Raw genomic sequence first — 55,733 nt, 5'->3', positions numbered from 1 at the left:
GTCTCGCCCTCTTCCACGTTCTTCGACACCACGCCCAGACACTCGGCGCCCTTGTAGATTTCGGCGCATTCGTCGGGACGCTGGCGCAGCTGGACGCGCAGCTCCGGGTTCAGCTTGCCCTGAAGGAAGGTTTCGACCTTGGCGGCTTCGTCGCGATTGAAAACGGGAGCGTTCACGGGGCTATTTCGCCTCTCTTGGCTGGATCGGGTTGGGGAAGAATAAGGCGCGCACACTAGCGCGCAAGCACATCCGATCAACCGGGCAAAACGGTAGAGGACATCGCAAGGGGCGCAGGCCGATCACCAAGGCCCAGACGTTCATCGCCGAAGAGCAGACGCTGGTGTGCTCCCCTGCTTGCGGGGAGCTGTCGCGGCCGCAGGCCGTGACTGAGGCGGCATGCGCCCGTCGATCCCGCCCCCTCCGTCCCTCGGGGACACCTCCCCCGCAAACGGGGGAGGACATCGCAGAGGTCAGCCGATGATCACCAAACCAGGACGCCGGTGTGCTCCCCTGCTTGCGGGGGAGCTGTCGCGGCCGCAGGCCGTGACTGAGGGGGCATGGCCCGACGATCCCGCCCCCTCCGTCCCTCCGGGACACCTCCCCCGTAAACGGGGGAGGACATCGCAGAGAACGCAGAATAATCGCCAAAGCACAGACGTTCATCGCCAAAGCGCAGACGCCGGTTTGCTCCCCTGCTTGCGGGGGAGCTGTCGGTGAAGCCGACTGAGGGGGCACGCGCCCTACCGGCCTTATGTAGCAAGCAAACCAAGCATGCTACGGGCCTTCGGGAAGCGGAATGATAATTAAGCTGCTCGTAGCCCTAGCTGGCTCGATTGTGCTTTTTGTAGGGGCCGAAATTTACAGACATTCCGTCTGGCCCAATAGCATCACACATGTTGTGAAAGATCGTGCGACGGGTGATGCCAAAAATGTCGTGATAGATGAGAATGCCAGCTACGTGCGCCGAACCGCCGTTCTGCACAATGGAGGCAGATTTTCTGCCAAACGTCGCGGCCATATTTATTCGCTCGACTTGGCCGGGGAAGACAACGCCTTGCTTGGTAGCGGGGCTGCTCTCTTCGGTGAGGGTAATTTTGACGGCTTCCCCAGCCTCAAAAACACGGTAGCGGCAAATAACTCTCTTAACGAAGCATGGGGTTTGGCCGTGGTTCTCAATAAGAATAACAAATTGCCCTGGCTTATCCGTGGTTGGGTGGACGATGTCGGAAAAGCGAAGGGATATGTAAGCGCGGAGCGTTTGTCGGTTGGCGAGCCGCGTTTCGTCGAGCGTTTCGCTGGTGACGCGCGACATAGCGCGCGTTTCCCGCAGCGTTTCAAAGATCAGAGCAACGCCGCCAACGCTGACGATGATCCCAATCACGCCGACCCACAAAATCGCATAAGTCCAACTCGACATATCGAGCTGGGCCTGAAGATCGCTTTCGGCGTGCTCTCGATTGTGACGGGCTTCTATCTGCTCAGCAATGCAGGACAAGCGCGCGCTATCGGCTTCGATTGCGCTGCATATGTCATTGGCGTCGGCGTAATATGCATATTGGTTGGCTGCGCCTTCCTGGGCGGCGCGATTTTCATGGTAATATCGCCATGAACTTGTGAAAGCCCAAATTGCGATGGCGCCCATAAAAACTACAAACGCAACTCCTGCGATCCAATAGCTTCGAGACATGCCAACACTAACGCCGCTGTGAACTTACCGCATGAGAGCCTATTGCGGATATTCGGCTCTGTCTCGCTTAGACCACCCCAAGTCCTACTTCCCCTCGTCCAGGGTCTGGTCCATGCGCTTGGCGGGCTCGACACAGGGGCCGCCGACCGGGCGGGCCGGAACACCGGCGACCGTGCAGCGCGCCTGGACAGGCTTCAGCACCACAGACCCGGCAGCAATACGCGCCTCGTCGCCCACGGTGATATTGCCGAGGATTTTCGCGCCCGCGCCGATCAGGACGCCATTGCCGATCTTGGGGTGACGCTCGATGCCCGCCGCGCCGGTCCCGCCCAGCGTGACCTCGTGCAGGATGGAGACATCGTCGCCGATCACGGCGGTTTCACCGATCACGACGCCGGTCGCATGGTCGATCATCAGGCCCTGGCCGATGCGGGCGGCGGGGTGGATGTCCAGCCCGAACCGCTCCGAGATCCGGCTTTGCAGATGGAAGGCGAGCGTCTCGCGTCCCTGCCCCCACAGCCAGTGGGCGATGCGGTGGCTCTGCGTGGCGTGAAAGCCCTTGAAATACAGGAAAGGCTGCAGCAGCGACCGGCAGGCCGGGTCGCGCTCGGCAATGGCCAGCATGTCGGCGGCGGCGAATTCGGCGATGGTCGGGTCCGAGCGCAGGCTTTCATGCACGACATCGTTGATGACGAGGGAGTCCAGCTGGGCATCTTCCAGCTTCGCGGCGATGCGGTGCGCCAGCGCGTCCTTGAAGCCGTCATGGCGCAGGATGGCGGCGTTGACGAAGCTCGCCAGCATCGGCTCTTCGGCTGCGGCACTGGCCGCTTCGACGCGAAGCCGCGACCAGGCGAGCCTGACCGCTTCCTTGCCGCGCGGCGCGGGCGTGCGAATTCCGTGATCCTCTGCGAGGTTGTCGACCCTGTCGTCCGCGCTCATCACCCAGTCTCCTGCTCTTTTCACGCCGGGGCGGTCATGTGAGTGCCCGCAAAACAGGTGCGGGTAAACTCTCTCTTCGGCGCATGTAGTCAGCCTTGGCCAGCATTGCGACCGTAAAGGCATCACGAATCTCGCCGGTCATCGCAAGATGCAGCGCTTCATCAAAGCTAACACGCCGGCTCTTGAGATCGGCCTCGCTGGCCTCCAGCGCCGTCTCGCCCGCGCTCAGCCCCCAGGCCAGAAAGGCGAAGGCCTGCTCGTCAGTGACCGAATTGGACAGGTCCATCTCCAGAAACAGCGACCAATGCTCAGCGCGGTATCCGGTTTCCTCGGCGAGCTCGCGCTGTGCGCTGACCAGCGGATCGTCAGTCTTCGGTCCGCCGCCCTCGGGCAATTCCCATGAATGGCTGTCCAGGGTGAACCGGTGCTGGCCGACCAGCAGCGTGGTGCCGTCCTCGAAGATCGGCAGGACGCCGATCGCGAAGTTGCGCGGGCTCATCACGCCATAGACGCCCGGCGTGCCGTCTGGCTGGATCACGTCGTATTCGGTCACCGAGATCCACGGATTCTCGTAGGCCGTCCGTTCGGAGAGGATGCCCCAGGGTCCGCGCCGTTGCCTGATCATTGCCGGTTGTCCTTTCGCCTGCCGCGCCGTTCCGGCGCAGTTAGGCCGGTGCCGGTTCGCGATGCAACCGGGCCTCCCCGGACAATCGCACCAGCAGCACAAAGGCGGACGGTGCAAAGATCAGCGCCAGTATGGCCGATCCGCCCACCCCGCCGGCCACCGCGGCTGCGAAGGGCAGCCAGAAGGCATCGCCCTCGATCAGCAGTGGCGCGAACCCGCCAATGGTGGTCAGCGTCGTGGCCAGGATATGACGGGTGGCATCCATCACGGTCTCGCGAATCGCGTCCCGGTCCCCGGCACGGGCTGCCTCGTTGGCCTTCAGCGCGGACAGGACGACGATCGTGCCGTTGATCGACAACCCGACCAGGCCCATCGACCCGACAATGGCGTTGAAGCCGAGCGGCGTGCCGAACAGCCAGACGCCGAACATGGCGAGGCCCACCGACAAGGCGCCGGTCGCAAAGACGATTCCCGCGTAGCGGAAGGAATTGAAGGCGAGCACCACCGCGCCGACCATCAGGATCAGGAGCGGAATGGCGGTCGACATCAGATTCGCCATCGCCTCGCCCTGGCTTTCCGCCTCGCCGCCGACGATCAGCCGGTAGCCCGGCGGCAGGTCTATCTCTGCGGCGTCCAGCCGCTCCATGAACTCAGCCAGAACCGGCGCGGGCAAAGTGAAGGGCAGCAGGAATCCGCGCACCGAGTTGGCGCGCTCGCCATCGACCCGGTAGATCGCGGAAATCTGGGGTTCCAGCGTGACCGGGCCCAGGCTGCCGACCGGCGTCGAGCCGAGGCCACTGCCCGGTGTCAGGCTCAGCGGTGCAGGCGCGATCCGGCCCACCGAATTTCGCCGGTCCTCCGGTGCGATCACCCGAACGGGTAATTCCTGCACGCCTTCCAGGACGCTGCCGCCGAGCGCCCCGCTGAACTCGGCACTGAGCCGGGCCGACAGATCGGACAGGCGCAGGCCGGCCAGGCTCGCCGAAGCCTCGTCGGCGTCCAGGCGCACCACCGGTTCGCCGGGCAGAAGCTGAGCCTCTGTGTAGGTCACGTCCGGCACGCTGGAGAGCACGCCGCGGATCTCGTCGGCCAGGCGGTTCAGGGTTTCCAGTTCCGGTCCCACCAGTTCCAGCTCTATCGGCGCCGGGGTGGGCGGACCCTGCTCGAACGGCAAAGCCAGGAATTGCGTATCGGGAAACGCTTCGCGTGCCTCGCTCTGAAAAGCGCTGACCACGCGGCGCGTGGTCTCCGCATCGCGCGTGCGTACGAAACCGGCCGCATAGTTCGGCCGTCCCGATTGCCCGCCCACCATGTTGTAATAGACCCGCGGCGCGCTCTCTCCCAGAACCCAGCCGACCTGCTCGACGCCGTCCTCGGCCATCAGCATGGCGGTCGCCTCGGCGGTGCGGTTCCGGGTCGCTTCCAGAGAGCTGGCCGGCGGCAGGGTCATGCGCAGCTGGAACATGTCGCGCTCGGTCTGCGGGAAGAACTGGCTCGGAAGCGTGGTGGCGGCCGCGATCCCGGCAATGGGCAGCAGGATGCCGAGCGCCAGGCCCAGCATCGGCTGGGCGGTCACCGCATCGAGCACCTTGCGGTAGCCGCGGGCCAGGATCGGCGTACGAAGACCATCGCGCCAGAAGGGCGCGCCCGCCTCCCCGGCCCGCCCGTCGTCGAACCAGGCGGCCAGCGCGAGAATGACGGTGAATGCCAGGATGAAGGAGCTCGCGACCGCGAAGATCACCGAGATGCCGATCATCGAGATGAACTCGCCGGCCACGCCCGGCATGAGCGCGATCGGGGCGAATGCAAAGATCGTCGTGAGCGTCGAAGCGAGCAGCGGGCCGAACAGACTCTTGGCCGCTTTATCCACGGCAGGCAGTCGCTCATAACCTCGGGCCCGTAACAGCCGATAGTCGTCAACGACCACAATGGCGTTGTCGATTAGCAACCCAAGTGCAACAACTAGCCCTGTCACGGACATTTGGTGTAGCGGTTCTCCGTACGTATTAATCAGGAAAAGGCAGAGCAGAACCGTCAGCGGAAGCGCCGATCCCACGATCAGCGCCGAGCGCCAGCCCATCATCAGAAACAGCACCGCGAACACGATCAGGGCCGAGAAAAACAGGTTTTGTGCCAGTCCGAACAAGCGCTTGGTGACATAGTCGGACTGGGCGAAGACGATCTCGACCTCGGCGCCCGGCGTCGCGTCGGCAAAGGCCTGCACCGCCGCCTGCGCCCGCACGTCCCAGCTGTCGACCTGAAGCTCGGGTTCCAGGTAGGCCGCCACGAGAATCGAGCGGCTCCCATCGATCCAGGCCTCTGTTTCTAAAGGGTCTTGAAGCCCGCGCTCCACCCGCGCAATGTCGCCGATACGCACCAGCCCGTCGCCCGACACCCCGCGCAACGGCACGGCCCGCACCCGGTCCAGCGTGTCGAAGCTGCCGCGGACTTCGACCGTCAGATCAAGGCCTTGGCCTTCAATTCGGCCCGCCGGCGCCTTGGCATCGGACGCGGCCAGCACGGCGGCGACATCGCGCGCGCTGACGCCCAGCGCCGCTGCGGCATCGGTATCGAGGATGACCCGGACCTCTTCCTGCGGCGCGCCAAAAATCTCTACTTCTTCAGTGCCTTGGACATTTCGGAGCCGGTCGGAAAGGTCGCGGGCCAACCGGGACAGAGCGCCATATCCGGCGCCAGCCTCCTCCGGCCAGCTCAAAGCGACGATCAGCGTGGCCGCGCCCATATACTGGCGCACGACCTCGCTCGCCTGCACGGTCTCGGGCAGGCCCGGCTCCGCCGAGGCGACCTGGTCGCGCACTTTCGTCCAGGCCTGCTCGACCCGGTCCTCGCTCAGATCCTCGCGCAAGGCGACTGAAATTATTGAGATATTTGCGCGTGAAATGGAGTCGATCTCATCGATCTCCTCCAGCTGCAGCAAGGCTTCCTCGATCGGTTCGGTGACCAGCGCCTCGACCCGGCGGGCATCGGCACCCGGGTAGACCGTCACGACCCGTCCGAAGCGCTCGACCAGCGTGGGGTCTTCCTGGCGGCCCATGGTCGCCAGCGATGCCATGCCTGCCGCCACGATCAGGAAGAGCATCAGGCCGGTCAGGCGCGGGAAGCGGTAGAAGAGCGTCGCCATCTCTAGGTGCCCTGCCCGGCAGGCACCACGCCCTGACCCGGTGTCACGCGCTGCAGGCCGGCGGACAGCACAAGCGCGCCCTCCTCCACCGCACCGCGAAGATAGACCCGATCCTCCTCTGTATGCAGGATCTCAACCGGCCGCGGTTCCAGCGTGTAAGGCCCGTCACCGCTCAGAACATAAACCGACCAGAGGCCCCGGCGCCCCTCTGCGAGCGCCGTCACGGGCGCCCAGAAGCCGCGCTCATCCAGCCCGGTTTCGAGCACCAGACGCGCCACGGCGCCGGAGGCCGGTGCGCCTTCTTCAAAGCGCAACACCGCCGTGACCGACCGGCTTTGCCGGTCAATAATGCCCGTCACGGCAATCACGCGCGCCTGATATTGCGTGCCGTCTGCCAGCACCGGATACAGCGTCCCGGTCTCAAGCCTCGCCGCTTCACCGGCCGGCAGGCCGATACGCAGCTCCCGTCCCTCTTCTTCCACCAGAGTCAGCACAGGCTGTCCGGCCGGCGCGACCGCGCCCTCGTCGAAGGCACGCGAAGTGATGACGCCGGCATAGGGCGCGTCAAGCCGGGCCAGATCGATCTGGACTTCCAGTACCTCGGCCGCCGCGTCCGCCGCATCTGCCTGCGCGCGCGCCGCCTGCGCGCTCGACTGGGCTTCATCGAGCCGCTGCCGGGAGACATGGCCCTGGTCCACGAGAGTCTGCTGGCGTTGATAGGTGGTCTGGGCCAGATCGGCGCTGGCCCGCGCGGCCCGTGCATCGGCGCGTGCCGCGGCCAGGTTCGCCTCGAGCGCACGCGTGTCGAGCCGCGCCAGGATGTCGCCGGGCGCAACCCGGTCGCCCACATCGACGCCGATTTCGGCGATCCTGCCCGGCATATCGAAACCGAGCGCGCTTTCGCGCCGCGCGGTGACCAAGCCGGAAAAGCGTGTCTGGATTGCCGTTTCGGTGGTATAAGACACCGTCAGGGTGGGAACGGGAAGCGGCGGGTTGTCCCCCCCCTCCGCCGTCCGCGTCGGCGCCGAAGCTGCGCAATGACGTCACGGCCACGACCAGCGCGACGAGGAAAAGCGCTGCAGCGAGAACGCTTAAGGCGAAATTGGACAGGCCGAACCGTCTACCGCGCATGGGGCAACCCTTCTTCCATCACGAAAGGGTTGTATCTCGCTATACGACGTTTGAAAAGTGAACAGCGTTTACTTTTCTTGTTTTTCTGCGAGACGCTGGCGCAGCTTTTCGGTGGCCAGGCCCTTCAGCAATATCTTTGCTTCGAAAGCGATCACATCGTCGAGTGTCAAATGCCCCGAACCGGGCTTGGACTGGGGGTATTCGGGAATGGTGACCGCCAGCATCGTGATGCCGTGGGACAAGGCCCAGACGGACGATGCCGCAAGCGCGCTGTCGCCGGACTCGAACCAGCCGGCATCCATGCTCTCGCGAATGCGGTCCTCGAGATGGGTGGCAGCAGCAAACGCGAAACTGTCCGCGCGCAGCTGTTCGTGCCGAATGATGCCGGAAAAGGCGAGCCGGTAGTGACTGGGCTGTTCGAGACCGGTCTGGACGTAGGCCCGAAGGCAGTCTTCAGACAGTCTGGGCCCTTCCGAGATCGTCTCGGTCACGGCGCGCAGACGTCCCAGCAGCCGCTCGAAGAATTGCTCGCGAATCTCGTCGCACAACGCGTCCTTGGACTCGAAATACTTGTAGAGCGCTGCCGGAGAGTAATCGATGCGCTCGGCGATCCGGCGCATGGAAAGGCCGGCCTCGCCTTCTTCGGCAAAGATTTCCTCTGCGGCGGCGATGATGGAATCGCGCACCTTCAGGCGGCGCCGAGCCGCCGGGCTGAGGTCGGAATCAAGATCGGTCGTATCTGCGCTCATGAAGCTCTCGATCGCGGGTAACCTGGACAGGACGAGACGCGCGGGTGCTTTGCACTTGTCCCTCGCAGGCGGTCTTCTGATATAGCGGGGCAAAGCCCAGACCGTCAAAATTGAACGGCATTCCATAAATGGAGTCGGCTATGTCCGAGACCTATACGCCCGATTTTCCCGAGGCCCCGCAAACCGTCGCGCCGGCCCATCCCAATCGCCAGACGCTCGACCTGCTCGCGCGGCGCCGCTCGACGGTTGCCAAGCTGATGGGCGGTCCCGGACCGGATCCGCAGCAGCTGAACACCCTGCTGCGGCTCGCGGCTCGCACACCCGATCACGGCAAGCTTTTTCCCTGGCGTTTCATGGTCTTCGAAGGCGATGCGCGCGAGCGTTTCGGCGAAATCCTGGAAGCGCGCCTGCGAGAGATCGAGCCGGGCGGGCCCGAGGATCGCTATACGTTCGAGCGGCAGCGATTTCTGAGGGCTCCGCTGGTCGTCGCGGTCATCTCCTCGGTAACGCCCGATCACAAGATACCCGAATGGGAGCAGATTCTCTCCGCGGGCGCCGTCTGTTTCAACATCCTCGTCAGCGCCAGCGCGATGGGGTTTGCCGCTCAATGGCTGTCGGAATGGTATGCCTATGACGAGACGGTGGCCAAGGCCATGAAGCTCGGCCCGCATGAGCGCGTGGCCGGCTTCATGTATATTGGTACGGCCACCGAAGATCCGGCCGAGCGTCCGCGCCAGCCGCCCCGGATCGAACGCTGGTCATCCTAGTGACTGGTCCGGACCCAGACGCGCGACGTCCGGCACAGCAGCCGTCCTGACGCGTCGCGCAGCTCGAGATCGGCATCGACGGGCAGTGCGCGTCCGCCTGTCTCGACGAATCCCGACGAGACCGCGATGGCGCCCGAAGGCTCGAAGCCGATACGCGCGGAGTGGTCTCGTGCCGGCAGACGGGCCGGTCCGCGGGACCATTGTACGCGGGAGAGCTGACGCGCCCGCACGCCAGAACCGTCGACATAGCCTGACTGTTCGGCGGAGAGGCTTTCTCCGTCGCGGTGCTCGACTGCGAGCGTCCAGTAACCGGCGACGCCCGGCGCGGTGTGCGCGCTCAGCGACATCATCTGTCCGGTCGTTTCCGCCTGCAGCCAGCAGGGCGACCCGGCGCCGGGGCTGTCTGGCGCCTGAAGCCGGGGCGTGCTGGCCTGCGCTGAAGCGGTGGTCAGCACCAACGCAGCAAGGGATGCGAGCTTGATCGGGTTCATGGGAATCTCCTTGAATTGATGGCAGGGCGGGCAGGCTGCCCCGGCCGGACCGGGACAGCCTCTCAGGATCAGTGACCGCCCTGGAGGACCAGGGTCACATTCCCGCTGCCGCTCTGGCGCACGTCGGAATACTGGCCTTCGCCAACCTGGATGACGCCGAGCGCGTTGTTCGATCCGCTCTGCGTGGTACGGGCCGTGTGATCGTCGCCGATCTGGGCGACACCAACGATATTGTTGGTTCCGCGCTGGGCGCTGTCGGCCCAGTTATTCCGCCCTTCCTGACCGATCACCACTTCATTGCGACGTCCGTTCTGATCGGCGAAGGCGGTGTTCGCCCGGCCGGATTGAGCGACGCCAACCGCATTGCGTGAACCGTCCTGATAGGTCCGCACATAGTGGGATCCGCCGCGCTGGGAGATCGACAGGCGCTGACGGTGCCCGTCCATGCGCGCAGCGATTTCATTGGAATAGCCCGATTGATCGATCCGCACTTGATTGCGGGCCTGCGCCTCGGCGGCGCTGGACGCACCGGCGAGCCCGACAGCAACCAGGCCGGTGGTGAGAAGAAGTTTCAGCATGTTAGATCGTGCCTCCGTTTGAAACCTGTCCCGCGCCTGTGCGCCGGAACATCTCCAAACTGACTCACCGATCATGAATGCGGTCAGAGTGACGCGTTCACGCCTGCGACAACGAGGTGAACGCGTCGTTCACCCGCGGCCCCGATAGGGCGCAACCCCCTGATCGGGCACCCAGAGTCCCTGCGGGGCCTCGCCCCACTGAGCAAAGACGTCGATGGGGATTCCGCCGCGCGGGTACCAGTATCCTCCGATGCGCAGCCATTTGGGCGCACACTCGTCCACGATGCGCTGGCCGATCATCAGCGTGCACGCCTCGTGGAAGGCACCGTGATTGCGGAAACTCTGGAGGAAAAGCTTCAGCGACTTGGATTCGACGATCCATTGGTCCGGAGCGTAGTCGATCACAAGGTGGGCAAAGTCGGGCTGGCCAGTCACCGGGCAGAGCGAGGTAAATTCAGGGGCCGCGAAGCGGACAAGGTAGTCGGTTTCCGACGCCGGGTTCTCCACGCGCTCCAGCCTCGCATCTTCGGGCCGCGTCGGGGCGTCGGTCTTCGATCCGAGCTGATCCAGCCCGGCATAGCGGTCATCGGTCATGGCGGTAGGCGCCCTGTCTAGCTGGAATAGGGAAAGCGGAGCTTGATCACCGTGCCCCAGTCGCCGCTGTCTATCGTCATTTCGCCATCAAGGCGAGCGACCAGGTCTTTCACGATATGGCCGCCCAGGCCGCTTCCGTTCGGCCACTCGGCCTCGCCAAGCCCCTTGCCATTGTCGCTGACGACGAGTTCAAGCTGATCCTTCGACGTAACGAGTTCAACCGAAACCTTCTTGTCCCTGCCATCGATGCCGGCAAAGGCGTGCTGCAGGGCATTGGTCAGCACCTCGGAGACGACCTGGCCCAGCCGCGCGGCATCCTCAACCGGATAGACGACATCGGTGCCGGTGACATCGAGTTCGACATCGACCTCGTTGGACAGCCCGCTGAGCGCTTTGCAGACCTGCTCGAGATAGACTTGCAGATCGATGGTCTGGGCCTCGGACTTGCGCGCCGCGTCGACCTGCTCATAGAGCAGCCCGATCGTCTCGACCCGCTGGGCGAGCATCGCTGCGGCGGCCTGCGGTTCAAGACGGCTTGCCTGAATGCGGATCAACGAGACGATCATCGACAAATGGTTCTTCACCCGGTGCTGGATTTCGCGCAGCCGCGAATCCAGTTCGCGCGCGCGATCCATGTAGGTTTTCTGATCGCGGTGTTCGTACTGGAAGCCGATGAAATAGATCAGCTCACCGTCCCGGTCGAAGACCGGCGTGATGATCAGCCGGTTCAGAAAGGCCTCGCCATTCTTGCGGTAGTTGACGATATCGACCGCGGCTTCCTGTTTGCGTACGATCGCGTCGCGCAGGCAATGCACGTCGTCAGGGTCGGTGTTTTCGCCCTGCAGAAAGCGGCAATTCTCACCGATCACATCTTCGGGTGCATAGCCGGTGGTCCGCTCGAAGGCGCCATTGACGTAAATGATCGGGTTGTCATCTTGTCGTGGGTCTGTCACCACGAGAGAGACAGGGAGCTGGCCGAGCACCGACTGGGAAATCCCGTCGGGCAGCTCCGATAGCGAAGGCTCAGGCGTCATGCGTTCGGCGTCCTCGTATCCCTGTCTGAAAAAGCCGACGGTATTTTTACCTGTTAACCGGACCAAACCAACCCGTGTTGGCAGCGTGCGGCGCTGTGCCTTTATCCCAGTGGCAACGCCGTCCGCGCGAACACCCGGCGCAACACCATGTTGGACACCAGGCGTGCGACACCGGGCAAGCCGGACAGGCGTTCGCGATGCACGCGCTCATAGTCTCGCGCGTCCCGCACCATGATGCGCAGGATATAATCCTCCGCCCCGGCCATCAGCGAACACTCCATCACCTCTTTTATGTCGGCCACTGCAGCCTCGAACGACTCCATGGTCTCGCGCCTCTGGTTCTCCAGGGTCACGAAGGCCACGACCATCAGCCGCCGGCCGACCGCTTCCGGCTCGAGCAAAGCGACGTAGTTCGAAATCACGCCGCTGGATTCCAGCATACGTACCCGGCGGTGGCAGGCTGACGCCGACAGCCCGACACGCTCGGCCAGGTCCGCATTCGACAAGCGGCCTTCCTCCTGGAGAACGCCAAGAATGGCGTGATCGACAGTATCAAGGCGCATGGCACGACCTCCCGGCAAGCCCGTTTTCGAAGACTGCGCCAACATGGATCAAAAAGCCGGACGTAAACAGAATTTTCTTCGATTATTTAGCACTAAATCGTGCAATTTTGCGTATTTTTGAAGCCTCTTGCGAAGTTTCTTTGTCCGAAATACGGTCTCGCCGATTTTTCAGACGGTGCCCGAGATGGCCCGTTACAGCCACAGGAGCGTGCCATGCGCATCGGGGTCCCCAAGGAAATCAAGGTTCACGAATACCGTGTCGGCCTGACGCCGAACGGCGCTGCAGAGCTCATCTCGGCAGGCCATGAGGTCTTCGTCCAGTCCACCGCAGGCGACGGTGTCGGCTTCTACGACGCCGATTACGAGCGGGTCGGCGCGACCATTCTCCCTGACGCCGATGAGGTGTTTGAAAAGGGAGAACTCATCGTCAAGGTGAAGGAGCCTCAGCCCGTCGAGTATCCGCGGCTGAAAGAGCACCACACCTTGTTCACCTATCTGCACCTGGCCCCAGACCCCCGCCAGACACAGGGTCTGATGGAGTCCGGCTGCACGGCGATCGCCTACGAGACGGTCGAAGATCGTGAAGGCCGCCTGCCGCTTCTGCGTCCGATGTCGGAAGTCGCGGGCCGGATGTCGGTCCAGGTGGCGGCCGCTGCGTTGCAGAAGTCCAATGGCGGACGCGGCATGCTGCTGGGCGGCGTGCCGGGTGTGGGCCCGGCGAAGGTCATGATCCTCGGCGGCGGCGTTTCCGGCAGCCACGCGGCGGAGATGGCCGTCGGCATGCGCGCGGATGTGACGGTATTCGATCGCTCCATCTCGAAGATGGCCGAACTCGATTCCCTCTTCCGTGGTACCATCAGCACGCGTTTCTCGACAAAAGCGGCTCTGGACGACGCTGTGAAGGAAGCCGATGTCGTGATCGGCGCGGTGCTGGTGCCCGGCGCCGCCGCACCCAAGCTGGTGACGCACGACATGGTCAAGACCATGAAAGAGGGCTCGGTGCTGGTTGATATCGCGATCGACCAGGGCGGCTGTTTCGAGACCTCCAGGGCCACCACTCACGACGACCCGACCTATATCGTGGACGGCGTGGTTCACTACTGCGTGGCGAACATGCCCGGTGCCGTGGCGCGCACCTCGACCCTGGCCCTGACCAACGCGACGCTGCCCTTCATGCGCGCGCTGGCCGACAAGGGCACCCGCAAGGCGCTCAACGATGATCCGCTGCTCGCCCACGGTCTGAACGTCGATGCCGGCAAGGTCGCCTACAAGCCGGTCGCCGACGATCTCGGGCTCGATTATGTCAAGCCGTCCTGGCTGACCAGCATCTAGACAGATTTCCTGCGTCTTCAGACAAAAAGCCCGGCACGCGCGTGCCGGGCTTTTTTAATGACAGATGGCTGGGCCGAGTCTTCAATCTTTCGAATTGTGCTCGTCCTTGCCCTTGCGGGACGCGTCGGCCATGTCCTCAAGCTCGTCTTCCGACATGCTGTCATACATCGATTTTGCGGCGCCCTTGAGCTCGTCGGGCTCCGTCTCGCCGCGCTTGGCCGAGAGTGCGGCACCGGCAGCTTTCTGTTGGGCAGCAGATTTTGCGGGCATGGGTATCTCCTTCTCATCGCGCGACACGGAAACGCCCCGCACTGGCGGGGCGTTCCGGTTCGAGATTGAAGGCGAGCCTCGAGGCTACATGCCCTGTGGCAGCTCGTAGGCGACGCTGGCCCCGGGGCCGAGCGGCAGGCCCAGATACACCCAGATAATCGTCATCAGGATGCCCGAGATCAGCAGCCACATCGAATAGGGCACCATGGATGCCGTCAGCGAGCCCAGGCCGAACGATGGCACCCAGCGGCGCGCAAACACGAGGACCAGCGGGAAGTAGACCATCAGCGGCGTGATGATGTTGGTGGCCCCGTCGCCGACGCGATAGGCGGCCGTCGCCATTTCCGGGCTGACGCTCAGCAGCATCAGCATCGGCACCAGCACCGGCGCGAGCAGCGCCCACTTGGCGCTGGCTGACCCCACGAACAGGTTCAGCACCCCGGTAAACAGCACGAGCAGGCCCAGCACGAGCGGCAGCGGCAGGCCGGAGTCGCGAATGGCATCCGCGCCGTTCACCGCCGATATCAGGCCGAGCTGGGACAGGTTGAACATCTCGACGAAATACGCTGCGAAGAACGCCAGCACGAGATAATAGCCCATGTCCTTCATGGCGCCGGCCATCATTTCCACGACATCGCGGTGGTTCTTGATCGTCCCGGCTGTCGCGCCGTAGGCCCAGCCCGCCAGGATGAACAGGATCATGAATCCGGCCACCAGCGAAGAGAAGAAGGGCACGAGCTGCTGGGTCAGGGAGAGCGTGGGGTCTTCGTTGAGCAGAGGCACATCCCCGCCATACATCGACGCGGCTCCGCCCGTGACCAGCGCCACGAAGTCGATGGTCAGCACCAGCCACAGCGCCACGACCGCGATGATCGCCACCAGCGCGTTGCGCAGTCCGGCCTTCTGTCGATCGGTCAGCGGCGCGCTGGGATCGTCATCGGCGTCGTCAACGTCGCCAGGGGTCGCCCCGCCCGTCCACCGGCCCAGACGCGGCTCGATGATGCGGTCGGTGACGAACCAGATGACGGGCAGGAAGACGAACGTCATCGCCATGATGAAATACCAGTTCCCGGCGATATTCATCGTCCAGTCGGGAGCGAGCTGGATCACGGCCTCTTCCGTAATCCCGAAGAGCAATGCGTCGAGCTGGCCCGGGAAGAGGTTGGCGGAAAAGCCGCCCGACACCCCGGCGAACGCCGCGGTAATGCCGGCAATCGGGTGACGGCCCGCAGCCGCGAAGATCACCCCGGCCAGCGGGATCAGCACCACATAGGCCGCGTCGGCGGCCAGGTTGCCGATCATCGCGATCAAGGCCACGGCGGGTGTCAGCAAGAGAGCCGGCGCATTGCGCACGCTCGCGCGCATCGCGGTCCCGAACAGTCCGGCGCGTTCGGCCACGCCTGCGCCCAGCATCACCACCAGCACATAGCCGAGCGGGTGGAAGCCGGTGAAGATTTCAGGCATCTCGACCAGCAGGTGCTGCAGCGCCGCGGCGCTGAACACGCTGATCGCCTCGACTTGCGCGGGTCCGCCATCCGGCGCCACACGCGTGGGATGGTCAACCGCAAGGCCGAGCCAGGCCGTAACCTGGGAGACCACGGCCATGACGATGATGAGGTAGAGAAAGATGAAGACCGGGTCCGGAAGCCGGTTCCCCGCCCGTTCGATGAGTCCCAGAATGCCCTTCTGGTGCTCGACGGTCTCAGCCGTGTTCTCGTTGGCCATGGTTCCCCTCCCGTGGCGAATGATTATCACTCACCCACGATTAAACCGGGTGGCGCGAAACCAAAAGCCTTATCGCCAATGCCTTTCAGGCAGAGCGGTGCGGGAAACCGGCGCGAACACTCCCTATATCGCAAGGAATGCAACGCTTTGCCCGACTTCTTGACCGGCTGTCTTTAAGCCCCGCGCGAAACGCCAAGATTCGTCTTCTGACGGAGTATTTCTCTGTAACCCCCGATCCGGACAGGGGTTTTGCCCTTGCGGCGATCACGCGCGATCTGGAATTCAAGAGAGCCAAGCCCGCCATGATCCGCGAACTGGTGTCCCGGCGCTGCGATCCGGTCCTGTTCGAGCTGTCCTACGATTATGTCGGCGATCTCGCTGAAACCACGGCCCTGTTGTGGCCTGCCCGCCACGGAGCGAACCGGACACCGGAGCTGACGGAGGTCGTCGAGGCGCTGACGGCCGCGAGCCGGGCCGAGGCCCCCGAGCTGGTTCAGGACTGGCTCGACGCGCTGGACGCCACCGGGCGCTGGGCACTGCTCAAGCTGGTGACCGGCGGCCTGCGCATCGGTGTTTCGGCCCGGCTGGCCAAGGCTGCGCTGGCCCAGTATGGCGGCAGGGACATTACCGAGATCGAGGAACTCTGGCACGGGCTCGAGCCGCCTTACGAGACCCTCTTCGCATGGCTTGACGGTCGGGCAGACAAGCCGGTCAGCGCGGCGAAGGCTCCCTTCCGCCCGGTCATGCTGGCCACGGCGGCGACTCTCGATGTCCTCGACAGCTACGACCCGGAAGACTACGCCGCGGAATGGAAATGGGACGGCATCCGCATTCAGGCGGTCGCCGAAGAGGGCGTGCGCCGGCTCTACACAAGGACCGGCGACGACATCTCGCACGCCTTTCCCGATATCCTGGCCGCCCTCGAATTTGACGGCGCTATCGACGGGGAGCTCCTCGTCCGGGACGGTTCGGGCGGGGTCGCGCCCTTTTCCGACCTTCAGCAGCGCCTCAACCGCAAGACCGTCTCGGCCAGGATGATGGAGCGCTACCCCGCTTTCATCCGGGCCTATGATTTGCTGATCGACGGGACGGAAGATCTTCGCCGCCTTCCGCTCCGCGAGCGCCGCGCCCGTCTGGAACGCTTCGTCCAGACCATCCCCTCTGATCGCTTCGACATTTCCGAACTTGTTCCGGTCTCCAGCTGGGACGCACTCGACGCGCTGCGCTCCGATCCCCCCGACGCAGTCGCGGAAGGTGTGATGCTCAAGCGGCTGGACAGCGAGTACGTGCCGGGCCGTCCCAAGGGGCCGTGGTTCAAGTGGAAACGGGACCCGTTCCTGGTCGATGCTGTGATGATGTATGCCCAGCGCGGTCACGGAAAGCGCTCCAGCTTCTACTCCGACTACACGTTCGGCGTCTGGCGCGAGGGTGAGGACGGCCCCGGCCTTGTCCCGGTCGGCAAGGCGTATTTCGGCTTTACCGATGCGGAGCTGAAGCAGCTCGACAAGTTCGTGCGCGACAACACGATCGAGCGGTTTGGACCGGTGCGGTCGGTCGAGGCCGGCCCGGAGACAGGCCTGGTTCTCGAGATCGCGTTCGAAGGCCTGCAGAAATCGGCGCGTCACAAATCCGGCATCGCCATGCGCTTTCCGCGCATCCACCGCATCCGGTGGGACAAGCCGGCCGGAGAGGCCGATCGTCTCGAAACGCTTGAGGAGCTTCTGGCCGCCCGGTTCGCCCCGGCGCACTCATGATGCTATCTCCCGACCGAGCCATTGATCGAGCAGGAGATAGAACGACTATGTCACCTACGAATATGGAAGGCTTCCAGCCTGGCCAGATCCTCGAATACGTCGTCCGGGTCGGCGCAACGGCGGCCCTCAACGTGCTTCTGGCCGCACTCATTCTGGTTGTCGGCTTCGTGATAGCCGGGCTGGTGAAGCGCAAGATTCGCAACGCCTCACTTCGAAGCGAGCGCATCGATGCGACGCTCGCTGGCTTCTTCTCGTCCACCGCCTATTACGCCATCCTGGCGATCGTATTGATCGCCGTGCTCAACCGGTTCGGCGTTGAGACAACGTCGATCGTTGCCGCACTCGGTGCGCTGGCCCTGGCGATCGGTCTCGCCCTTCAAGGCACGCTGTCCAATTTCGCGGCTGGGGTGATGGTGATCCTGTTTCGTCCCTACCGCATCGGCGACTTCGTCGAGATCGCGGACGCCACCGGCAGCGTGAAGGACATCACCCTGTTCTTCACCGAGCTGAACACGGTCGACAACAAGCAGATCATCGTGCCCAACGGTCAGGCTTGGGGCGATGTCATCACCAATTATTCCGCCTACCCCACCCGCCGGGCCGATTTTGTCTTCTCCGTCTCCTACGACGACGATATCGACAAGGCGCAGCGCGTGATCCGGGAGGTCTTCGAGGCCGATGACCGGGTTCTCCAGGATCCCCCGCTCTTCTGCGAGGTCAGCGCCCACGCTGGCTCCTCGATGGACATTACGGTGCGCGCCTGGGTCAATTCCGGCGATCTGTGGCCGGTGCATTTCCACATGCTCAAGGCGATCAAGATCGCATTTGATGAAAACGGGATCGAAATCCCCTATCCTCACCAGGTGGAAATTCAGAAGAAGGCCGAATAGCCGGCCTGTCACGCGAACGCGGCGGGGCGCCATCACCCCGCCGCATTTGCCGGAGACAAGACGCCCATGAGTAACGATAGCCCCACACGCTCCGAAGACGCGGCCCCGCGCAAGACCTTCCTGAGCCGCCTGCTCTCGATCCGGCCATCCGACCTGATCGCGATCTTTTTCCTGTGCGTGCTGGCCGGCCTTGTCCTCGCGGTTTTCAATGTCGACCCGGCCACGCTCTGGGTCGATTTCTTCGGCGCGGTCGGTGAGGCCTGGCGCAGCTTCTTCGTGATCATCGCCGATTCACTGGGGTGGGCCGTCCAGTATTTCTTCCTCGGCGCGGTCCTGGTCATCCCGATCTGGATTGTCTGGCGTGTTATCCGGGCCGTTTCGAACCGATAGGTCGCGTCCAACCTTGTAAACACAGGGTTTACCACACCACCAGAAAGCGCGCGCATTCCCAGCCGCTTCGAGTTATCCACACCGCCTTGCAAGAGTGCCGGGGGCGGTAATGGATAATTTCGAAATCGTTGATGACAGCGTCAAGCCCAAACCGAGTTGGGACAAGCGCACGCTGGTCGTTTATGAGCCGACAGGTTTCCTGCGGCGCCTGACGGTGGAAATCCTGCGCTTCATCGGTGCCGAGACGATCACTCCAACCGCCTGCCCAGTCGACGCGCACCAGATCGTTGCCGATACACCCGACTCCATCCTCATCGTCGGCTGGTCGCCGGATTCCGAAACCGACGCGTTGCGCGTCGTTCGCCGTATGCGGGCGATCGAAAGCCCGGCCCGGCGTGCCGAAGCGGTGCTGCTGACCGAACGCCGGCCCGTCATCGACATTGAGGACGCCCGCAATGCCGGCGCCGATGGCCTGCTGCTTCGCCCCTTCTCGGCCGGCACGATCCGCACGCGTCTCGATCAGATCACGACGCACCGCCCCCGCTTCATCGCCACGTCGCGCTTTACTGGCCCCGACCGTCGCCGCCGCTGCCCCCCGCAGCCCGACGAGTCCATCGGTTTCAAGCGCGGGCTTGATGTGGGCGCCGGTCTGGTGGACAGCGTCCAGGCCGCTCTCAACCAGGCCGACGACATGGCGTTCCAGTCCATGCGCCGCGGCGACCCGATCGGTGCGCGCGTGGGCCGCTCTCTGCGCCAGTTTCTGGAATCGGTGAGCACGCTGACCCCGCAAGCCCGCGAGATCGTGGCTTTGCACCGGTCCACGCTGGCACGCCTGGACGATTTGCGCGGCGCTGACGCCCAGATCCGGGCCGAGCTCGTCAACGGCCTGGAAGCCATCGTGTACCGCCGTCACGCGGCCTAGCTCTGTTTCGCCTTCCGCGTTACACCACCGGACATGAGCGACGATATTCAGGCCCATCTCGATTCTCTGCGCCCGTTTCTGGTCGACGGCAGTCCGCATGCCGCAGCGCTGGGCTTCCAGCTTGAAACCATTACGCCGAATGGCGCGTCGATCCGCGCACCCTATCGCGAAGATCTGATCGGCGATCCGGAAACCCGCGTGCTCCATGGCGGCGTTGTGACGGCCCTGCTCGATCATGCGTGCGGCATGGCGGCCTTTGCCGCGATGGGCGGCAAGAAGGCGAATGCGACACTGGATCTGCGCCTGGACTACATGCGTCCGGCCCGCCCGGGCGAAGATGTTCTGGCCGAAGCCGAGTGCGTGAAGGTGTCGGGCCTCTTCGCCTTCGTCTCCGCCATCGCGCATGACGGAGACCGGGACGATCCGGTCGCACGGGCCACCGCCGCCTTCATGGTCACCAAGGCGGGCGAGGCTGCGGCCAAGCGCGCCCGCGCCGAAATGAAGGCCGGTGCATCTCCGATCTCGCAGGTGAAGACATGATCGAGCGTCTCGAGCTTCTCCTGTCCGCGCCCTATGTGCAGAAGCTTGGCGTGCGCTTCGACAATCACGGCGACGAGCTCACTGCCACCCTGCCCTACGCGGAGGCGCTGATCGGCAACCCGCTCATTCCCGCCCTGCATGGCGGGGCGATCGGGGCTTTCATGGAAATCACCGCCTCGGCGGCCCTCCTGGCGGCAACTCCGTTGCTGGCGCTACCCAAGCCGATCGATGTGTCTGTGGATTATCTGCGTCCAGGCAAGCCGGCCGACGTGTACGCCAGGGCCTCGATCACCCGCCAGGGCTCACGCGTGGCCAATGTCAGCGTGGAAGCCTGGCAGGAGCGCCGCGGCGCTCATGTGGCCGGGCTTCGCGGCCATTTCCTGATCAAGCCGGCGCCGCAAGAAGCCTAGAGTTTGCCTGCGAGCCTTTGTGCGAGCGCCTCGCCGCTCGTCCAGGCAAATTCCGCCCGCGGCCCGAGCCGCCAGTCTCCCCCACAGCCCACCGTTCCGGTCTCGTCGATCGCCGCCGGGGTCCCGGGCGCTTCTTCGCTCAGCGCATAGAGCCAGCGATGGGCGCTGGCCCAGTCTGGTCTGGGCAGGCCGAACCGCACGAACATCTCCTCGCACAGCGTGCGGATGACATCTTCAGGCTCCGCATCCAGATGAACGCGCGACCAGTCCGGCGAGGCATGCAGCACATAGGCCTCCGGCCCGCTATAGCCGGGGCGCGAATTCATCCGCGCGATCCAGCGCACACCCCCGCCCAGCAACTTTGCGCCGGCAAAGCCCGGATCGAATGGCGCATCGAAAGCCGCCATCACCGCCTGGCAGGGCGCGATTCTGGCGTCGCGCGCTTCCAGGATCATCTCCGGAAAATCGCCATCGCTGCGCGCCAGCAGGTCGATCAGCTGTTCGGGCGGAATGGTGATGGCGATCCGGTCGAACGGTCCGGCTTTCGATCCGTCCTCGAAACGCAGCGTCCAGGCGCCCGGCTTGCCGGACAGGCGTGTCACGCGGTGCGCGAACCGCGCATCCAGCTCATGAAGCGCAGCCTTCACGATGGCATTCATCCCCGGCGTGCCGACATAGCGGGTATCAGCCTTGAGCGGCACGCTGTTGCCGCCGCGGTCGATCGACACGACCCGGCCGGCCCACTCGGCAGCAAATCCGTCTTTGCAGGCTTGAGCGAGAAAGGCGCGGAAACTGTCCGACCGCGCGGTGAGGAATTGCGCGCCATGGTCGAACGCGATCTCTCCAAGCGGGGTGTCGGCCCGGCGCGTTGACAGGCGCCCACCCGGACCGCGCCCCTTGTCGAACAGGACGACCTCGTACCCGGCGGCCTTCAGCTGGCGCGCGCAGGCCGCTCCGGCCAGACCGGCACCGATAATCGCGGCATTCGGACGCGTCACTCGTACAGACCTCTTTTTCGCTTTTCCCGGCACCGGAACAGACTAGTTTTCACCATATGGCACCGGAAAACGAAAAAACGACTAAGCCGAACCCCGCTGATGACAGCCCCGCTCCGCAAGGGCCGCAGTCCACGGTCTTCTACGATGGCAGCTGTCCGCTCTGCCGCGCCGAAATCGGGCTCTACAAGCGCCAGGGCGCATCTTCTCAGTTTTGCGACATTTCCCGGCGCGTTCCCGAAGACATGGCGCTATCTCGCGACACCTTGATGAAGCGGTTTCATGTGCGCCGGGGCGATGGCCGTCTGGTCTCGGGCGCTGCCGCGTTCGCGGAACTCTGGAAGGACACTCCCGGCTGGCGCTGGCTTGGCCATGTCGCAGCCGTGCCGCCCTTCGTCTGGATCGGAGAAGGTCTCTACCGTGTCTTCCTCCTGGTCCGTCCGGCGCTGCAATCGCTGACCCGGCGGTTGGTCGACGGCAGATGAGCCGTAAACACGTCAATGACGCCGGCACCGCCAGGCAGGACCTACCTCAGAAAACCTGCCCGACCTGCCAGCGTCCATTCAGCTGGCGCAGGAAATGGGCGCGCGACTGGGACGCCGTGAAATATTGCTCCAGGCGGTGTGCGGGTTGAGCCAAACACCAGCGCCTACCTTACCAACAAGACATCCCTCCGCCACGCTGGCGTAATCCGTCCCGGCATAGCGTCTGGTCTCTGGTTCGGCTCCCTAACCCCCTCGCGCGCCGAATTTGAACCCCTGCCCCGCGGCCGGTGAAAACCGGTCGCGGTTTTTTTCATGCGAACCGGCGCAGCCCGTCTGCGAGCGCGGCGTGCATCATCGTATGACGGCGCGCCAGCGCGTCGAGATCGTGCGTATATCCCCCGCCCAGCACGCCGACGATGGGCAGACCCCGGCGCATCACCGCGTCGCAGACCATGCGTTCGCGGCGGGCCAGCCCCTCATCGGTGATATCGAGCAGACCGAGACGATCCTCGCGGTGCACGTCGACCCCGGCATTGTAGAAGACGATATCGGGGCGGCTGGCTTCCAGGGCGTCTTCAATCGCGGCGCGCGCGGCTGCCAGATAGGCGTCGTCGTCCACCCCGGCATCCAGTCCCAGGTCCAGGTCCGAGATCGCCTTGCGGCGCGGCCAGTTGGTTTCGCAATGGACGGAAAGCGTGAAGACACGCCGGTCGGTCTCGAATATCCGGGCCGTCCCGTCACCTTGATGAACATCGAGATCGATGACCAGTGCGCGTGAGATCAATCCCTCGGTGAGCATCAGCTTGGCCGCGACGCCGACATCGTTGAACACACAGAAACCCGCCCCGCCGTCCGGCATGGCGTGATGACTGCCCCCGGCGGTATTGGCCGCCGCGCCGGTCTCGAGGGCGAGGCGCGCGGCGAGCAGGGTTCCCGCCACGGCGCAACGCGAGCGCCGGGCCACCGGCTCGGTCATCTTGAAGCCGATGCGCCTTTCCAGCGCAGGCCCGACCCGGCATCCCAGCACCTGCTCGACATAGCCGGGCGTATGCGCGAGCTCCAGCCAGCGCGCCGGGGCCGGTTCGGGGCGGTGGAAGCCGCTCATCTCGTCCACCAGCCCCTGCGCCACCAGCGCTTCGGCCACGGCCCTGAACTTGCCCATGGGAAAGCGGTGACGTGCCAGCACGTCACGCGCCACATAGGCCTCGTGGAAGACGATGGGCAGGGCCATTACGGGGAGCCCTAAAAATCGTTCTCCAGCACGATGCGGTAGCGCGGCTTCCCGTCGCGCAGGCGCTGGAAGGCCTCATCGATCCGGCTCATGGGCATCGTCTCGATCTGGGGTGCGATGTCATGGCGCTCGCAGAAATCGAGCATCTGCCGGATCGTTGCCGGACTGCCCAGCGGGGAGCCGGACAGCGATTTCTGCCCGCCGATCAGGGAGAAGGCCTGAACCTCGATGGGTTCGGAGACTGCGCCCACCGTATGCAGACGCCCGCGCGGAGCGAGCGCCGCGAAATAGCGCCCCCATTCCAGCGGCACGGCCACGGTGGAAAGAATGAAGTCATAGCGGCCCGCTTCGGCCTTGAGGGCGTCCTTGTCGCGGCTGTCGACCACGCGATGGGCGCCGAAGCGGCGGGCCTCGTCGGCCTTCGCGCCGGTGGAGGTAAAGGCGGTCACCTCGCAGCCCCAGGCCCGCAGGAATTGCAGGGCCAGATGGCCCAGGCCGCCAATACCGATGACGCCCACCTTGTCGGTCGGGCGCACACCGAACTGCACCAGCGGATTGAACACGGTAATGCCGCCACAGAAAAGCGGCCCGGCCTTTTTCGGGTCCAGCGAGTCCGGCAGCCGGTTCGCCCAGCTCGCCTGCACGCGCACCCGCTCGCCAAAGCCGCCCGGCCGTCCGACCGCGATCTGTTCGACCGAGGGGCACATATTGTGATCGCCGCTCATACATGGCGTGCAGGTCAGACAGGACCGCGAGAACCAGCCGACACCGACCCGGTCGCCGGTCTTGAGATGCGTCACGGCCGGCCCCGTCTCGACGATCCGCCCGATCACCTCGTGGCCCGGGACAATCGGGAACTGGGTGACGCCCCATTCATCATCGACCAGAGACAGGTCGGAATGGCAAAGCCCGCAGCTCTCCACCTCGATCTCGACATCGTCGGCCTTGAGCGCGCCGGGATCGTACTCGATCACCTCGAACTTGCCGTTGGCTTCTTTGGTGGCATACGCCCGGATCATCGGCTGTTTCCTTCTTGCTGTTCGTGTCCACTGGGGGAGACTAGGGCGAAATCACGCTCTTGCGACCCTTGAATGAAGCGCTTAATCGCGTGCGGATGAGCGCAGCCCCCCTCACCCGCCAATCGGTCCTCGCCCAGGCCGTGCCGATCATGGCCGCCAATATCGCGACGCCGCTGGTCGGTCTGGTAGACGTAGTAGTAGTAGGCCGCACCGGCGACACCAGCGATATCGCCGCCATCGCGCTGGGCACGCTGATCTTCAACGCGCTCTTCTGGTCGCTCGGCTTCCTGCGCATGGGCTCCACGGCGCTGACCGCCCAGGCCGAAGGGGCAGGCGACGAAAGCGAGCTGCGCGCGACCCTCGTGCGCGCTGGGGGGCTGGGCCTCGCCTTCGGCCTGGCCTTCATCGTGTTCCAGCTGCCCCTGCGCGAGCTTGGCCTGTGGGTGTTCTCCGGCGGGGAGGCCGTGGAAGGCGGCGCAGGCCGCTATTTCTCCGCGCGCATCTGGGGCGCGCCAGCAGCATTGGCGGGCTATGCAGTCTATGGCTGGCTTATCGGGCTGTCGCGTACCGGACTGGCTCTGACGCTTCAGATCGTGCTGAACCTTACCAATGCCGGCCTCTCGGTGCTGTTCGTCTTCGGGTTCGACTGGGGGCTCGCCGGGGTCGGCGCCGCCAGCGCCCTTGCCCAGTGGGTCCACCTGGCCGCAGCCGGCGCGATCGTGATGGTCGTGCTGAAGCCCCGGCCCGCCGCGCGCCTGACCCATCTCTTCGCGGCCGCTCCGCTCAGACGTCTCTTGTCCGTCAACCGCGACATCTTCCTGCGCACCGTCGCCCTCATCGCCGGCTTCTACTGGTTCAACGAAGCCAGCCTTCGCGAAGGCGAAGCGGTGCTGGCCGGCAACGCCATCCTGCTTCAGTTCATCTCGCTGAGCGCCTTCTTCCTCGATGCTTTCGCCCACGTGACCGAAGCGGTTGTCGGCAAGGCCGCCGGACGCAAGGACTGGACCGGGCTGATGCATGCCCTTCGTCTGACCAGCGAACAGGCTCTGGCCTTCGCCATCGCGCTTTCGCTCATCTTGTGGGTATTCGGCGGCACCTTCGTCGACCTGCTGACCACCGACCCGCAAGCACGGGAAATGGCGCGTCGCTTCCTGCCCTTCTGCGCCCTGGTTCCGGTGGCAGGTGTCGCAAGCTGGCAGCTGGACGGCCTGATGATCGGCACGACGCAAGGCCCGCTCATGCGCAATGCGATGATTGCCTCGCTTCTCATTTACGTGGCGCTCGACTTTGCCCTGCGCCCGGCCCTTGGCGGAACCGGGCTGTGGCTGGCCTTTCTGGCCTACTACGTCGCGCGCGCCGTCACCCTGCTCGCAGGCTGGCCGGGATTGCGCCGTCAGTTCGCGACTTAGGCGTCCACGCCGACCGCATCGGACAGGCTCGAGAACCCGTCCCGCTTCAGACAGGTGGCCAGCTCGTCGCGGATGCGCACCACCGCCCCCGGTCCCTGATAGACCAGCGCGCTGTAGAGCTGCAGCGCGTTGGCCCCGGCGCGGATCTTGGCGTAGGCGGTCTCGCCTGACGAAATTCCGCCCACGCCGATGATCGCCAGATCGCGGCCGGCCGCCCGCCGGAACGCGCGCAGCACCTCTGTCGACGGCACATAGAGCGGTTGGCCGGACAGGCCGCCGGTTTCCTGTGCATGGGGCGATTTGAGGGTGTCCGGCCGGGCGACCGTCGTGTTGGAGACGATCAGACCGGACAGGGTGTAGCGCGACACCGCCTCCAGGATCGTCTCCACCGCGCCCTCTTGGAGATCGGGTGCGACCTTCAGGAAGACCGGTTCGGCCCAGCGCGTGTCTGTGACGCGCTGGAGCAACGCATCGAGCGCGCCGCCCGACTGAAGCCCGCGCAGGCCCGGCGTGTTGGGCGAGGAAATATTGACCGTGAAGAAATCTGCCAGCCCGGAGAGCGCACCCAGAAGATGGGCATAATCGGCCGCCCGGTCATCGGAGTCCTTGTTGGCCCCGAGATTGACGCCCACGACACCCCCGCGGCCCTTTCGCGCCTCCAGCCGCGCCTTGAGCGCGTCCAGCCCCTCATTGTTGAAGCCCATGCGGTTGATCACCGCCTTGTCTTCTTTCAACCGGAAAACGCGCGGCTTGGGGTTGCCTGCCTGCGGGCGCGGCGTCACGGCGCCCACTTCGACGAAGCCGAATCCGGCGCGCAGGAGGGCGTCGGGCGCCTCGGCATTCTTGTCGAATCCGGCCGCCAGCCCCAGCGGATGGGCCAGCTCGATGCCGGCAATGGAGGTCTGCAGGATCGGATCCGGCGTCGACCGGTCCACCGGTCCCAGCCCGAGGCCGAGCGCCTTGACCGTCACCCGATGGGCGGTTTCAGCCGGAAGCAGGTGCAAGGCGCGTGTCGCCAGGTCGTAAACGCTCATCACAGCGCCTCCGGCCATTGCCAGGCGCCGTCCTCGCCGCGCCGGAGCAGATATACCGTTTCGATGGCCGAGAACGGGATCGCGCCGTAGGCATGGGGAAAGCGCTCTCCCCCGCGGGATACCTCCCACTTCACGATGTCGGCGATATGCGCGCCGTCAATCTCGGCCAGGGCGATTCGATCCACTCCGGCAAAGTGGGCGTCCAGCGTATCGGCAAGCTGGGTGCGCGTGGACAAGTGGATGAATCCGTCTTGTTCGTCGAGCGCCTCGCCCCGGAACTCTCCGGAAGCAGAAGCGGCGGCCAGGCTTGCCGGATCGGCGAAGCGGTAGAGCACGGTGTCGGTCATGAGCGCGCGCATAGCCTCGCCGCGCCGGAGGCGCAAGCAGTTAGACTTGACGTCGCGCAGGATTAGAGGAAAAAATTCCTTCCGCGCGACTTAATTCAGATCGATGAGGAAAAGCCGCCATGCTCACACACGCTCAGATCTGGCGGGGAATCGACCGTTTGGCCGAACGCGCCGGTCTGTCGCCGTCCGGCTTGGCGCGCGAAGCCGGTCTCGACGCGACGACCTTCAACCCGTCCAAGCGCTTTGCCTCGGACGGCACCAAGCCGCGCTGGCCGTCCACCGAGAGCCTGTCGAAGGCGCTCTTCGCCGCACGTGTCAGTTTTGACGAGTTCGCCGGTCTGGCCACCGGGCGCGAGGCGGGCCGCGCCGTCCCCCTCATCGGGCTGGCCCAGGCCGGAAATGCCGGCTTCTTCGACGATGCAGGATTTCCCGCCGGCAGCGGGTGGGAGCAGATCTATTTTCCTGGCGTCGAGGACGATCAGGCCTATGCGCTGGAGATCAGCGGGGATTCGATGCGGCCGGTCTACCGGCCCGGCGACCGCATCGTGGTCGCGCCCCATTCCCAGCCGCGGCGCGGCGACCGTGTCGTGGTCAAGACCCGCGACGGGGAAGTGATGGCCAAGGAGCTCGGCCGCGTCACCGCCGAGACCGCCGAACTCATTTCGCTCAACGACGCCTATGAAAACCGGATCCTCGCAATCCGGGACATGGTCTGGATGGCGCGTATCGTCTGGGCCAGCCAGTAGCCGCACGGCCCGCACGTCTCTTCGCGAACCTCGCGCGGTCAGGCCTGGCGCGAATCGTCCGGCGCGTATTCGAACACGTCTGTCAGCGGGGTTTCGAACACGGCCGCGATCTGGAATGCCACTTCGAGCGATGGCGAGTATTTGCCCTGTTCGATGGCGAGCACGGTCTGGCGTGTGACCCCGATCCGCCTGGCGAGTTCGGCCTGGGTCATTTCGCCGGCGTGAAAGCGCAGCTCGCGGATACGGTTCTTGATGCGGGTCGATTTCGCCATTCAGCCCCCCAAGCGGTAATCGATGGCGCGCAGCACGCCCTTGACCAGCTCCGCCGCCACCAGCCCGCCCAGGATCATGTGCACGATCCAGAACAGGTGCTGGCCCATCAGCGCCAGGCCGAGCGAGAGCACCGCCGCTGCGCTCATCACGTAACCGGAGCGTGCATCTGCGCGCATCTCGATCAGCGTATCGCGCTCGTCGGACATGTCGGGCTCGTTCGGCGCCGCCATCGCTACCAGGATGTGCGCGACGACCCCGCCGACAACGAGGAAAACGACCGCCGCGAACAGGTAAGGCATGACCAGATCCATGGACGGCCCTTCGCTCAGGGCTGGAGGCATCACCTTGGCAAAATATACTCCGTAGACCAGGGCGGTGATGACCGTCATGACCAGATTGCTTTTTTCTTGAAACGACATGTCAAACTCCTTTGATCTCATGTCGACTTTTTTTGACATGCCGGGATGTAAAAAATTGCTGCCATCGCGTCAACAAAAATCGACTTATCGGGAAAGGAGCGTTAGTTCTCGAGCCGGTAGATCGCAGCGTCGCGCGCGGCCTCGATATCGCGGTCCATCAACGCCAGCAGCTCGATCGCCATGGGCTGGAGTGCGCGTGCCCGCACATCGTCAGCTGCGGCATCGATCGCGCGGCCCAGCGCGTCTCGCGCGAGGCTCAGGGAGTCCTCCCCGCCGCGTGCGAGCATGGCCAGTGCGAAATGATAGGCGATACCCACATCGTCCGGCGCCTCGTCGAGCGCTTTGGCGAAATGCTCCAGCCCGGCCTCTTGGCTGGCACCCAGGCGTCCCTCCCCGGCCCGCCGCACGACTTCGAGATTCCACGCGCCATAGACGGCATTGAGGTGCGGGTCGTCGTCATTCAGCTCCAGACCCGCGCGCAAATGGTCTCGCGAGGCCTGGGGCAACCCGCTGAGAAAGGCGCGCCAGGCCGGCTGGAAGCGCGCGCGGTAGCCCAGCGCCGTAGCCTTGCGCAGATGGGCCTGCGCCGGGTTGGCATCGACCTGCAGGACCAGGTCGGCATAGTGATCGGCGCGCTCGGCCGCATCTTCGCGGTCGAGCTCGGGCTCCCAGATCATCAGTCGGGTCAGTGCGGCCTCAGCGGCCAGCAGATTGCCCGCCTTCGTGCCGGCCTCGGCGGCAAGGCGCTCGGCCTGGCCCAGCGCGCCGGCCTCGAACGCGGCGCGCGCCTCCTCAAGGGCCAGCGCGGTGACCAGGCTTTCTGCCGGTTCGACCGCGGCCGGTCCCTCGCCTTGCAGCTCGGGGGGCTGAGTCTGGGCGTGCGCCACTCCGATGGCGGAGGCGGCAAGACAGGACGCGAAAAGGCTGACGAATATCTTCATGACGCCAAGGCTAGCCCGGACGGGCGAGTAATCCAGACCGGAACACAGATTGGCGCTTGGCCCGCTGGCAGCCGAACTCCGGCCTAGCGGTTTTCACCCGCCAGCGCGCCCTCGATCAGTTCGATCGTCTTGGGCAGGCCGTAAATCGCCGCAAAGCTACCGAAGCGCGGCCCCTGGCTCTGACCCAGAAGCACTTCGTAGAGCGCCTTGAACCAGTCTCTCAGCGGCTCGAAATCGTGCGCCTTGCCGGCCGCGAAAACCTCGGTCTGGATGACTTCGCCATCGGTCTCGGCCGGGTCCAGCGCCTTCAGCCGTGCGGCCAGGTCTTCCATCGCTGCGCGTTCCTGATCGGTCGGCGCGCGATAGACCTTGGCCGGCTTTACGAAGTCCTCGTAATAGGCAATCGCATAACTCGTCAGGCGGTCCAGGAACGGCTCGCTCTGCGGCGTCGCCTCCGGGGCGTAGCGGCTGATGAAGCCCCACAGCGTATCCTTGTCGGACGCATTGGCCGCCGAGACCAGGTTGAGCAGGAGCGAGAACGAGATATTGGCACCCGGCACCGGGGGCTGGCCGTTATGGATGTGCCAGACCGGGTTCTCGATCTGCTTGTCCGGCTCCTGCTTCGGATAGGCCTCAAGGTGCTGGCGATACTCGTCCACGGCCTTGGGGATCACGTCGAAAAACAGCCGCTTGGCCGTTTTCGGCTTCGTGAACATGTACATGGACAGGCTTTCCCAGGGCGCATAACGCAGCCAGTCTTCCACCGCCAGGCCGTTGCCCTTGGACTTGGAGATTTTCTCGCCCTTGTCGTCGAGGAAGAGCTCGTAGACGAACTGGACCGGCGGGTTCCCGCCCAGAATCCGGCAGATTTTCGAGTAGACCGGGGCGTTGGCCTGGTGGTCCTTGCCGAACATCTCGAAATCGACGCCCAGCGCGGCCCAGCGCATCCCGAAATCGGGTTTCCACTGCAGCTTGGCACCGCCGCCAGTGACCTTGACCGTCTGCTCCTCGCCGTCCTCGTCGTCGAAGGTGACGGTTCCAGCCGCCGCGTCGACCGCCTTCATCGGCACGTAGAGGACCTTGCCGCTCTTGGGAGAAATCGGCAGCACAGGCGAATAGGTCTTGCGCCGCTCCTCACCCAGCGTGGGCAGCATGACCGCCATGATCTTGTCGAAACTTTCCAGCGTGGCGCGAAGGGCGTCGTCATACCGCCCGGTCCGGTACAGCTCGGTCGCGGAGGCAAAGCTGTAGTCGAACTGGAAATGGTCGAGAAAGGCGCGCAGGCGCGCATTCATGTGCGCGCCATAGCTGTCATGGGTCCCGAACGGATCGGGTACCGCGGTCAGCGGCATGTCGAGATAGCCGGCCAACTCCTCGCGATTGGGCACGTTGTCGGGCACCTTGCGCATGCCGTCCATATCGTCGGAGACGCACAGAAGCTGCACCTTGTAGCGATCACCGGTCAGCACCCGGAAGGCGTTGATGACCATCGTCGTGCGCGCCACCTCGCCGAACGTGCCGATATGCGGCAGTCCGGAGGGCCCGTAACCGGTCTCGAAGATGACCGTATCGCCGGGCGCCTTGGTCTTCGCCACGCGTTTCTCCACCTCGCGCGCCAGTTCGAACGGCCAGGCTTTGGCATTCGCGGCGAGTTGGGAGAAATCGGTCATGAAAGGCGTCCTGTGTTCACGGCATCAGAGTGCAGCGCCACCTAGGCCCGGGCGGAGTGACAGTCAATCCTCCCGCGCTCCGGGCGCGCTAATCCGGCCGTGAATCGCGCATGATGCCGGCAGGGCGCACACCCCGGCGTAGCAGGACCGATTTCGCCCGAACCTGCACGCAGGAGGGATCGCAGCGCCCGACTCGCGCGTTACCTCGTCAACACCTGAACCCATGGGAGGTTTCACGATGGCTGACCGTAACAGCAGACCGACACCGGCAAACCCCGGCCCCGAAGGCGAGAACGCATCCATGGACAATCCGGCTGACGACCAGGTCGAAGCCGAAGTCTTTGACGAAGAAAAGCACCTCGACCGGACCAACCAGCGCCGCCCGTTCGACAGCGATCCGGGCGCAGCGAAGGTTCCCGTGGACCAGGCCATCGATGGCGGCCGCGGTGAACGCTTTGGCGAGCAATTACCTCAAACCGAAGAAACGACTGACCCGCTAGAGGAGGCTGAAATGACCGAGAAACGCTTGAGTGAAGAAAACCAGAGCGGCAAGCGCGAGGACGAGAAGAAGAAAAAGTCCCAGTCCGACAAGGATGAGAACAAGGTCGACGAGGCGATGAAGGAGAGTTTCCCGGCCTCGGACAGCCCGAGCTTCACGCCCGGCGGCGGAGGCTAGAGATCAGGACTCTGCCCAGGAGTCCGCGTCGGCCCGGCGGTAGATGCCGTCCAGCCGGACGTCTCCGTCCAGTTCGCGCAGATAGAGCCGCATGACGTCCTCAAGTTGGGACAGCGAGTCGATGCGGCAATATCCCTCCGGGCCGAGAACGACCCCGGCCTCGGCCCGCACCGTTTCGCGCAGGGCCGAGCAGTCGGGCATGTGATAGGTCAGCATGCCGGGATAATCGAACGCGATCGCGTAGCCGACCCCGTCCTGGCGTTCCCACTGCACGATATAGATATCCCCGTCCAGGCGGTGCAGCCTTGCGCCGGGATGGGGGAAATTTGCGACCTGCGAGGAATAGCGCCGGTTCTCGTAGGCAATTTCTCCCGCCCAGGTCGGCCTGCCCCATTCCCCGCCTTCAGGATGGAAGGGGGTATGGGTGTAGAAGCCGGGCTCCAGGGCGCGATCCGCACCCCAGAACCCGATCAATTCCTCTTCCGAATAGAAGCAGGCCGCCGCCAGGAAGGCGAACGCCGCGGCGAGCGCGTATCGCGGACCCGTCATCGTGCCACGCCGGGCGCCGGCGCGGCATTGCGATGTCGGCTCAAGGCGTTGCCCCGGTCAACGGACGGCAGGCCTCTTCCAGCCACGCGGCCACCTCACCGTCGACCAGCGGCGCAATGCGCTGGCGCACGGTGGCGTGATAGGCATCCAGCCACGCCATCTCGGTCGGCGACAGCAAGGTCGTATCGATCAGGCCCTTGTGGATCGGCGCCATGGTCAGGGTTTCAAAACCCAGCATCTTGCGGTCCCCGCCGGGAATTTCTTCCGGCTCGGTGACCACTTGCAGATTCTCGATCCGGATGCCGTACGATCCGAGCAGGTAGAAGCCCGGCTCGTTGGACAGGATCATGCCCGGCTTCAGCGCGATCGCGTTCAGCGCCTTGGAAATGCGCTGGGGACCTTCGTGCACACCCAGATAGCTGCCCACGCCATGTCCGGTACCGTGGTCATAGTCCAGTCCGGCCGCCCACAGCGGCTCGCGCGCCAGCGCGTCGAGCTGGCTGCCGGTAATGCCTTGCGGGAAGCGCACGCGCGACAGCGCGATATGGCCTTTGAGCACGAGCGTGAAGTGCCGGCGCATTTCCGCCGTCGGCTGACCGATGGGGACGGTACGCGTGATGTCCGTTGTGCCGTCGCGATACTGCCCGCCGGAATCGACCAGGTAGAGGGAGTCTTTTTCCAGCTTCAGATTCGTATCGGTATTCACCCGGTAGTGGGGGTGAGCGCCGTTCGGTCCGGCCCCGGAAATCGTCTCGAAGGACAGATCCTTCAGCTCCGGGTTCGCCTTGCGGATCTCTTCCAGCTTCTGGGCGGCCGTGATCTCGTCCACGTCGCCGGACTGGGCTTCGGTATCCAGCCAGTGCAGGAATCTCACGATGGCGGCGCCATCGCGCACATGCGCCTGGCGCGAGCCTTCGACTTCCGCGGCGTTCTTGCAGGCCTTGGGCAGGGCGACCGGGTCGGCCTTGCGCTGCACCTTGGCGCCTGCGGCGTTCAGCGTGTCGAAGACCCACACCGAGGAGGAACCGGGATCGACGCGGACGGTCTTGGACGCCAATTCTGCAAGACCGTCGGCAAACTCGCTCTCATCGCGAATGCTCACCGCATTGCCGAGATGGCTGCGCACCTCGTCGTCCAGCTTGGACGGTTCGATGAACAGGCTGACGCGGCCATCGGCTTCCAGGATCACCGATGCCAGCGGAAGCGGCGACCGCTCCACGTCATTGCCGCGCACGTTCAGAAGCCAGGCGATCGATGTGGGATCGGTCAGGACCGCGGCATCTGCGCCGTCATCCTTGATCGAGTCGCCGATGCGCGTGCGCTTGGACTCGTGGTCCTCGCCGGCAAATTCGACCGGATGCACACTTACGGGGGTCCGCGGCGGTTCGGGCTGATCGTCCCAGGCCCGGTCAATCAGATTGGTGTCGAGCGAGACCAGTTCCGCGCCGGCGCGATCGGCCGCGTCCTGGATGCGCGCCATCGCATCGGGCGAGTGAAGGCGCGGGTCGTAGCCGATACGCTCGCCCTTGCGCGCATGTTCGCGGATCCAGCCGGCGACGCCGGGGTCCAGATCGGCGTAGTCAAACAGCTTGCCATCGACCTGGACCTTCACCTGCGCCGTATAACGTCCGTCGACGAAGACCGCGGCGCGGTCCTTCATTACGATTGCCGCGCCGGCCGAGCCGGTAAAGCCGGTCGCCCAGGACAGCCTTTCCGCATAATCGGGCAAGTACTCGTTATTGTACTCGTCCTCATGGGGAATGATGAAGCCGTCCAGGCCCGCAGCGTCGAGCGCCTCGCGGATTTTGGGCAGGTTCTGGCGTCCGTATTGCGGGCCGCCCTTGACGTCGAAATTCTGAATCTGGTGTGTCATGCGGGCAAGGTAAGCGGAGCCGATGACGCTTTCAATCTCATGTCGCCCATAGTCGGCAGGAACTAGGCGGTAGCGCGGCCCTCTGCCCTGACGGTCAGGATCGCCCAGCCATCGATCAGCTCCTGGCCGGCCGGGGTCAGACCCGCGCCGCGATAGGCGGCCTCCACCGCGTCGATCTGGTGTTCGAGCAGGCCGGACAGGACCGCCACACCGCCCGGTGTCAGACGCTGCGCGAGTTCCGCGGCAAGCTGCTGCAATGGGCCCGCCAGGATATTGGCGAAGATCAGATCGTACGGATCGCTCAGCCGCTCGTCGTCGAACCCGTCCGCGACAAAGCTCTCAATGCGTGCCTCAACCTTGTTCTTCTTCACGTTGACCACGGTCTCCTCGATGGCTTCCGGGTCGATGTCGGTGGCCACGATTTCCGCCTGCGGCCAGACCAGCGCGGCGGCGATCGCCAGCACACCGGTGCCGCATCCAAGATCGAGAACCCGTTTCGGCGACTGGCTATCAGCCAGGCGGTCGCAGGCGATCAGGCAGCCTTTCGTCGTCCCGTGATGGCCGGTGCCGAACGCCGGTCCGGCTTCGATCTCGATACCGGTCTTGCCCGGCGGGACGCTCTCGCGGTCATGCGCCCCGTAAACGACGAAGCGGCCCGCCTCGACGGGCTTCAACCCTTCCAGCGACAGGCGGACCCAGTCTTCTTCCGGCAACGGCCCGAACGCGATCTCGCACTGCGCCTCATCGATACCCAGGGCCTCCAGGAACTCGTCTAGCCGCGGCTGCTCGGCGAACAGCACATCGAAGCGCACCGTTTCCGGCCCGTCTTCCTCAAACAGGGAGCAGCCCAGCACCGGGCTCGGGTCCTGGTTCTCCAGGCGCTCCAGCGCCGGGCGCAGATGGTCTGCCGGGCCAATGGCGACCATGCGCCAGATCATGTCCATTGCCATTCGATGCGTGCTCCAATCTTCAAAACCGGCCCGGCTTAGGCCGCCGGGCTCGGCTTGGAAAGCCCGGGCCATCAGCGCTCCGGCGCCAGCAGGCGGTCGATTTCGGCCCGGATCGCCGGCCAGGCCGGCGCGGTCGGATCGATCAGCTCGAAATGTCCGGCTGCCTCCAGCGCGACGGCCCGGGCAGACTCCCCGGCCGCGCGGGCCAGCAAGACATAGCGATCGCCCAGCACGGGCGGCACGATCGGGTCCACTTCGCCGGAGATGATGATCTGCTCCACGCCGAAGGGCAGCAGCTGTGCGGGCGAGATCTGCGCATAGACCTCGTCGTCCATCGCCGCCTCGGCCCCGCCCAGCGCGTCGACCGTTCCCGGCTCCCCGCACCGGCCCAGACCGTGCGCGCGGTAGTCTTCAAGGTCGTTGATACCTGCCAGCGTGATCACACCGTCCGGCAGGAGCGGGTCCTCGCGATAAAGCGCGCTGCCGGGCTCCAGCGCTCCGCGCGCTGCCGCCCAGAGGGCAAGATGACCGCCGGCCGAGTGGCCGGTGAACACCAGCCGGTCGAGGTCGAGGCCGTAGGGGCCTGCCAGAACCCGCAAGTGATCTATGCCGGCGGCAATGTCCTCGAATGTGCCGGGATAGGCCCCGTCCTCATGACCGATGCGCGCATACTCGATATTCCACACCGCCACGCCGTGCGCGCGCAAATCCTCGGCCAGATAGTCCTGCAGGATCGTTCCCGGCAGCGAGGCCTGCCAGCACCCGCCGTGGATCATCGCAACGACCGGATGCGGCCCCGGCCCGTCCGGTAGCCAAAGTTCGCCATATTCCAGATCGCCCTCGCCATACGCGATGCGCACGTCTGCGCTGGCCCTCGCCCGCTCCAGCAGCTCGGAAAAGGAAATCGGGCGCTCGATCGTGCCGCCCGAGACCGGCGCGGTTTCAGGCGCCGTTGTGGCGCAAGCCCCCGCCAGGGCCCAACCCGTCAGCAATGTAAGAACCGGCCTCATCGCCCCGCTCCCCCTTTTGATTTGTCGCGGCCAAGTTGGTACGCGATGCCTTTATGTCTTGTCATCGGCTGGTGACCGCCCCACCTGAGGCCGCGAACCTGTTTAACATTGGAAGCTGATTCATGCCCGGACCCTCTGCCCTTTTCCGCCCGTTTTCCCTCGGCTCCCTCGAGCTGGCCAACCGGATCGTCATGGCACCCATGACCCGGTCCAAGAGCCCGGGCGGCGTTCCGGGAGAGGATGTCGCGGCCTACTACAAGCGGCGCGCCGAAAACGATGTCGGCCTCATCCTGACCGAAGGCACCACGATCGACCGCGAGGGTGCGAGCTTCGATCCCGCCATTCCCAATTTCCACACCGAAGAAGCGCTGCACGGCTGGGCGCGCGTCGTCGAAGCCGTCCACGCCGTTGGCGGCAAGATCGCGCCCCAGCTCTGGCATGTCGGCCTGGCGCGCAAGCCGGGCACCGGCCCCCATCCCGACGCGCCGTCCGACAGCCCGTCCGGTGTCCTGCCGGACGGCAAGGTCATCGGGGAACCGATGACCGCGGAAGACATTGCCGACACGATTGCCGGATTTGCCAAAGCCGCCAAGGCGGCGGTGGATATCGGCTTCGACGCGATCGAGCTGCACGGCGCACACGGCTATCTGCTCGACCAGTTCTTCTGGGACGGCACCAACAAGCGCGATGACCGCTATGGCGGCGGACTGGTCGAGCGCACGACGCTGGTCCAGGAAATCGTGCGCGCGGTGCGTGCGGAAATCCCGGCCGACCTGCCTGTGATCCTGCGTTACTCGCAATGGAAGCAGCAGGATTTCGAGGCGAAGCTCGCCCACACCCCGCAGGAGCTGGAAGCGTTCCTCGGCCCGCTCTCCGATGCCGGCGTCGACATGTTCCACGCCTCGACGCGGCGCTTCTGGCTGCCCGAGTTCGAAGGCTCCGATCTCAACCTGGCCGGCTGGAGCAGGAAGCTCACCGACAAGCCGGCGATCACGGTCGGCTCGGTCGGTCTGAACTCCGACTTCATGGGCGCCTTCATGGGCGAGAGCTCGCAGAAGAGCGACATCAACGCCCTGGTCGAGCGGATGGAGAATAACGAGTTCGATCTCGTCGCCATCGGCCGCGCTTTGCTCTCCGATCCGGCCTGGGCGCGAAAGGTCAGGCTGGGCCAGTTCGATGCGCTCGAAGACTTCAACGCCGAGGCATTGAAGGAGCTCGCCTAGGCACCTCCTGCCTAAACCTTGCCGCTTGGCCGGGCCTTGATGGCTTCGTGCCAGGCGGCGAGGTTTTCGGCGTCGCCGGGCGCTTCCATCTTCACCCAGGCGGCAAATTCCACGAAGACGTAGGCGCCGATATCGGCGACGGAGAAACTGTCTCCGCCCAGCCACGCCGTCTCGCCCAGCCGGGCATCGAGCGCCTTGAAGAAGCGCATGCCCCGCGCCCGGCCTCGCTCGGCCAGCTCGGGGATTTGCGGCGTCGGGTCCGGCCCCGGCAAGGCCCGGTCCTTCATGGATTTGGAGGTATTGCGCAACACTTCCATGATTGCGCTCAGCCCCTCGAAATCGACGCGCCAGCTCCATTCGGCGACCATGGCCTTCTCCAGAGGGGTCGTGCCCATCAGCGGCGGATCGGGATAGACCTCCTCCAGCCAGCGCGCGATCGAGGCATTGTCGGACAGCACACTTCCGTCCTCCAGCTGCAGCGCCGGCACGGTGCAGCGCGGATTGATGGCGCGGAAGGTGTCGGAGAATTGCGCACCGTTTCGAAGATCGACTTCGATCACCTCGTGCGGCACGCGCTTTTCGGCCAGGACCATCCGGGCGCGTCGCGGGCTCGGTGCAGTCGGGCAGTCGTAGAATGTCAGGCCCACGGCGGGTCCTCCCTTGATGTTCAGAACCCGTCCGGGCGCCGCTGCGCCACGCCGAGTTCGTTTTCTATGGCCTGGGCCAGAGTGACGAGCCGGCCTTCCTCGAACAAGGGGCCCCACACGCTCGTCGTCATCGGGACCTCGACGGCAGGGGAGCTCTCGTCGGCGATCTCGCCGAACAGGGTGCGTGTCTGGCGTTGGACGAAGCCGGACCGGAACGTCATCTGGGGGTGGCCGGTAAAGTTCGTGATCAGCAGCATGTCCCCGGCGAAGTTGGGACCGATGATCGCGTCCAGCTCCGCGAAGCGCAGGTGCATCTCCTCCATGAGCTGACGGCGGAACCGGTCGGCATTGACCAGGTCGACCGCACTGGCAAAGCGCGCGCGCCGCCAGGTGTTCGGCCAGGCGGCCGGCTCCTGCCAGCGCAGCGCATCGTCGACATTGTCGAGCGTAAGCTGTTCGAAGGCCGCCGCCGCCTCGCTTTCCAGCGTGATCAGCAGGCCGTCATGAGGCGCTTGCGGGATCGAGATTTCCACCAGCTCCACCCCGACGGCCCGGGCGGCTTCCAGCGCGTCGCGGTCGGGCTGAGGCGCGTCCTCGAACCAGGCCGGATCGTATCCGACACGCAGCCCGGCCGGCGAGGCGTCGAAATCCATCTCGAAGCCGTGAGCCAGGCTGGCCGGGTCGTCCGCGCTGTCCCCATTCATCACCGCGAGGACCAGGGCGGCATCGTTCGCGCTGCGCACCAGCGGACCGATCTTGTCGAGACTCCAGCACAAAGCCATCGCCCCGTCGCGTGCCACCCGGCCGAATGTCGGTCGCAGGCCCGTCGCGCCGCACCGGTGGGCGGGCGAGACGATGGAGCCCATCGTCTCGGTGCCGATCGCGAAGCTGGCAAGGCCGGCCGCGACCGCCGCGGCCGACCCGGCCGAGGAGCCCGAGCTGCCTTCCTCGGTGTTGAACGGATTTCGTGTCTGTCCGCCGAACCAGACATCGCCATAGGCCAGCGCACCCAGCGTCGTCTTGCCCAACAGCACCGCCCCCGCGGCGTCCAGCCGGGTGGCGACGCTCGCCGTCGTCTCCGCCACCCGGTCGCGATAGGGCGTTGCGCCCCAGGTCGCGGGCAGGCCGGCCACGTCGATGATATCCTTCAGCGCATAGGGAATGCCGTGCAGCGCGCCGCGCACATGGCCGCGCGCGCGTTCCCGGTCCATCGCCTCGGCGCAGTCCAGCGCCCGCTCGCGTGTCACGGTGACGAAGCACTCCAGAAGCGGCGCGTGGCGCTCGATCCGCGACAGGTATATCTCGGTCAGCTCCACGCTCGTCAATGCACCGCTCGACAGCCAGGCCTGCTGAGCCCAGACCGGCGCGAAGGCAATATCCTCGCGCGACGCCGGTCTCGGCCCGGCCTCTCCCGGCACGCCCCGGACCAGATCGGACTGCGCCCGATAGCCGCCCGTCTTCAGGCGCGGATCGAAGGTCAGGGCCGGTGCAAGTGCGTTGGGATGCTCCAGTGCGCGCAGACGCTCGGCGCGTGAGATCCAGGCGTCGATGCCCTGCACCATCATCTCGCGCTCTGCTGGCGTGTAGTCGACGCCCATCAGCGGCTCGGCGCACTCCAGCATGGCCGCGTCGATCGAATCGCCAGGCCCGGTCTGCGCATGTGCCCGTGAGGCCACACCGGCCACGGCCCCGCCAGCGGCCAGCGCCAGCATGTCCCGGCGCGTGGCGCCATGACCGCGAGCTTGCGTCTTCGCTTTGTTGCCCATGCCGCACCTCACCCGCGCTTTATTCTCAAGACGATAGCCAGCCTAGCGGCACACCGGACAGGAGCAAGGCAGCGCCAGGAAAACACAAAAACTCTTCGAATGGCCACATTGCTGCCCTGTTGAGGACGCCGACTGGCCTCAGGGTTAACGCTGAGTTAATGTAAACAAAACCCGGAGGGGGGCCTCCTCAAGATGCCTGACGATACGATCGAGACCTCGAGCCGGGCGGATTCGAACCTTCTGTTCGAGAATCTGCGCGGTGAGGGCAAGGTGAACGACAAAACGGAACGAAAAGCGCACTCGCTTTCCGACCGGCTGACGCAGGCGTATTACCGTGCGGCGGCCGATTTCGACACATATCTGGAATTCCGGCGCGCGAAGAAAATTCGCCGCGCCGCGCAGTATCCAGACAGCCACATCATGCACTTCTCCATCCTTGCGGCACTCGTGCTGTTCGAGGGGCTGGCCAATGCCTACTTCTTTTCCAAGGGGTCCGATCTCGGTCTTCTGGGCGGCTGGATCCAGGCGATCACCGTGGCCTTTACCAATGTCATCGCGGCCTTCTTCCTGATCGGCTTCCTGTCCATACGCGGCCTGTCCAATCCCAAGCGGCCGGTTACTTTCGGCGCCGCGCTGGTCAGCCTGCCGCTGGCCATTGTCGCCATCGGCTTTCTGAACTTCTCCGCCGCCCATTACCGCGACCTGCTGGAGCTGAATGCCGCAACGCTGGCGCTCGGCGATGCGGATGTCACCGGGGAGATTCTCGCCCCCGTCAGCCGCGCGCTGACATTTGCGCCGTTTGAAACGCTCGAAGCGCTCCTGCTCTTCGTGCTCGGCGTCACGTTTGCCGCCATTGCAGCATTCAAGGGTGCGACATTCGACGACCCGGTGATCGGTTACGGCTCGGTCCAGCGCCGTCTCGAACGCTCGGCGGCCGAGCTTGCTGCCGTGCTCAAGCAGATGCCGTGGGATAGCGGCGGCACGCCCTCGGGCGGGGTCCGCACGCTCGGTCATGCGCGCGAGACCAAGATCGCCATCGACGAATTCTTCGCCAGCCTGGTCGGTCAGAACGAGGTCGACGACGATGTGGACCGTGCCCAGGGCCGCGACCGGCGTGACGACGACAGTGCGCCCCCGCCTCCGCCGCGTCCGCGCTAGGCGGGGACCCACACGATGCGCAGTAAGGACCTCCTCGGCGTTTTCAATCTGATCGTTGTCGTCAGCGTGCTCGGCGCGATCAGCTATGCGGCTCTGGTGCTGCAGCCGGCCGAATACGATCCTGAAACCCTGTGCCTGGCCGGGGAGCAACCCGCGCATACGGTCGTCGTGATCGACAAGACCGATCTCTATAGTCCGCGCCAGGCCGATCTGATCCTGGCCAGGATTCTCGAAGCGCGCGACCGGCTCGCCATCGGCGAACGCCTCTCCCTGTTCGAACTCGACGAGCGCGGAGAGCTCGAAGACAGCAATTTCTCGCTCTGCAATCCGGGACGCGGCGCGCAGATCAATCCGCTCTACCGCAATCCGACCCGGGTCGAGGCGCGCTACCAGGCCCTCTTCGAGCGTCCGCTGCAGAGCGTGCTGACCGATCTGGTCGAACCGAAGAACGCCCCGCGCAGCCCGATCATCGAGGCGCTGGCGCGCCTGGCCCAGAATCCCGATTTCGACCGCACCACACCGGGGCGCGACATCGTTCTGGTGTCCGACATGCTGCAGAATTCAGAGCTGTTTTCGGTGTACGGCAATGCGCGTCTGCCCGACCCGCGTCTCGTCGCGGCAGAGATCGAACGCGAATACGGCGATGTGCTCGCCGGCGTGCGCGTGCACATTCACCTGATCCCGCGCGACGGGTGGGAAAGCCAGCAGGCCGGGGGAATCCAGACCTACTGGCAGGAAATCTTCCGCTCTCTGGGCATGCGCGACAGCTGGAGCGGCCTCTAAAGGCCGTCCCGCCCTCGCCGCTAGGCTGCCCGGGCGACCTCTTGCGGTCGTTCGGCCAGCGCGCGGACCGCATCGCGCTCCGCCTCGCTGAGGAAGGGCCAGCGGCCCGCATCGACGATGCGCACATCGTCAATCCCCATGAAACCCAGCACGTGGCGCAGATAGGGCGTGGCGAAATCGACATCGCTGCCCACCGGCACACCGCCCGAGGCAACGACCAGCCAAGCCGTGCGTCCGCCGAGCAGGCCCTCGGGGCCGGCCTCGCTGTAGCGGAAGGTCAGGCGCGCGCGGGCGACCTTGTCCACCCAGGCCTTGAGGGCGGCCGGGATCGCGAAATTATAGATCGGCACACCGATGACGATGTCGCTGGCCGCCTTCAATTCTTCCACCAGCGCATCGGACTGCGCCAGCACCGCCTTCTGGGCCTCGCTGCGCTCTTCGGCCGGGGTGAAATTGGCCCCGACCCAGTCGTGATCGACGGCCTCGATCGGGTCCGTGGCCAGGTTCCGCACCGTTACGCGGCCGCTCTCGCCGGCCAGCGCAGACGCGAGGATATCGGACAACTCCCGGCTCACAGAACCGTCAATCTGGGCGCTCGTATCGATGCGAAGGATTTGGGGGGCACTCATCGCGATTCTCCGTTCGTTGACGGTCACAGACCGTGTTCGACCGGAAGATGGTTTGGCGCCCCGTCTGACATAAGAGACGCGGCCGGAAGTATATTGTTTCCAGTTTGGAAAACCGCTTCCGGCCGCGCTTTGCCGACCTAGTTGGCCTCGTCTTCGCTCGTGCCTTCATCGTCCTGCGGCCTGAAATCGACCGGCAGTTCAGCTGCCATGTAGGTGAACATCGCCCAGGCCGCGACATTCTGGGCAAGCTCGTCCTCGTCGATCTTGTCCAGCGTATCGTCCGGCGTGTGGTGGTAGTTGAAATAGTCCTCGCCGTTCTGGGCCAGGCGGGCCATCGGCACGCCGGCATATTGCAGCGGGATCATGTCCGGGCCGCCGCCGCCTTCATTGTCGCCCCGCAGTATGCCGAGGAAGGCGAGCTCGCGTGCCATGGCGTCCATGACCGGCAGGGCGTGCTCGCCCACATTGCTGTCGAAACGCCAGATTTCCCGCGCGCCAAAATCGGACTCCGACCCGATCACGTGATTGTCCAGCGTTCCGTCTTCCTCGCGGGCGGCGGCGTAGGCGCGTGCGCCCACCAGGCCGACTTCTTCCGCCCCGAACAGCACGACGCGGATCGTCCGGCGCGGATGCTGGTCCAGGTCGCCGATCAGCTTGGCCGCCGCCATGGTGATGGCCACGCCCGCCCCGTCGTCCAGCGCGCCGGTGCCCAGATCCCAGCTGTCCAGATGCCCGCCGATGACCACGATCTCTTCGGGTGCTTCGCGGCCGGGAATCTCGCCGATCACATTGCCGGACACCACTTCGCCGCGCCAGCCGGCATTGGTGTTCAGGCTCATGACGATCGGCTCTCCGCTCTCATGGATGCGCTCGATCTGGTCGGCATCGGGCGCAGAGACCGCGACCACCGGGATTTCCGGCATGCGTTCGTCGGGAAAGCCCATCATGCCGGTATGCGCAAAGCGATGGCTCGACGTGCCGACCGAGCGCACGATCACGCCCACCGCACCGCGGTTTTCCGCCTCGACCCAGCCCGAACGCCGCTTGCGGTTGGCCCAGCCATAGCCTTCCCCGGTGCGCGAGGCGACCATGCGGTCGTTGACATAGACCAGCTTGCCCTCCAGCGCGTCGGACGCATCGTCGAACGTCAGGAGATCGTCATAGCTGTCGAAGAAGACGATTTCCGCCTCGAGCCCGGCCTCCGGCGTCGAGCCTGCACCACCCAGAGAGGTCGCGTAGACCGGCTGGGGGTAGGGCGAGACGATCGCCACGTCCTCATAAATGGTCTCGCCGCGCGTCCATAGATCGAGCGCAAACTCCTCCACCCGCACATTCTCGAACCCCAGCTCGCGCAGGGTCTCCACGCCCCATTCGCGCGCACGCGCTTCCTGCGGCGTGCCGGCCAGGCGCGGACCGACTTCGGTCGTCAGCGATTCCACGATCTCATAGGCCAGGTCGCTTTCCAGCGCCGTCTCGGCGAGCTGACGGGCGGTCCCGGCAACATCGTCGGACAACTCATAGCGCTCGTCCTGCGCATGGACCGTGGCGCCGGCCAGGCCGATGACGCCTGCGGCAACAAGGGTTCGCAACATGAAAGGATCTCCCCGAAGCAGTCTTGGATGGATGTTGGCGCCAGACTAGGCCACGGGCGCCCGGGTGGAAACCGGCCCTGTCCGCCCAACCGCTGCCTCGCCGCCGCATGGCGGCGCACCGCGGAACACCGGGGCCGGACCGGCGTCGATGTTCAATCTGGATGTTTCCCTATGGGCCGCGCGCGTTATAAGCAAAATCATGAGCACCCCGCACGACACCGAGACTGAGACCGGGTTTGAGCCCCTGCCCGAGGCCGCCACCCAGGAGCGCATTCCTGCGCCCGGAACGCCGGAGCCGCGCCACGGCACCTATCGCCCTGGCCTCGCCGGCAAGGTGGGCCTCGCCATCGGACGTCACCTGCCCGCCAACCGCACCGGCTTGCGCCTGGCCGGTCTCGCCCGTCCGCTCGCCCTCACCGGTTTGAGCGAAGGGGTCGCGGACGTGGAAGCGCTCGGGTTGAAGCTGCGCCTGCACCCGAAGGACAATCTGTCGGAAAAGCGCCTCTTCATGACACCCCAATGCTTCGATCCTCAGGAACTCGCGGCGCTGGGAGAGGTGATGGGTCCAGGGCGGATATTCATCGATATCGGTGCGAATGCCGGCGCCTATGCGCTGTTTGCCGCGCGCGCCGGCGGACCTCGCTCGCGCGTCATCGCCGTCGAGCCCCAGCGCGAAATGCGCAAGCGCATGCGGTTCAATGCCGAGGCGAACGAACTCTCCAATCTGGAAATATCCGGCGTCGCCCTGGCCGACTATGAAGGCGAAAGCGTGATGCGCCTGGTCGGCGACAACAAGGGGCGCGCGGCCCTCGAAACCGCGCCGGGAGAGCGCGGCGAGGCCGTGCGCGTCACGACGCTGAAGACCTTGCTGGAAGAGCACCGCGTGGAGCGGCTCGATGCGATGAAGATCGACGTGGAAGGCGGCGAGGCCGCCATCCTTTCAGCCTATTTCCACGATGTTCAGCGCGGTGCCTGGCCGCAGCTCATCATCATGGAGCGCCCCTCGGTCAATGCGGCATCCGGCGCGGACGACCCGGTCGCTCTTGCCTGTGCGAAAGGCTACCGGGTGGCGCGCGAGACGCGCATGAATGCTATCTTGACCCTCTAGCGCAGATCGGCGCGGCGCGTCCGGTCGACTGCAGGATCCTGGCTTGAAAAAGGAGACCGGCGCATGGCCGACCGCGCACTCGACATCGTCATTGATGGCCGCACCAAGGACCTCGGCGGCTTCCAGGTCTCCCGTGTCCTGCCCTTTGCGAAACGGCGCCTCGTCGGCCCCTTCATCTTCCTCGACGAAATGGGACCGGCGACCTTCAAGCCCGGCGACGGCATCGACGTGCGCCCTCATCCCCATATCGGGCTTGCAACGGTCACCTATCTGTTCGACGGCGAGATGGACCATGCCGACAGCCTGGGCGTCTTCCAGACGATCTATCCCGGCGACGTCAACTGGATGACGGCCGGACGCGGCATCGTGCATTCCGAACGCACCGGCCTGGCCGCGCGCGAAACCGGGTTTCACCTGCACGGAATCCAGACCTGGGTCGCCCTGCCCGAAGACCGTGAAGACACCGAGCCGGCCTTCCACCACCATCCCGGAAACGCCCTGCCCGACTTCAAGACCGGCGGCGTGTCCATGCGCCTCATCCTGGGCACGGCCTACGGTCAAGAAAGCCCGGTCGAGGTTTTCTCCCCCATCGTCTACATCCACGCCGAAGCGGAAGCTGGCGCCGTGTTCGACCTGCCCGGCGAGCACGAGGAGCTGGCGGTCTACGTTGTTTCCGGCGCAATCGAGCTTGGCGGCGAGCGCATTGCCACGGGGCAGCTGGCAGTCCTGGCCGATGGTCAGGCCGGTGAGGTCAGCGTCCAGGAAGCTAGCCGGCTGATGATCCTCGGCGGCGCGTCCATGGGCACGCGCTTCATCGAATGGAATTTCGTCGCCTCAACGAAGCAGCAGATCGAGACCGCCAAGCAGGACTGGCGCGACTCCATCGCGAACGGGTTTGACGGCACGCGCTTCACCCAGGCGCGCGGTGAAACCGAATACATCCCCCTGCCCGGCGATCCCGAACCCGGCGAGCCGCCCCGGCCCACCAAAGACTGTCCCACCACGTAAGGCGACGCCTCACCCCAGATAGAGGTCACCGGCCAGGCCCAGCGCGAAGCCCGCGACGGCGCCCAGCGCCGGTGCCCGGCGGGTATCCAGATGAGATTCGGGGATGACGTCCTGCACGGTCAGGAAGGTGACCCCGCCAGCGCTGAACAGCAGGATGACGCCCAGCAGTCCGGTATTCTCGGCCAGAACCGCCTGGCCGAACCAGGCCGCGAGGGGGCCGAACACGACCAGTCCGGCGAAGACGAGCAGCAGGAGGCGGGCGCGCGTCCGCGTCGGCTCGTCCATCCCATGATAGGCGTTGAAGCCCTCGGGAAGGTTCTGAAGCGTGATCATGAGGGCGATGGCCAGACCGCTCTCGCCCAGCGCCATCAGCGCGCCGAGCGCAATGGCCTCAGGCACGAAATCGAGCAGCATCGCCATGAGCTGCCCGAAATTGCCGAAGCGGGCCAGAAAGGCGTCGAGGGCATAGAAGACCGCCCCGCCTGCCGCGAACGCGAAGAGCGCAACGGCCGGGGAGACATGCTCTACCCCCTGGGGCACCAGCACCAGCGCCACGGCCGCGATCAGCACCCCGCCGCCGAAGGACAGAAAGCCATGGCGCGCGGCCGGTGTGGTCCAGCTGGGATGGACCATGTCGAACCGGGCCAGCATCGCCCCGATCGGTATGGTGATCCCGGCAAGCGTCGCCAGGAGAAGCGGATAGAGCACGGGCGCGATCCCTGATTGGCTCAACAACCAGACAGGGATCGCGCCCGCATCGCTCTACGTCAAGGCTGGAGCCTATCCGTTCTGGCGCTGGCCCTGCGGCTTGTTGCCGGGCCGGCGATTGCGCTGGGACCCGCCACCGGGCTTGCCCCCGCCCTGATAGCCCTGGCGCTGGCCCTGCGGCTTGCCGCCGCCGGCACGGCGCGGACGATTGCCGCCCCCGCCACCACCGCCGCCCGAGCGGCCCTTGCCCGAACCGGGGCGCGGCAGGCCATGCACGAAGGGCGGCGCATCGTTGAGCGTACGGATCCGCAGCTTGGTCAGCGTTTCGATATCGTGGAGCAGAACCCGCTCGTCCGGCGCGCAGAACGCGACGGCCCGGCCCGAAGCCCCGGCACGCGCCGTCCGCCCGATGCGGTGAACATAGGATTCGGCCACGTTGGGCAGCTCGTAATTCACGATCAGGCCGACATCGTCGATGTCGATGCCGCGCGCGGCAATATCGGTCGCGACCAGGATCGGCGCACCGCCCTCTTTAAACGCGCGCAAAGCGCGTTCGCGTTGGGGCTGGCTCTTGTTACCGTGGATCGCATTGGCCTTGTGGCCATAGCTGATCAGCATCGAGGTCACCTTGTCCGCACCGCGCTTGGTACGGGTGAAAATGATGGTACGCGTGCCCACTTCCTTGGCCATCAGATCGGTCAGCGCGGCCGGCTTCTCGCCGGTATCCACGAACATCACCGCCTGCTCGATGCGGTCGACCGTTTGCGATTGCGGGGTCACCGAGACCGTCACCGGGCGCGACAGGAAATCGTCGGCCAGCTTGCGGATGGGCGGCGGCATGGTGGCCGAATACATCACCGTCTGGCGCGGCTTGCCGACGGCGGACAGGATGCGGCGAATGGCCGGCATGAAGCCGAGATCCAGCATCTGGTCGGCTTCGTCCAGGATGACCGTGGAGGTCAGGTCCAGGCGCGCCTTGCCGGAATCGACATGGTCGAGCAGACGGCCCGGCGTCGCGACGAGAATATCCAGACCGCGCGCCAGCGCACGGATCTGACCGCCCGCCTTCACGCCGCCGAAGATGACAGCATGGGTCAGGCCGGTATAGCGCCCGTAGGCGGCAATGCTGGCATCGATCTGCGAGGCGAGCTCGCGCGTCGGCGCCATGATGAGCGCGCGGCACGAGCGGCCGGGCGCCTGCTTGTTTTCTTCAAGAAGCCGGCTCAGCAGCGGCAGCACGAAGGCCGCCGTCTTGCCGGTACCGGTCTGGGCGATACCCACGACATCCTGACCGTTCAGAACGGCCGGAATGGATTTTCCCTGGATCGGGGTCGGGGTGTCGTATCCTTCTTCGCTCACAGCACGAAGGACGGGCTCGGCCAGGCCGAGTTCGGTAAATTTGGTCAAATCATTCCTCACGGGCGGCCACGCGCAACAGCATCGTGGCTCGCCGAATAGATCACATGGTGGACAACTGCGCAGATCAGCCGCCGTCGACAGGGTCAAGAGACCCCGCGCCCGGACAGGTGCCAGAGAAAACCCGGCTTATCCGATCGAGACCGCTGGAGGATGAAACAAATCATCGCCTCTACGCTGCGGCACTCATGCGCTGACAAGGCGTATGACGGGATTTCGCGGCAAAAGCAAGGCACTCTGCAGGTACGCCCACCGCCACACGTCCAAACCGGTTGCTGCCCGCCCGGAACCGGGTGACGATGGCCGGCATTGCGTTCCCGTCACCTGCTAAGCAAACCCGTCCCGAAAGGCACCTGCCATGGCGTCGAAATCTGATATCGTTCAGGCCCTGCTCGACAGGCACGGGCAAACATTTTGCGACGAGCTGGGCATCGCGATCGAGCGCAACGAACCCGCCCCGCTCTTCCAGTGGCTGGTCGCGTCCAACCTGTTTTCCACTCAGATCGGCTTCGAACACGGCGCACAGGCGGCTAAAGACCTGTTCGACGCGGGCCTGACGACCCCGAGAAGGATGTTTGACAGCCAGTGGAAAAATCGCGTCCGCATCCTCAGCGAGGCCGGCTATGCGCGCATGGACGAGAAATACGCCACCTATCTGCGCAAGATGTCCGGCCAGCTCATCGAGCGCTATGACGGCGATCTCAGGCGGCTGCGCGAGGCGGCAGGCAAGAAACGCGAGGACGAAATCGCGCGGTTGAAGCAGTTCGACGGGATTTCGAAATCCGGCGCCTCCATTTTCTGCCGCGAGGTCCAGGCCGTGTGGCACGAGCTCTACCCTTTCGCCGACGACAAGGCCCTCCAGGCCGCCCGGACCCTCGGCCTGGGCGCCGACGTCTGGACGCTGGCCGATCTCGTGGACACAGAAGACTTCCCGCGCCTGGTCGCAGCCCTGGTCCGCGCCGATCTGCAAAACGACCTGGACGCAATCCGCGATGCCGCGTGATGCCCTCGGCGGGGGGCGCCGCGAAAATTGCGTGTAAAAACAAAAAACCCGCTAAGCCATTGGCCTAGCGGGTCTTTTTTGGGTGCGGGGGTAGGATTTGAACCTACGACCTTCAGGTTATGAGCCTGACGAGCTACCGGGCTGCTCCACCCCGCATCAGGGCCGGAAAGACGCTGTCTCCCCGGGAGAGGCGTGTAGGTAGCCACTCGCTGTTGTGAGGTCAATGGCCGAGGCTGCAGAGATTAGTGTACGGCGCTTTTTTTGCAGCCCCTGCGCGCTATCGCGCCCGCCGGGCGCGCTCTGAAGCCCCGGTTTGCCAAGCAAGGCCGCGCATCTGTAAAACACGGGCGCGCGTTGTCTCCTGCGTGTGCGACTGGGAGTTCTTCCATGGCCAGCCCTCTTCTGGACGACGGTTACACGGCCTGGCGCGAGGGCCGGATGGAAGACGCGGTCGCCGCGCTTCAATCGGGCGTCGCGGCGGGCGAGGCCGCGGCCATCGCGCCCCTGTTCGATGCCGCCCTGGAAGCCGGGCTGACCGGCGACGCGGCCGCATCGGTGCGCGCGACGCTGGACAGCGCGCTTGAGGGCCCGCTCGCCCCGGTGCTGGACCAGGCTGCCGGCCAGCGCGCTGCCGCGCGCCTTGGCGCGGTCGTGCTCGCTTCAGGTCTTGGCCGCGCGGGCGACTGGCCCGGCGCGATCGCCGCCCGACAGAGCGATCACGAGCGCGGGGATTTGCGCGCCGGTCTGGAGATCGCGCTGCTGTGCGAGCTCGCCGGCTTCACCGGGGCTGCCCTCTCTCTGCTCGAGCCGCTGGCCCGCAGCGGCCAGGGCGAGGCCATCGCGGCCCTGCTGCGCCTGGGTGCGCAACGCGGCGAAGTCTCCGAGGTGGCCGTGCCCCACGCGCCCGCCCTGGCGCGCGCGCATCCGCTCGGCCCCGCCCTGCAGCAGGCGATTTCCGGTCTGCCCGCTGCGGCGGCCAGCGCGCCCTGCCCCGTTCCGGACGCACAGGCGCTGGCAGACGCCCTGTTTGCACGCGAGCCTGAACGCGAGACCCTGCACGATGCCCCGCGCATCCAGACCGCGCCCGGCCTGATCAGCGCGGTCCTCAGCGATTATCTGACGGCGGCCAGCGTCCCCTTCCTGCACACGGCGACGATTTTCGATCCCGACACCGGCGAGCAGCGCCCGGACGAGTATCGCCGCTCGCTGACCGCCAGCCTGCCGCCCAGTGCGATGGACCTGCCCGCGCTCGCCATTCGCGACCGGATGCTGACCCTTGCCGGGGCACAGAGCCATCAGAGCGAACCGCTCGCGGTGCTGGTCTACCAGCCGGGCCAGGAATACAGGCCGCATTTCGACTTCATCGCGCCCGATGGCGGACGCGCGAGCGACGACCTCGCCCGGCGCGGCCAGCGTGCCCATACCGTTCTGGTCAAGCTGAATGAGGAGCATACCGGCGGCGCCACGAGTTTTCCCCGCCTCGATGTCGCGTGGCAGGGCCGGCGCGGCGACGCCCTCGTGTTCGACAATCTCGATGCCGCAGGCAAGGGCGAGAAGGCGAGCCTGCATGCGGGCCTGCCGGTCGAGACCGGTACCAAGATCCTCGCCAGCCTGTGGGTGCGCGAGCGCTAGCTTGAGCCTGGCGTCTGCATCCTTTTGCTTATTCTTGCTTTGGCGATGAAACCCTGCAGGCTCCGGTGCGTTTGTGACGATTGTGCAGCACTCGAAAATCGCGTTTCGATCGGGGGGTCGAGTGCCGTATCTTCCGGTGTGAGTGAGGGGGCCACGCGTGCAAGAGCCTTTTGATCAGGAGCCCCGGCTCGCGCCCGCGCCCTCGAGCGCGACCGCTTTGGCACGCCGCCTGGCCCATCAAAAGCAGATTGCCGAGTTTGGCACCTATGCCTTCACCGAGCCCGACTACCAAGCTGTGATGGATCGCGCGGTCGAGCTCGCCGCCGAAATTTTCGACGTCCCCCTGACCAAGATCCTGAAATTCGTCGACGATGCCGACAGCCTGAAGCTTGTCGCCGGCCGCGGCTGGGACGACGGCCTGGTCGGCCACGGCCGTGTCGGGATCGATCGCGAATCCCAGGCCGGCTACACACTTCTGAGCGAGGCGCCCGTCGTGGTCACCGACTTGGCGCGCGAGACGCGATTTTCTGGTCCGCCCCTGCTTCATGAATACAGCGTTGTCGCCGGCATGAGCGTGATCATCGCCGGCGCCGCCGGGCGGCCTTTCGGCGTGTTCGGCATTCACGACACGAGGGCGCGGCGCTTCGATGAGAGCGATGCGGACATGCTGGTCACGCTTGCCAACATCGTTGCCAGCAGCGCGCGCCAGCGCGAGGCTGCCGAACGCCGCAATCTGGCGAGCCGCGAAGTGGCCCACCGGTCCGGCAACCTGCTCCAGCTCGTCCGGTCGATCGCCAGCCAGACCTTCACCACCGATCGCGTCACCCGCGAGGCCGAGCGGGTATTCTCGGGGCGCCTCGCCGCGCTCTCGCGGGCCAACCAGCTGCTCTGCGAGGATGGCTGGTCGACCACGCGCCTCATCGCGCTGGTCAAGGAGGTGCTCACCGTCTTTCCCGGACGCGTCGAGATCCAAGGGCGCGATATCGTGCTGCCGGCCGATTTCTGCTTCGATCTCAGCCTGATCCTGCACGAGGTCGCGACCAATTCGGCCAAGTACGGCGCCCTGAGCCGGGAAGCCGGTGTGCGCGCAAGCCTGTCCTGGCAGCTGGAGGCCGGTGCAGACGGCCGCTCCCAGCTTGTGCTGACGTGGCACGATCCTGTGACTGACGCTGCCCCCGCCGGCAGCGCCCGCGCCGGTACCGGCTTTGGGCAGCGCCTGATCGAAAGCCTAGCGGAACACAAATGGGCAGGCCGGGTCAAGGAGACCCGGGGCGAAGGCCACCAGGGCTACCGCCTGGTCCTGCGCCTGCCCGCCCCCCAGCCCGAGCCCCGGTCACCCCCCGCCGGATCGCACACGTCCGGCTGAGCCGCGCGCACCGCGCAGCCAATTGCGATCAGACGTTGGGCCCTCCGTCCTGGCGAAAGCAAGGCCGCGGAAAAACAAGGACCCGGAGAGGCCGCGGGCGCCGCCGGCGTCTCCGACCTCCCCCACTCTCGTCATCCCGGCCCCTCTCGTCATCCCCGCCCCCCTCTCGTCATCCCCGGCTTGACCGGGGACCCAGAGAGCGTGGGGCGCCATCATCAAATGACGGCATGCGGGCCTGTCCGCGTCCTGAGCTTTCGCCCGGACTCGACAGTCAAAACCCCGAGCCGTCAGCAGATGGGATTAAGCGCGGCAGGCCGGAGCGCGGAAACCGCGGTGTGTGTCCCCGTTTTCTCCGCCCGTTTATCAGCTTCACCGAGTTGTTTTCTTCCGAGTAAACGGCGTACCAAATGCCCAGTTAGCCCCGACCACGAAAGCACCTCCGAAAAAACCAAACAAGACTAACGGCAGATCACCATCTGTCCTTACGTGTATTGCAATAGATATAAAGCAAGCAAACGCCGCCATTATTACAAGAATTTTTCCTAATAATCTCATTATGATTAGCATCCTTCTGGGCAATGCACGTTCGAGAGTGTTCGCGTCATTCGGAGGTTATGAGGCTTGCGCCGGCACCAATGCCAGCACCTATTTCTCCACCGAAGACATCTCCCGTCGCAGCATCTACCTTCAGAGATAAGGGGACACACACCGATTTGAGGCCCGACATGATAACTCAGGGCGGGCGCCGCTTCGGCCAGGCCATTATAACCCTGAGCGGCGCCTCCGACGGCATCGCATTGTCCGATGGCGGCCGGGCTCCTCCACCCGACCTCCGGCACTGGGGCGATCTTCCGCCGCTTTCATTAGCTTCGGCTTCCAAAAAGCAGGTTGCCGCCGGCCAGGAAAATTCCACCGAAAAGGCCTGATATGAATAGGAGATATTCAAGTTCTGTCCTGAAATAGGCCATAGCAAACCCCATGCATGCAAATCCACATATCCAAGCTATGACTTTGACGCAGGTTCGTTTCATAGGCTCAACATCCATAAGGGTTGAGGCAGGTTCGACGGTGCTCCCCGCCTTGAGTTGTAGAAACACGAGCGCATCCGGCGACACCTCCTCCAATCTCTACTCCGGTCAGAGCCCTTGTCCCGGCATCAAGCTTCAAACTCAAACTCACATCGCCAACGTCAACAGAAACGTTGATCCTAGGGGACGTTAGATTAGCCGAGGACGTTGAATATCCGAGATTGCAGTTCGATCCTTCGATTGAACCCATTTGGTTGGGGCTATCGTCGAGCTGAAGCGGGTCTCCAGTGTTGTTACTGAAGGCCCGGTCCCGGGGCTCCTCCGCCCGACCTCCGGCACCAGGGCGGTCTTCCGCCGATTTCCCATCGCCGCGCTCGTCAAAACCGAACCCAAACGCAAAAAACGCCCCGGCCGGATGGCGCGGGGCGTTCTTTGTAACGTTGAAAAGGAGGATGCGCATCAAACGTGCGGACCGGGCGACGACCTACTCTCCCATGCCTTAAGACATAGTACCATCGGCGCAGAGGGTCTTAACGGCCGTGTTCGGAATGGGAACGGGTGGGATCCCCTCGCTCTAGCCACCCGGTCGGCGCGTTTGATGCGGATATATCGTAGAGACATTTATTCCTGACTTTGGGTGTCATGACGCACGGACGAAGCGATCGCCGTGCATGAGTGTCATAAGATCAAGCCAATCGAGCTATTAGTACTGGTCCGCTCCACACATTGCTGCGCTTCCACTTCCAGCCTATCAACGTGGTGGTCTTCCACGGCTCTGATAGGGATACCTTGTTTTGAGGGGGGCTTCCCGCTTAGATGCTTTCAGCGGTTATCCCGTCCGCACTTAGCTACCCTGCTATGCTGCTGGCGCAACAACAGGTCCACCAGAGGTGCGTCCATCCCGGTCCTCTCGTACTAGGGACAGCTCCTCTCAAGTATCCGACACCCACGGCAGATAGGGACCGAACTGTCTCACGACGTTCTAAACCCAGCTCACGTACCGCTTTAATTGGCGAACAGCCAAACCCTTGGGACCTGCTCCAGCCCCAGGATGCGATGAGCCGACATCGAGGTGCCAAACAATGCCGTCGATATGGACTCTTGGGCATCATCAGCCTGTTATCCCCGGCGTACCTTTTATCCGTTGAGCGATGGCCCTTCCACGCGGGACCACCGGATCACTATGGCCGTCTTTCGACTCTGCTCGACCTGTCAGTCTCACAGTCAGGCGGGCTTATGCCATTGCACTCACCGAGCGATTTCCGACCGCTCTGAGCCCACCATCGCGCGCCTCCGTTACTCTTTGGGAGGCGACCGCCCCAGTCAAACTACCCACCACACAGTGTCCCGGGACCGGGTTCACGGTCCGCGGTTAGACATCAACGAGGATAAGGGCGGTATTTCAAGGATGGCTCCACCAGAACTGGCGCTCTGGTTTCAAAGCCTCCCGCCTATCCTACACATATCATCGCTAATGCCACTGTGAAGTTGTAGTAAAGGTGCACGGGGTCTTTCCGTCTGACCGCGGGAACTCCGCATCTTCACGGAGAATTCAATTTCGCTGAGTCTCTGCTGGAGACAGTGGGGAAGTCGTTACGCCATTCGTGCAGGTCGGAACTTACCCGACAAGGAATTTCGCTACCTTAGGACCGTTATAGTTACGGCCGCCGTTTACCGGGGCTTCAATTCGGAGCTTGCACCCCTCCTTTTAACCTTCCGGCACCGGGCAGGCGTCAGACCCTATACGTCGTCTTGCGACTTCGCAGAGCCCTGTGTTTTTAGTAAACAGTCGCCACCCCCTGGTCTGTGCCCCTGGACTACGCTTGCGCGCAGCCAGGCTCCCTTCTCGCGAACTTACGGGAGTAATTTGCCGAGTTCCTTCAGCAGAGTTCTCTCAAGCGCCTTGGTATGCTCTACCAGTCCACCTGTGTCGGTTTGGGGTACGGTCTCATGCGGGAGCTATTTCCAGGGACGCCTTGGCAGCCCGACCAATCCGATAAGGTCGAACTACTTCCAGAATCCGTCACTACCCGCTGGCCCACGAATATTAACGTGGTTCCCATCGACTACGCCTTTCGGCCTCGCCTTAGGGGCCGGCTTACCCTGCGCTGATTAGCATTGCGCAGGAACCCTTGGACTTTCGGCGAGAGTGTCTCTCACACTCTTTATCGCTACTCATGTCAGCATTCTCACTTCTGATATCTCCAGGTGCCCTCGCGGGTCACCCTTCACAGACGTACAGAACGCTCCGCTACCGCTCTTTCGAGCCCGCAGCTTCGGTGTATCACTTAAGCCCCGTTACATTTTCCGCGCAGGAACGCTTGACCAGTGAGCTGTTACGCTTTCTTTAAAGGATGGCTGCTTCTAAGCCAACCTCCTGGTTGTCTAAGCATTCCCACATCGTTTCCCACTTAGTGATAACTTGGGGACCTTAGCTGGCGGTCAGGGCTGTTTCCCTCTCCACAACGGACCTTAGCACCCGCTGTGTGTCTGCCGTGCTGTACTC

General features: G+C 64.8%; 55 protein-coding genes, 1 tRNA gene and 2 rRNA genes (2 of these 58 cut by a window edge). 21 read left to right on the top strand and 37 right to left on the bottom strand.

Features of this window, described 5'->3' with window-relative positions:
* The 8 genes from E5162_RS02190 to E5162_RS02160 form a co-directional block, all read right to left on the bottom strand.
* Window positions 1-176: the 5' portion of a DUF3126 family protein gene (locus E5162_RS02190; protein WP_135943309.1), read on the bottom strand. Its footprint begins 52 nt before the window's first position; only the first 176 of its 228 coding nucleotides appear in the window; its start codon is at window positions 174-176; its stop codon lies off the left edge, out of view.
* A 644-nt stretch (window positions 177-820) separates the two neighbouring features.
* Complete coding sequence (locus E5162_RS02185; RefSeq protein ID WP_158291171.1) at window positions 821-1,687, bottom strand: hypothetical protein; 867 nt, start codon at window positions 1,685-1,687, stop codon at window positions 821-823.
* Window positions 1,648-1,821, bottom strand: a complete 174-nt coding sequence (locus tag E5162_RS15180; RefSeq protein WP_371872204.1) for a DUF6471 domain-containing protein — start codon at window positions 1,819-1,821, stop codon at window positions 1,648-1,650. Before E5162_RS15180 ends, E5162_RS02185 begins: the two co-directional genes overlap by 40 nt.
* Window positions 1,772-2,626, bottom strand: coding sequence for a serine O-acetyltransferase (gene cysE, locus E5162_RS02180; protein ID WP_135943307.1), 855 nt, complete (start codon window positions 2,624-2,626; stop codon window positions 1,772-1,774). The genes E5162_RS15180 and cysE overlap by 50 nt, the downstream gene beginning before the upstream one ends.
* 34 nt (window positions 2,627-2,660) lie before the next feature.
* Complete coding sequence (locus tag E5162_RS02175) at window positions 2,661-3,251, bottom strand: NUDIX domain-containing protein (protein WP_135943306.1); 591 nt, start codon at window positions 3,249-3,251, stop codon at window positions 2,661-2,663.
* Between the two features lie 40 nt (window positions 3,252-3,291).
* Window positions 3,292-6,393 (bottom strand): efflux RND transporter permease subunit, encoded by a 3,102-nt coding sequence (locus E5162_RS02170; protein ID WP_135943305.1) that lies wholly within the window; start codon window positions 6,391-6,393, stop codon window positions 3,292-3,294.
* 2 nt (window positions 6,394-6,395) lie between these two features.
* The gene (locus E5162_RS02165) at window positions 6,396-7,358 is read right to left on the bottom strand and encodes an efflux RND transporter periplasmic adaptor subunit (protein WP_158291170.1); all 963 of its coding nucleotides are present in this window, start codon (window positions 7,356-7,358) and stop codon (window positions 6,396-6,398) included.
* A 234-nt stretch (window positions 7,359-7,592) separates the two neighbouring features.
* Window positions 7,593-8,273 (bottom strand): TetR/AcrR family transcriptional regulator, encoded by a 681-nt coding sequence (locus E5162_RS02160; RefSeq protein WP_158291169.1) that lies wholly within the window; start codon window positions 8,271-8,273, stop codon window positions 7,593-7,595.
* A gap of 140 nt (window positions 8,274-8,413) precedes the next feature.
* On the opposite strand from E5162_RS02160, the gene E5162_RS02155 reads away from it, so the two are divergent.
* Window positions 8,414-9,040 carry a nitroreductase family protein gene (locus E5162_RS02155; RefSeq protein WP_135943302.1) on the top strand — a complete coding sequence of 209 codons (627 nt, stop codon included), beginning with the start codon at window positions 8,414-8,416 and terminating at the stop codon, window positions 9,038-9,040.
* Here E5162_RS02155 and E5162_RS02150 read toward each other — a convergent pair.
* The 5 genes from E5162_RS02150 to E5162_RS02130 all read right to left on the bottom strand — a co-directional run bounded on the left by E5162_RS02150 (window position 9,037) and on the right by E5162_RS02130 (window position 12,300).
* On the bottom strand, window positions 9,037-9,531 hold the full coding sequence (locus E5162_RS02150) for a hypothetical protein (RefSeq protein WP_135943301.1): 495 nt from the start codon (window positions 9,529-9,531) through the stop codon (window positions 9,037-9,039). The two genes, E5162_RS02155 and E5162_RS02150, sit on opposite strands and share 4 nt — an antisense overlap.
* 68 nt (window positions 9,532-9,599) lie before the next feature.
* Window positions 9,600-10,109: a curlin-associated protein gene (locus tag E5162_RS02145; protein WP_135943300.1), complete on the bottom strand. Its 510-nt coding sequence runs from the start codon at window positions 10,107-10,109 to the stop codon at window positions 9,600-9,602.
* A gap of 129 nt (window positions 10,110-10,238) precedes the next feature.
* Window positions 10,239-10,703 carry a preQ(1) synthase gene (gene queF, locus E5162_RS02140; RefSeq protein WP_135943299.1) on the bottom strand — a complete coding sequence of 155 codons (465 nt, stop codon included), beginning with the start codon at window positions 10,701-10,703 and terminating at the stop codon, window positions 10,239-10,241.
* A gap of 17 nt (window positions 10,704-10,720) precedes the next feature.
* Window positions 10,721-11,737 (bottom strand): PAS domain-containing protein, encoded by a 1,017-nt coding sequence (locus E5162_RS02135; RefSeq protein WP_135943298.1) that lies wholly within the window; start codon window positions 11,735-11,737, stop codon window positions 10,721-10,723.
* 101 nt (window positions 11,738-11,838) lie between these two features.
* Window positions 11,839-12,300, bottom strand: coding sequence for an Lrp/AsnC family transcriptional regulator (locus tag E5162_RS02130; protein WP_135943297.1), 462 nt, complete (start codon window positions 12,298-12,300; stop codon window positions 11,839-11,841).
* 213 nt (window positions 12,301-12,513) lie between these two features.
* Between E5162_RS02130 and ald the strand changes: the two genes are divergently transcribed.
* A complete protein-coding gene (gene ald / locus E5162_RS02125; protein ID WP_135943296.1) occupies window positions 12,514-13,632 on the top strand; it encodes an alanine dehydrogenase in 1,119 nt (372 codons plus the stop codon).
* An 81-nt stretch (window positions 13,633-13,713) separates the two neighbouring features.
* Here ald and E5162_RS02120 read toward each other — a convergent pair whose 3' ends face one another.
* Entirely contained in the window at window positions 13,714-13,902 is a 189-nt protein-coding gene (locus tag E5162_RS02120) for a DUF3008 family protein (RefSeq protein WP_135943295.1), read from the bottom strand.
* Window positions 13,903-13,986: 84 nt separating this feature from the next.
* Window positions 13,987-15,627 (bottom strand): AbgT family transporter, encoded by a 1,641-nt coding sequence (locus E5162_RS02115; protein WP_135943294.1) that lies wholly within the window; start codon window positions 15,625-15,627, stop codon window positions 13,987-13,989.
* A 137-nt stretch (window positions 15,628-15,764) separates the two neighbouring features.
* Between E5162_RS02115 and E5162_RS02110 the strand changes: the two genes are divergently transcribed.
* The 6 genes from E5162_RS02110 to E5162_RS02085 all read left to right on the top strand — a co-directional run bounded on the left by E5162_RS02110 (window position 15,765) and on the right by E5162_RS02085 (window position 20,533).
* Window positions 15,765-17,381: a cisplatin damage response ATP-dependent DNA ligase gene (locus tag E5162_RS02110; protein WP_135943293.1), complete on the top strand. Its 1,617-nt coding sequence runs from the start codon at window positions 15,765-15,767 to the stop codon at window positions 17,379-17,381.
* 47 nt (window positions 17,382-17,428) lie between these two features.
* Entirely contained in the window at window positions 17,429-18,271 is an 843-nt protein-coding gene (locus E5162_RS02105) for a mechanosensitive ion channel family protein (RefSeq protein WP_233342120.1), read from the top strand.
* A gap of 66 nt (window positions 18,272-18,337) precedes the next feature.
* Window positions 18,338-18,661, top strand: coding sequence for a DUF6460 domain-containing protein (locus E5162_RS02100; protein WP_135943292.1), 324 nt, complete (start codon window positions 18,338-18,340; stop codon window positions 18,659-18,661).
* 109 nt (window positions 18,662-18,770) lie between these two features.
* The gene (locus tag E5162_RS02095) at window positions 18,771-19,583 is read left to right on the top strand and encodes a response regulator (protein ID WP_135943291.1); all 813 of its coding nucleotides are present in this window, start codon (window positions 18,771-18,773) and stop codon (window positions 19,581-19,583) included.
* A gap of 33 nt (window positions 19,584-19,616) precedes the next feature.
* Window positions 19,617-20,123: a PaaI family thioesterase gene (locus tag E5162_RS02090; protein ID WP_135943290.1), complete on the top strand. Its 507-nt coding sequence runs from the start codon at window positions 19,617-19,619 to the stop codon at window positions 20,121-20,123.
* The gene (locus E5162_RS02085; RefSeq protein WP_135943289.1) at window positions 20,120-20,533 is read left to right on the top strand and encodes a PaaI family thioesterase; all 414 of its coding nucleotides are present in this window, start codon (window positions 20,120-20,122) and stop codon (window positions 20,531-20,533) included. The genes E5162_RS02090 and E5162_RS02085 overlap by 4 nt, the downstream gene beginning before the upstream one ends.
* Here E5162_RS02085 and E5162_RS02080 read toward each other — a convergent pair.
* Window positions 20,530-21,531, bottom strand: coding sequence for an NAD(P)/FAD-dependent oxidoreductase (locus tag E5162_RS02080; RefSeq protein ID WP_158291168.1), 1,002 nt, complete (start codon window positions 21,529-21,531; stop codon window positions 20,530-20,532). The two genes, E5162_RS02085 and E5162_RS02080, sit on opposite strands and share 4 nt — an antisense overlap.
* Before the next feature lie 56 nt (window positions 21,532-21,587).
* On the opposite strand from E5162_RS02080, the gene E5162_RS02075 reads away from it, so the two are divergent.
* Window positions 21,588-22,013 carry a thiol-disulfide oxidoreductase DCC family protein gene (locus E5162_RS02075; RefSeq protein ID WP_135943287.1) on the top strand — a complete coding sequence of 142 codons (426 nt, stop codon included), beginning with the start codon at window positions 21,588-21,590 and terminating at the stop codon, window positions 22,011-22,013.
* A complete protein-coding gene (locus tag E5162_RS02070) occupies window positions 22,010-22,162 on the top strand; it encodes a DUF2256 domain-containing protein (RefSeq protein ID WP_135943286.1) in 153 nt (50 codons plus the stop codon). Before E5162_RS02075 ends, E5162_RS02070 begins: the two co-directional genes overlap by 4 nt.
* A gap of 161 nt (window positions 22,163-22,323) precedes the next feature.
* Here the strand turns inward: E5162_RS02070 and E5162_RS02065 are convergent, their stop codons facing one another.
* Together E5162_RS02065 and ahr are read right to left on the bottom strand one after the other, a co-directional pair.
* Window positions 22,324-23,244 (bottom strand): histone deacetylase family protein, encoded by a 921-nt coding sequence (locus E5162_RS02065; RefSeq protein ID WP_135943285.1) that lies wholly within the window; start codon window positions 23,242-23,244, stop codon window positions 22,324-22,326.
* An 11-nt stretch (window positions 23,245-23,255) separates the two neighbouring features.
* Window positions 23,256-24,263, bottom strand: coding sequence for an NADPH-dependent aldehyde reductase Ahr (ahr, locus tag E5162_RS02060; RefSeq protein ID WP_135943284.1), 1,008 nt, complete (start codon window positions 24,261-24,263; stop codon window positions 23,256-23,258).
* A gap of 95 nt (window positions 24,264-24,358) precedes the next feature.
* Here ahr and E5162_RS02055 point away from each other — a divergent pair, with 95 nt between their 5' ends.
* The gene (locus tag E5162_RS02055) at window positions 24,359-25,672 is read left to right on the top strand and encodes an MATE family efflux transporter (protein ID WP_135943283.1); all 1,314 of its coding nucleotides are present in this window, start codon (window positions 24,359-24,361) and stop codon (window positions 25,670-25,672) included.
* On the opposite strand, the gene E5162_RS02050 is transcribed toward E5162_RS02055, so the two are convergent.
* The gene (locus E5162_RS02050) at window positions 25,669-26,706 is read right to left on the bottom strand and encodes a quinone-dependent dihydroorotate dehydrogenase (protein WP_135943282.1); all 1,038 of its coding nucleotides are present in this window, start codon (window positions 26,704-26,706) and stop codon (window positions 25,669-25,671) included. The genes E5162_RS02055 and E5162_RS02050 overlap by 4 nt on opposite strands.
* Complete coding sequence (locus E5162_RS02045; protein ID WP_135943281.1) at window positions 26,706-27,053, bottom strand: DUF952 domain-containing protein; 348 nt, start codon at window positions 27,051-27,053, stop codon at window positions 26,706-26,708. Before E5162_RS02045 ends, E5162_RS02050 begins: the two co-directional genes overlap by 1 nt.
* Window positions 27,054-27,172: 119 nt before the next feature.
* On the opposite strand from E5162_RS02045, the gene E5162_RS02040 reads away from it, so the two are divergent.
* Window positions 27,173-27,799: a S24 family peptidase gene (locus E5162_RS02040; RefSeq protein WP_135943280.1), complete on the top strand. Its 627-nt coding sequence runs from the start codon at window positions 27,173-27,175 to the stop codon at window positions 27,797-27,799.
* 38 nt (window positions 27,800-27,837) lie between these two features.
* On the opposite strand, the gene E5162_RS02035 is transcribed toward E5162_RS02040, so the two are convergent.
* The 4 genes from E5162_RS02035 to E5162_RS02020 form a co-directional block, all read right to left on the bottom strand.
* On the bottom strand, window positions 27,838-28,071 hold the full coding sequence (locus E5162_RS02035; protein ID WP_135943279.1) for a helix-turn-helix transcriptional regulator: 234 nt from the start codon (window positions 28,069-28,071) through the stop codon (window positions 27,838-27,840).
* Window positions 28,072-28,491, bottom strand: a complete 420-nt coding sequence (locus tag E5162_RS02030; RefSeq protein WP_135943278.1) for a hypothetical protein — start codon at window positions 28,489-28,491, stop codon at window positions 28,072-28,074.
* A gap of 101 nt (window positions 28,492-28,592) precedes the next feature.
* The gene (locus tag E5162_RS02025) at window positions 28,593-29,432 is read right to left on the bottom strand and encodes a tetratricopeptide repeat protein (RefSeq protein ID WP_135943277.1); all 840 of its coding nucleotides are present in this window, start codon (window positions 29,430-29,432) and stop codon (window positions 28,593-28,595) included.
* 83 nt (window positions 29,433-29,515) lie between these two features.
* Window positions 29,516-31,102: a lysine--tRNA ligase gene (locus E5162_RS02020; protein WP_135943276.1), complete on the bottom strand. Its 1,587-nt coding sequence runs from the start codon at window positions 31,100-31,102 to the stop codon at window positions 29,516-29,518.
* Window positions 31,103-31,340: 238 nt separating this feature from the next.
* Here E5162_RS02020 and E5162_RS02015 point away from each other — a divergent pair, with 238 nt between their 5' ends.
* On the top strand, window positions 31,341-31,778 hold the full coding sequence (locus E5162_RS02015) for a hypothetical protein (RefSeq protein ID WP_135943275.1): 438 nt from the start codon (window positions 31,341-31,343) through the stop codon (window positions 31,776-31,778).
* Between the two features lie 3 nt (window positions 31,779-31,781).
* Here E5162_RS02015 and E5162_RS02010 read toward each other — a convergent pair whose 3' ends face one another.
* From E5162_RS02010 to E5162_RS01995, 4 genes are all read right to left on the bottom strand, one after another.
* Complete coding sequence (locus E5162_RS02010) at window positions 31,782-32,327, bottom strand: hypothetical protein (RefSeq protein WP_135943274.1); 546 nt, start codon at window positions 32,325-32,327, stop codon at window positions 31,782-31,784.
* A 40-nt stretch (window positions 32,328-32,367) separates the two neighbouring features.
* Window positions 32,368-34,200 carry an aminopeptidase P family protein gene (locus E5162_RS02005; RefSeq protein WP_135943273.1) on the bottom strand — a complete coding sequence of 611 codons (1,833 nt, stop codon included), beginning with the start codon at window positions 34,198-34,200 and terminating at the stop codon, window positions 32,368-32,370.
* 62 nt (window positions 34,201-34,262) lie between these two features.
* The gene (locus E5162_RS02000) at window positions 34,263-35,150 is read right to left on the bottom strand and encodes a 50S ribosomal protein L11 methyltransferase (protein ID WP_233342119.1); all 888 of its coding nucleotides are present in this window, start codon (window positions 35,148-35,150) and stop codon (window positions 34,263-34,265) included.
* Window positions 35,151-35,221: 71 nt separating this feature from the next.
* Complete coding sequence (locus E5162_RS01995; protein ID WP_135943272.1) at window positions 35,222-36,160, bottom strand: alpha/beta hydrolase family protein; 939 nt, start codon at window positions 36,158-36,160, stop codon at window positions 35,222-35,224.
* Between the two features lie 122 nt (window positions 36,161-36,282).
* Here E5162_RS01995 and E5162_RS01990 point away from each other — a divergent pair, with 122 nt between their 5' ends.
* A complete protein-coding gene (locus E5162_RS01990; protein WP_135943271.1) occupies window positions 36,283-37,383 on the top strand; it encodes an NADH:flavin oxidoreductase in 1,101 nt (366 codons plus the stop codon).
* A gap of 11 nt (window positions 37,384-37,394) precedes the next feature.
* Here the strand turns inward: E5162_RS01990 and E5162_RS01985 are convergent, their stop codons facing one another.
* Both E5162_RS01985 and E5162_RS01980 read right to left on the bottom strand, forming a co-directional pair.
* Window positions 37,395-38,030 carry a glutathione S-transferase family protein gene (locus tag E5162_RS01985; protein WP_233342118.1) on the bottom strand — a complete coding sequence of 212 codons (636 nt, stop codon included), beginning with the start codon at window positions 38,028-38,030 and terminating at the stop codon, window positions 37,395-37,397.
* A 20-nt stretch (window positions 38,031-38,050) separates the two neighbouring features.
* Entirely contained in the window at window positions 38,051-39,796 is a 1,746-nt protein-coding gene (locus E5162_RS01980; RefSeq protein ID WP_233342117.1) for an amidase, read from the bottom strand.
* A 192-nt stretch (window positions 39,797-39,988) separates the two neighbouring features.
* On the opposite strand from E5162_RS01980, the gene E5162_RS01975 reads away from it, so the two are divergent.
* Together E5162_RS01975 and E5162_RS01970 are read left to right on the top strand one after the other, a co-directional pair.
* Complete coding sequence (locus tag E5162_RS01975; RefSeq protein WP_135943270.1) at window positions 39,989-40,954, top strand: hypothetical protein; 966 nt, start codon at window positions 39,989-39,991, stop codon at window positions 40,952-40,954.
* 15 nt (window positions 40,955-40,969) lie between these two features.
* The gene (locus E5162_RS01970) at window positions 40,970-41,737 is read left to right on the top strand and encodes a hypothetical protein (protein ID WP_135943269.1); all 768 of its coding nucleotides are present in this window, start codon (window positions 40,970-40,972) and stop codon (window positions 41,735-41,737) included.
* A 20-nt stretch (window positions 41,738-41,757) separates the two neighbouring features.
* Here the strand turns inward: E5162_RS01970 and E5162_RS01965 are convergent, their stop codons facing one another.
* Window positions 41,758-42,366 carry an FMN-dependent NADH-azoreductase gene (locus tag E5162_RS01965; RefSeq protein ID WP_135943268.1) on the bottom strand — a complete coding sequence of 203 codons (609 nt, stop codon included), beginning with the start codon at window positions 42,364-42,366 and terminating at the stop codon, window positions 41,758-41,760.
* Window positions 42,367-42,503: 137 nt separating this feature from the next.
* Window positions 42,504-43,958 carry a M20/M25/M40 family metallo-hydrolase gene (locus E5162_RS01960; protein ID WP_135943267.1) on the bottom strand — a complete coding sequence of 485 codons (1,455 nt, stop codon included), beginning with the start codon at window positions 43,956-43,958 and terminating at the stop codon, window positions 42,504-42,506.
* 199 nt (window positions 43,959-44,157) lie between these two features.
* On the opposite strand from E5162_RS01960, the gene E5162_RS01955 reads away from it, so the two are divergent.
* Both E5162_RS01955 and E5162_RS01950 read left to right on the top strand, forming a co-directional pair.
* On the top strand, window positions 44,158-45,066 hold the full coding sequence (locus E5162_RS01955; RefSeq protein WP_135943266.1) for an FkbM family methyltransferase: 909 nt from the start codon (window positions 44,158-44,160) through the stop codon (window positions 45,064-45,066).
* A 63-nt stretch (window positions 45,067-45,129) separates the two neighbouring features.
* On the top strand, window positions 45,130-46,074 hold the full coding sequence (locus E5162_RS01950; RefSeq protein ID WP_135943265.1) for a pirin family protein: 945 nt from the start codon (window positions 45,130-45,132) through the stop codon (window positions 46,072-46,074).
* Between the two features lie 9 nt (window positions 46,075-46,083).
* Here the strand turns inward: E5162_RS01950 and E5162_RS01945 are convergent, their stop codons facing one another.
* Window positions 46,084-46,782: a ZIP family metal transporter gene (locus E5162_RS01945; RefSeq protein WP_135943264.1), complete on the bottom strand. Its 699-nt coding sequence runs from the start codon at window positions 46,780-46,782 to the stop codon at window positions 46,084-46,086.
* Between the two features lie 72 nt (window positions 46,783-46,854).
* On the bottom strand, window positions 46,855-48,189 hold the full coding sequence (locus E5162_RS01940; protein WP_135943263.1) for a DEAD/DEAH box helicase: 1,335 nt from the start codon (window positions 48,187-48,189) through the stop codon (window positions 46,855-46,857).
* Window positions 48,190-48,556: 367 nt separating this feature from the next.
* Here E5162_RS01940 and E5162_RS01935 point away from each other — a divergent pair, with 367 nt between their 5' ends.
* Window positions 48,557-49,201: a hypothetical protein gene (locus E5162_RS01935; RefSeq protein WP_135943262.1), complete on the top strand. Its 645-nt coding sequence runs from the start codon at window positions 48,557-48,559 to the stop codon at window positions 49,199-49,201.
* 79 nt (window positions 49,202-49,280) lie between these two features.
* On the opposite strand, the gene E5162_RS01930 is transcribed toward E5162_RS01935, so the two are convergent.
* Window positions 49,281-49,357, bottom strand: a tRNA-Met gene (locus tag E5162_RS01930).
* A gap of 231 nt (window positions 49,358-49,588) precedes the next feature.
* Here E5162_RS01930 and E5162_RS01925 point away from each other — a divergent pair.
* On the top strand, window positions 49,589-50,833 hold the full coding sequence (locus E5162_RS01925; RefSeq protein WP_135943261.1) for a prolyl hydroxylase family protein: 1,245 nt from the start codon (window positions 49,589-49,591) through the stop codon (window positions 50,831-50,833).
* Window positions 50,834-50,990: 157 nt separating this feature from the next.
* Complete coding sequence (locus E5162_RS01920) at window positions 50,991-52,199, top strand: sensor histidine kinase (protein WP_135943260.1); 1,209 nt, start codon at window positions 50,991-50,993, stop codon at window positions 52,197-52,199.
* A gap of 1,499 nt (window positions 52,200-53,698) precedes the next feature.
* Here the strand turns inward: E5162_RS01920 and rrf are convergent.
* Window positions 53,699-53,813: ribosomal RNA gene (gene rrf / locus E5162_RS01915) — 5S ribosomal RNA — on the bottom strand.
* Between the two features lie 96 nt (window positions 53,814-53,909).
* Window positions 53,910-55,733, bottom strand: a 23S ribosomal RNA gene (locus E5162_RS01910) (it continues 961 nt past the right edge of the window).

It is taken from the genome of Marinicauda pacifica, assembly GCF_004793635.1.
GTDB classification, from domain to species: Bacteria; Pseudomonadota; Alphaproteobacteria; order Caulobacterales; family Maricaulaceae; genus Marinicauda; species Marinicauda pacifica.
The sequence above is the reverse complement of the archived record's forward strand: the minus strand, read 5'-3'. Positions and strand labels throughout refer to the sequence as shown.

Coding starts and splice junctions, on each gene's coding strand:
- E5162_RS02085 (WP_135943289.1), top strand. CDS start 20,120: ATGATCGAGCGTCTCGAGCTTCTCCTGTCCGCGCCCTATGTGCAGAAG.
- E5162_RS01925 (WP_135943261.1), top strand. CDS start 49,589: ATGGCCAGCCCTCTTCTGGACGACGGTTACACGGCCTGGCGCGAGGGC.
- E5162_RS02005 (WP_135943273.1), bottom strand. CDS start 34,200: ATGACACACCAGATTCAGAATTTCGACGTCAAGGGCGGCCCGCAATAC.
- E5162_RS02055 (WP_135943283.1), top strand. CDS start 24,359: ATGAGCGCAGCCCCCCTCACCCGCCAATCGGTCCTCGCCCAGGCCGTG.
- E5162_RS02075 (WP_135943287.1), top strand. CDS start 21,588: ATGGCACCGGAAAACGAAAAAACGACTAAGCCGAACCCCGCTGATGAC.
- E5162_RS02030 (WP_135943278.1), bottom strand. CDS start 28,491: ATGTCGTTTCAAGAAAAAAGCAATCTGGTCATGACGGTCATCACCGCC.
- E5162_RS02135 (WP_135943298.1), bottom strand. CDS start 11,737: ATGACGCCTGAGCCTTCGCTATCGGAGCTGCCCGACGGGATTTCCCAG.
- E5162_RS02010 (WP_135943274.1), bottom strand. CDS start 32,327: ATGACGGGTCCGCGATACGCGCTCGCCGCGGCGTTCGCCTTCCTGGCG.
- E5162_RS02000 (WP_233342119.1), bottom strand. CDS start 35,150: ATGGCAATGGACATGATCTGGCGCATGGTCGCCATTGGCCCGGCAGAC.
- E5162_RS02070 (WP_135943286.1), top strand. CDS start 22,010: ATGAGCCGTAAACACGTCAATGACGCCGGCACCGCCAGGCAGGACCTA.
- E5162_RS01965 (WP_135943268.1), bottom strand. CDS start 42,366: ATGAGTGCCCCCCAAATCCTTCGCATCGATACGAGCGCCCAGATTGAC.
- E5162_RS02065 (WP_135943285.1), bottom strand. CDS start 23,244: ATGGCCCTGCCCATCGTCTTCCACGAGGCCTATGTGGCGCGTGACGTG.
- E5162_RS02110 (WP_135943293.1), top strand. CDS start 15,765: ATGCAACGCTTTGCCCGACTTCTTGACCGGCTGTCTTTAAGCCCCGCG.
- E5162_RS01980 (WP_233342117.1), bottom strand. CDS start 39,796: ATGGGCAACAAAGCGAAGACGCAAGCTCGCGGTCATGGCGCCACGCGC.
- E5162_RS02105 (WP_233342120.1), top strand. CDS start 17,429: ATGTCACCTACGAATATGGAAGGCTTCCAGCCTGGCCAGATCCTCGAA.
- E5162_RS02175 (WP_135943306.1), bottom strand. CDS start 3,251: ATGATCAGGCAACGGCGCGGACCCTGGGGCATCCTCTCCGAACGGACG.
- E5162_RS02185 (WP_158291171.1), bottom strand. CDS start 1,687: ATGTCTCGAAGCTATTGGATCGCAGGAGTTGCGTTTGTAGTTTTTATG.
- E5162_RS02160 (WP_158291169.1), bottom strand. CDS start 8,273: ATGAGCGCAGATACGACCGATCTTGATTCCGACCTCAGCCCGGCGGCT.
- queF (WP_135943299.1), bottom strand. CDS start 10,703: ATGACCGATGACCGCTATGCCGGGCTGGATCAGCTCGGATCGAAGACC.
- E5162_RS02035 (WP_135943279.1), bottom strand. CDS start 28,071: ATGGCGAAATCGACCCGCATCAAGAACCGTATCCGCGAGCTGCGCTTT.
- E5162_RS02095 (WP_135943291.1), top strand. CDS start 18,771: ATGGATAATTTCGAAATCGTTGATGACAGCGTCAAGCCCAAACCGAGT.
- E5162_RS02150 (WP_135943301.1), bottom strand. CDS start 9,531: ATGAACCCGATCAAGCTCGCATCCCTTGCTGCGTTGGTGCTGACCACC.
- E5162_RS01970 (WP_135943269.1), top strand. CDS start 40,970: ATGCGCAGTAAGGACCTCCTCGGCGTTTTCAATCTGATCGTTGTCGTC.
- E5162_RS02115 (WP_135943294.1), bottom strand. CDS start 15,627: ATGGCCAACGAGAACACGGCTGAGACCGTCGAGCACCAGAAGGGCATT.
- E5162_RS01960 (WP_135943267.1), bottom strand. CDS start 43,958: ATGTTGCGAACCCTTGTTGCCGCAGGCGTCATCGGCCTGGCCGGCGCC.
- E5162_RS02145 (WP_135943300.1), bottom strand. CDS start 10,109: ATGCTGAAACTTCTTCTCACCACCGGCCTGGTTGCTGTCGGGCTCGCC.
- E5162_RS01950 (WP_135943265.1), top strand. CDS start 45,130: ATGGCCGACCGCGCACTCGACATCGTCATTGATGGCCGCACCAAGGAC.
- ald (WP_135943296.1), top strand. CDS start 12,514: ATGCGCATCGGGGTCCCCAAGGAAATCAAGGTTCACGAATACCGTGTC.
- E5162_RS02045 (WP_135943281.1), bottom strand. CDS start 27,053: ATGACCGACACCGTGCTCTACCGCTTCGCCGATCCGGCAAGCCTGGCC.
- E5162_RS02020 (WP_135943276.1), bottom strand. CDS start 31,102: ATGACCGATTTCTCCCAACTCGCCGCGAATGCCAAAGCCTGGCCGTTC.
- E5162_RS01935 (WP_135943262.1), top strand. CDS start 48,557: ATGGCGTCGAAATCTGATATCGTTCAGGCCCTGCTCGACAGGCACGGG.
- E5162_RS02170 (WP_135943305.1), bottom strand. CDS start 6,393: ATGGCGACGCTCTTCTACCGCTTCCCGCGCCTGACCGGCCTGATGCTC.
- E5162_RS01975 (WP_135943270.1), top strand. CDS start 39,989: ATGCCTGACGATACGATCGAGACCTCGAGCCGGGCGGATTCGAACCTT.
- E5162_RS02090 (WP_135943290.1), top strand. CDS start 19,617: ATGAGCGACGATATTCAGGCCCATCTCGATTCTCTGCGCCCGTTTCTG.
- E5162_RS02155 (WP_135943302.1), top strand. CDS start 8,414: ATGTCCGAGACCTATACGCCCGATTTTCCCGAGGCCCCGCAAACCGTC.
- E5162_RS02100 (WP_135943292.1), top strand. CDS start 18,338: ATGAGTAACGATAGCCCCACACGCTCCGAAGACGCGGCCCCGCGCAAG.
- E5162_RS01990 (WP_135943271.1), top strand. CDS start 36,283: ATGCCCGGACCCTCTGCCCTTTTCCGCCCGTTTTCCCTCGGCTCCCTC.
- E5162_RS01995 (WP_135943272.1), bottom strand. CDS start 36,160: ATGAGGCCGGTTCTTACATTGCTGACGGGTTGGGCCCTGGCGGGGGCT.
- E5162_RS02040 (WP_135943280.1), top strand. CDS start 27,173: ATGCTCACACACGCTCAGATCTGGCGGGGAATCGACCGTTTGGCCGAA.
- E5162_RS01955 (WP_135943266.1), top strand. CDS start 44,158: ATGAGCACCCCGCACGACACCGAGACTGAGACCGGGTTTGAGCCCCTG.
- E5162_RS02130 (WP_135943297.1), bottom strand. CDS start 12,300: ATGCGCCTTGATACTGTCGATCACGCCATTCTTGGCGTTCTCCAGGAG.
- ahr (WP_135943284.1), bottom strand. CDS start 24,263: ATGATCCGGGCGTATGCCACCAAAGAAGCCAACGGCAAGTTCGAGGTG.
- E5162_RS02025 (WP_135943277.1), bottom strand. CDS start 29,432: ATGAAGATATTCGTCAGCCTTTTCGCGTCCTGTCTTGCCGCCTCCGCC.
- cysE (WP_135943307.1), bottom strand. CDS start 2,626: ATGAGCGCGGACGACAGGGTCGACAACCTCGCAGAGGATCACGGAATT.
- E5162_RS02015 (WP_135943275.1), top strand. CDS start 31,341: ATGGCTGACCGTAACAGCAGACCGACACCGGCAAACCCCGGCCCCGAA.
- E5162_RS02120 (WP_135943295.1), bottom strand. CDS start 13,902: ATGCCCGCAAAATCTGCTGCCCAACAGAAAGCTGCCGGTGCCGCACTC.
- E5162_RS02050 (WP_135943282.1), bottom strand. CDS start 26,706: ATGAGCGTTTACGACCTGGCGACACGCGCCTTGCACCTGCTTCCGGCT.